General features: G+C 40.8%; 58 protein-coding genes and 3 tRNA genes (1 of these 61 running past the window's edge). 29 read left to right on the top strand and 32 right to left on the bottom strand.

Annotated elements, in window-relative coordinates; genetic code table 11:
* A protein-coding gene (locus tag E0D70_RS14200; RefSeq protein ID WP_133012950.1) for an EAL and HDOD domain-containing protein crosses the window boundary here: on the bottom strand, positions 1-784 show its 5' portion. Its footprint begins 407 nt before the window's first position; only the first 784 of its 1,191 coding nucleotides appear in the window; its start codon is at positions 782-784; its stop codon lies off the left edge, out of view.
* Positions 785-900: 116 nt separating this feature from the next.
* On the opposite strand from E0D70_RS14200, the gene E0D70_RS14195 reads away from it, so the two are divergent.
* From E0D70_RS14195 to E0D70_RS14170, 6 genes are all read left to right on the top strand, one after another.
* Positions 901-1,833 (top strand): chemotaxis protein CheV, encoded by a 933-nt coding sequence (locus E0D70_RS14195; protein ID WP_133012949.1) that lies wholly within the window; start codon positions 901-903, stop codon positions 1,831-1,833.
* 83 nt (positions 1,834-1,916) lie between these two features.
* Complete coding sequence (locus E0D70_RS14190) at positions 1,917-2,741, top strand: sulfite exporter TauE/SafE family protein (protein ID WP_133012948.1); 825 nt, start codon at positions 1,917-1,919, stop codon at positions 2,739-2,741.
* A gap of 149 nt (positions 2,742-2,890) precedes the next feature.
* Positions 2,891-3,886 carry a ferrochelatase gene (gene hemH, locus E0D70_RS14185; protein WP_133012947.1) on the top strand — a complete coding sequence of 332 codons (996 nt, stop codon included), beginning with the start codon at positions 2,891-2,893 and terminating at the stop codon, positions 3,884-3,886.
* Between the two features lie 4 nt (positions 3,887-3,890).
* On the top strand, positions 3,891-4,607 hold the full coding sequence (locus E0D70_RS14180) for an HAD family hydrolase (protein ID WP_133012946.1): 717 nt from the start codon (positions 3,891-3,893) through the stop codon (positions 4,605-4,607).
* A gap of 11 nt (positions 4,608-4,618) precedes the next feature.
* The gene (locus tag E0D70_RS14175; RefSeq protein ID WP_133012945.1) at positions 4,619-4,933 is read left to right on the top strand and encodes a hypothetical protein; all 315 of its coding nucleotides are present in this window, start codon (positions 4,619-4,621) and stop codon (positions 4,931-4,933) included.
* 48 nt (positions 4,934-4,981) lie between these two features.
* Positions 4,982-5,491 (top strand): DNA topoisomerase family protein, encoded by a 510-nt coding sequence (locus tag E0D70_RS14170; RefSeq protein ID WP_133012944.1) that lies wholly within the window; start codon positions 4,982-4,984, stop codon positions 5,489-5,491.
* Between the two features lies 1 nt (position 5,492).
* On the opposite strand, the gene E0D70_RS14165 is transcribed toward E0D70_RS14170, so the two are convergent.
* The gene (locus E0D70_RS14165) at positions 5,493-6,383 is read right to left on the bottom strand and encodes a TIGR01777 family oxidoreductase (protein WP_133012943.1); all 891 of its coding nucleotides are present in this window, start codon (positions 6,381-6,383) and stop codon (positions 5,493-5,495) included.
* A gap of 196 nt (positions 6,384-6,579) precedes the next feature.
* Here E0D70_RS14165 and E0D70_RS14160 point away from each other — a divergent pair, with 196 nt between their 5' ends.
* The 7 genes from E0D70_RS14160 to E0D70_RS14130 are packed head-to-tail and all read left to right on the top strand — an operon-like array spanning position 6,580 to position 14,266.
* Positions 6,580-6,960, top strand: a complete 381-nt coding sequence (locus E0D70_RS14160; RefSeq protein WP_133012942.1) for a sirohydrochlorin chelatase — start codon at positions 6,580-6,582, stop codon at positions 6,958-6,960.
* Positions 6,961-6,996: 36 nt separating this feature from the next.
* Positions 6,997-8,388 (top strand): Wadjet anti-phage system protein JetA family protein, encoded by a 1,392-nt coding sequence (locus tag E0D70_RS14155; RefSeq protein WP_133012941.1) that lies wholly within the window; start codon positions 6,997-6,999, stop codon positions 8,386-8,388.
* Positions 8,388-9,026 carry a DUF4194 domain-containing protein gene (locus E0D70_RS14150; RefSeq protein WP_133012940.1) on the top strand — a complete coding sequence of 213 codons (639 nt, stop codon included), beginning with the start codon at positions 8,388-8,390 and terminating at the stop codon, positions 9,024-9,026. Before E0D70_RS14155 ends, E0D70_RS14150 begins: the two co-directional genes overlap by 1 nt.
* Positions 9,027-9,037: 11 nt before the next feature.
* Positions 9,038-12,457: an SbcC/MukB-like Walker B domain-containing protein gene (locus E0D70_RS14145; RefSeq protein WP_133012939.1), complete on the top strand. Its 3,420-nt coding sequence runs from the start codon at positions 9,038-9,040 to the stop codon at positions 12,455-12,457.
* Between the two features lie 10 nt (positions 12,458-12,467).
* Entirely contained in the window at positions 12,468-12,776 is a 309-nt protein-coding gene (locus tag E0D70_RS14140; RefSeq protein WP_133012938.1) for a BolA/IbaG family iron-sulfur metabolism protein, read from the top strand.
* A gap of 31 nt (positions 12,777-12,807) precedes the next feature.
* The gene (locus E0D70_RS14135; protein WP_133012937.1) at positions 12,808-13,110 is read left to right on the top strand and encodes an STAS domain-containing protein; all 303 of its coding nucleotides are present in this window, start codon (positions 12,808-12,810) and stop codon (positions 13,108-13,110) included.
* 10 nt (positions 13,111-13,120) lie between these two features.
* The gene (locus E0D70_RS14130; protein WP_133012936.1) at positions 13,121-14,266 is read left to right on the top strand and encodes a PP2C family protein-serine/threonine phosphatase; all 1,146 of its coding nucleotides are present in this window, start codon (positions 13,121-13,123) and stop codon (positions 14,264-14,266) included.
* A 101-nt stretch (positions 14,267-14,367) separates the two neighbouring features.
* Here E0D70_RS14130 and E0D70_RS14125 read toward each other — a convergent pair whose 3' ends face one another.
* The gene (locus E0D70_RS14125) at positions 14,368-15,015 is read right to left on the bottom strand and encodes a YecA/YgfB family protein (RefSeq protein ID WP_133012935.1); all 648 of its coding nucleotides are present in this window, start codon (positions 15,013-15,015) and stop codon (positions 14,368-14,370) included.
* Between the two features lie 94 nt (positions 15,016-15,109).
* Between E0D70_RS14125 and E0D70_RS14120 the strand changes: the two genes are divergently transcribed.
* The 4 genes from E0D70_RS14120 (at position 15,110) to E0D70_RS14105 (ending at position 18,901) form a co-directional block, all read left to right on the top strand.
* The gene (locus E0D70_RS14120) at positions 15,110-16,876 is read left to right on the top strand and encodes a RecQ family ATP-dependent DNA helicase (protein ID WP_133012934.1); all 1,767 of its coding nucleotides are present in this window, start codon (positions 15,110-15,112) and stop codon (positions 16,874-16,876) included.
* Positions 16,866-17,393, top strand: a complete 528-nt coding sequence (locus E0D70_RS14115) for a SprT family zinc-dependent metalloprotease (RefSeq protein WP_240537148.1) — start codon at positions 16,866-16,868, stop codon at positions 17,391-17,393. The genes E0D70_RS14120 and E0D70_RS14115 overlap by 11 nt, the downstream gene beginning before the upstream one ends.
* A gap of 93 nt (positions 17,394-17,486) precedes the next feature.
* A complete protein-coding gene (gene ttcA, locus E0D70_RS14110) occupies positions 17,487-18,323 on the top strand; it encodes a tRNA 2-thiocytidine(32) synthetase TtcA (protein WP_133012933.1) in 837 nt (278 codons plus the stop codon).
* Positions 18,324-18,334: 11 nt separating this feature from the next.
* On the top strand, positions 18,335-18,901 hold the full coding sequence (locus E0D70_RS14105) for a YfaZ family outer membrane protein (RefSeq protein WP_133012932.1): 567 nt from the start codon (positions 18,335-18,337) through the stop codon (positions 18,899-18,901).
* A gap of 86 nt (positions 18,902-18,987) precedes the next feature.
* On the opposite strand, the gene E0D70_RS14100 is transcribed toward E0D70_RS14105, so the two are convergent.
* The 3 genes from E0D70_RS14100 to hemN are packed head-to-tail and all read right to left on the bottom strand — an operon-like array spanning position 18,988 to position 21,712.
* Positions 18,988-19,530: an adenine phosphoribosyltransferase gene (locus tag E0D70_RS14100; RefSeq protein ID WP_133012931.1), complete on the bottom strand. Its 543-nt coding sequence runs from the start codon at positions 19,528-19,530 to the stop codon at positions 18,988-18,990.
* Between the two features lie 19 nt (positions 19,531-19,549).
* Complete coding sequence (gene fnr / locus E0D70_RS14095; protein WP_133012930.1) at positions 19,550-20,317, bottom strand: fumarate/nitrate reduction transcriptional regulator Fnr; 768 nt, start codon at positions 20,315-20,317, stop codon at positions 19,550-19,552.
* Positions 20,318-20,341: 24 nt separating this feature from the next.
* Positions 20,342-21,712: an oxygen-independent coproporphyrinogen III oxidase gene (gene hemN, locus E0D70_RS14090; protein WP_133012929.1), complete on the bottom strand. Its 1,371-nt coding sequence runs from the start codon at positions 21,710-21,712 to the stop codon at positions 20,342-20,344.
* A gap of 213 nt (positions 21,713-21,925) precedes the next feature.
* Here hemN and E0D70_RS14085 point away from each other — a divergent pair, with 213 nt between their 5' ends.
* Both E0D70_RS14085 and tusA read left to right on the top strand, forming a co-directional pair.
* Positions 21,926-22,537 carry an alpha/beta family hydrolase gene (locus E0D70_RS14085; RefSeq protein ID WP_133012928.1) on the top strand — a complete coding sequence of 204 codons (612 nt, stop codon included), beginning with the start codon at positions 21,926-21,928 and terminating at the stop codon, positions 22,535-22,537.
* Between the two features lie 51 nt (positions 22,538-22,588).
* Positions 22,589-22,816: a sulfurtransferase TusA gene (gene tusA, locus E0D70_RS14080; protein WP_133012927.1), complete on the top strand. Its 228-nt coding sequence runs from the start codon at positions 22,589-22,591 to the stop codon at positions 22,814-22,816.
* An 82-nt stretch (positions 22,817-22,898) separates the two neighbouring features.
* Here the strand turns inward: tusA and E0D70_RS14075 are convergent, their stop codons facing one another.
* From E0D70_RS14075 to E0D70_RS14065, 3 genes are all read right to left on the bottom strand, one after another.
* Positions 22,899-23,492: a CBS domain-containing protein gene (locus tag E0D70_RS14075; RefSeq protein WP_133012926.1), complete on the bottom strand. Its 594-nt coding sequence runs from the start codon at positions 23,490-23,492 to the stop codon at positions 22,899-22,901.
* Between the two features lie 40 nt (positions 23,493-23,532).
* Complete coding sequence (locus tag E0D70_RS14070) at positions 23,533-23,838, bottom strand: hypothetical protein (protein ID WP_133012925.1); 306 nt, start codon at positions 23,836-23,838, stop codon at positions 23,533-23,535.
* A gap of 318 nt (positions 23,839-24,156) precedes the next feature.
* Entirely contained in the window at positions 24,157-24,579 is a 423-nt protein-coding gene (locus E0D70_RS14065; protein WP_133012924.1) for a MaoC family dehydratase, read from the bottom strand.
* Positions 24,580-24,647: 68 nt separating this feature from the next.
* Between E0D70_RS14065 and E0D70_RS14060 the strand changes: the two genes are divergently transcribed.
* The 7 genes from E0D70_RS14060 to yjjG all read left to right on the top strand — a co-directional run bounded on the left by E0D70_RS14060 (position 24,648) and on the right by yjjG (position 30,653).
* The gene (locus tag E0D70_RS14060) at positions 24,648-25,301 is read left to right on the top strand and encodes an HAD family hydrolase (RefSeq protein ID WP_133012923.1); all 654 of its coding nucleotides are present in this window, start codon (positions 24,648-24,650) and stop codon (positions 25,299-25,301) included.
* Positions 25,298-26,317, top strand: coding sequence for a S49 family peptidase (locus E0D70_RS14055; RefSeq protein WP_133012922.1), 1,020 nt, complete (start codon positions 25,298-25,300; stop codon positions 26,315-26,317). The genes E0D70_RS14060 and E0D70_RS14055 overlap by 4 nt, the downstream gene beginning before the upstream one ends.
* Positions 26,318-26,491: 174 nt before the next feature.
* Positions 26,492-27,253, top strand: a complete 762-nt coding sequence (locus E0D70_RS14050; protein WP_133012921.1) for a hypothetical protein — start codon at positions 26,492-26,494, stop codon at positions 27,251-27,253.
* 49 nt (positions 27,254-27,302) lie between these two features.
* Positions 27,303-28,217, top strand: coding sequence for a 50S ribosomal protein L3 N(5)-glutamine methyltransferase (prmB, locus tag E0D70_RS14045; protein WP_133012920.1), 915 nt, complete (start codon positions 27,303-27,305; stop codon positions 28,215-28,217).
* Positions 28,218-28,221: 4 nt separating this feature from the next.
* Positions 28,222-29,319 carry a chorismate synthase gene (gene aroC, locus E0D70_RS14040; protein WP_133012919.1) on the top strand — a complete coding sequence of 366 codons (1,098 nt, stop codon included), beginning with the start codon at positions 28,222-28,224 and terminating at the stop codon, positions 29,317-29,319.
* Positions 29,320-29,393: 74 nt separating this feature from the next.
* Positions 29,394-29,951, top strand: coding sequence for an inosine/xanthosine triphosphatase (gene yjjX / locus E0D70_RS14035; RefSeq protein ID WP_133012918.1), 558 nt, complete (start codon positions 29,394-29,396; stop codon positions 29,949-29,951).
* 9 nt (positions 29,952-29,960) lie between these two features.
* Positions 29,961-30,653 (top strand): pyrimidine 5'-nucleotidase, encoded by a 693-nt coding sequence (gene yjjG / locus E0D70_RS14030; protein ID WP_133012917.1) that lies wholly within the window; start codon positions 29,961-29,963, stop codon positions 30,651-30,653.
* 347 nt (positions 30,654-31,000) lie between these two features.
* Here yjjG and E0D70_RS14025 read toward each other — a convergent pair whose 3' ends face one another.
* The gene (locus E0D70_RS14025) at positions 31,001-31,846 is read right to left on the bottom strand and encodes a helix-turn-helix transcriptional regulator (protein ID WP_240537146.1); all 846 of its coding nucleotides are present in this window, start codon (positions 31,844-31,846) and stop codon (positions 31,001-31,003) included.
* Positions 31,847-31,964: 118 nt separating this feature from the next.
* Between E0D70_RS14025 and E0D70_RS14020 the strand changes: the two genes are divergently transcribed.
* Together E0D70_RS14020 and E0D70_RS14015 are read left to right on the top strand one after the other, a co-directional pair.
* Entirely contained in the window at positions 31,965-32,450 is a 486-nt protein-coding gene (locus tag E0D70_RS14020; RefSeq protein ID WP_133012916.1) for a YHS domain-containing (seleno)protein, read from the top strand.
* A gap of 367 nt (positions 32,451-32,817) precedes the next feature.
* Positions 32,818-34,317: a methyl-accepting chemotaxis protein gene (locus E0D70_RS14015; protein WP_133012915.1), complete on the top strand. Its 1,500-nt coding sequence runs from the start codon at positions 32,818-32,820 to the stop codon at positions 34,315-34,317.
* Between the two features lie 149 nt (positions 34,318-34,466).
* Here E0D70_RS14015 and E0D70_RS14010 read toward each other — a convergent pair whose 3' ends face one another.
* The 13 genes from E0D70_RS14010 to E0D70_RS13955 form a co-directional block, all read right to left on the bottom strand.
* Entirely contained in the window at positions 34,467-35,633 is a 1,167-nt protein-coding gene (locus E0D70_RS14010; RefSeq protein WP_133012914.1) for an MFS transporter, read from the bottom strand.
* 158 nt (positions 35,634-35,791) lie between these two features.
* Positions 35,792-36,142 carry a hypothetical protein gene (locus E0D70_RS14005; protein ID WP_133012913.1) on the bottom strand — a complete coding sequence of 117 codons (351 nt, stop codon included), beginning with the start codon at positions 36,140-36,142 and terminating at the stop codon, positions 35,792-35,794.
* A gap of 10 nt (positions 36,143-36,152) precedes the next feature.
* Positions 36,153-36,239 (bottom strand): hypothetical protein, encoded by an 87-nt coding sequence (locus E0D70_RS17815; RefSeq protein WP_420813337.1) that lies wholly within the window; start codon positions 36,237-36,239, stop codon positions 36,153-36,155.
* Positions 36,240-36,245: 6 nt separating this feature from the next.
* Positions 36,246-39,092, bottom strand: a complete 2,847-nt coding sequence (locus E0D70_RS14000) for a heavy metal translocating P-type ATPase (protein ID WP_240537145.1) — start codon at positions 39,090-39,092, stop codon at positions 36,246-36,248.
* 9 nt (positions 39,093-39,101) lie between these two features.
* Complete coding sequence (locus E0D70_RS13995; protein ID WP_133012912.1) at positions 39,102-39,530, bottom strand: MerR family DNA-binding protein; 429 nt, start codon at positions 39,528-39,530, stop codon at positions 39,102-39,104.
* Between the two features lie 178 nt (positions 39,531-39,708).
* Positions 39,709-40,998, bottom strand: a complete 1,290-nt coding sequence (locus E0D70_RS13990) for an NAD(P)/FAD-dependent oxidoreductase (protein WP_133012911.1) — start codon at positions 40,996-40,998, stop codon at positions 39,709-39,711.
* A 79-nt stretch (positions 40,999-41,077) separates the two neighbouring features.
* On the bottom strand, positions 41,078-41,527 hold the full coding sequence (locus E0D70_RS13985; RefSeq protein ID WP_133012910.1) for a YaiI/YqxD family protein: 450 nt from the start codon (positions 41,525-41,527) through the stop codon (positions 41,078-41,080).
* A gap of 151 nt (positions 41,528-41,678) precedes the next feature.
* Entirely contained in the window at positions 41,679-43,328 is a 1,650-nt protein-coding gene (locus tag E0D70_RS13980) for an electron transfer flavoprotein-ubiquinone oxidoreductase (RefSeq protein ID WP_133012909.1), read from the bottom strand.
* Positions 43,329-43,386: 58 nt separating this feature from the next.
* Complete coding sequence (locus E0D70_RS13975; protein WP_133012908.1) at positions 43,387-45,156, bottom strand: acyl-CoA dehydrogenase family protein; 1,770 nt, start codon at positions 45,154-45,156, stop codon at positions 43,387-43,389.
* Between the two features lie 140 nt (positions 45,157-45,296).
* On the bottom strand, positions 45,297-46,364 hold the full coding sequence (locus E0D70_RS13970) for an AraC family transcriptional regulator (RefSeq protein WP_133012907.1): 1,068 nt from the start codon (positions 46,362-46,364) through the stop codon (positions 45,297-45,299).
* 101 nt (positions 46,365-46,465) lie between these two features.
* The gene (locus tag E0D70_RS13965) at positions 46,466-46,819 is read right to left on the bottom strand and encodes a hypothetical protein (RefSeq protein ID WP_133012906.1); all 354 of its coding nucleotides are present in this window, start codon (positions 46,817-46,819) and stop codon (positions 46,466-46,468) included.
* A gap of 64 nt (positions 46,820-46,883) precedes the next feature.
* A complete protein-coding gene (locus E0D70_RS13960; RefSeq protein WP_133012905.1) occupies positions 46,884-47,315 on the bottom strand; it encodes a cytochrome b562 in 432 nt (143 codons plus the stop codon).
* Between the two features lie 139 nt (positions 47,316-47,454).
* Entirely contained in the window at positions 47,455-49,323 is a 1,869-nt protein-coding gene (locus E0D70_RS13955; RefSeq protein ID WP_133012904.1) for a methyl-accepting chemotaxis protein, read from the bottom strand.
* A 122-nt stretch (positions 49,324-49,445) separates the two neighbouring features.
* On the opposite strand from E0D70_RS13955, the gene E0D70_RS13950 reads away from it, so the two are divergent.
* Positions 49,446-49,745: a hypothetical protein gene (locus E0D70_RS13950; protein ID WP_133012903.1), complete on the top strand. Its 300-nt coding sequence runs from the start codon at positions 49,446-49,448 to the stop codon at positions 49,743-49,745.
* Here the strand turns inward: E0D70_RS13950 and E0D70_RS13945 are convergent.
* From E0D70_RS13945 to E0D70_RS13905, 9 genes are all read right to left on the bottom strand, one after another.
* Complete coding sequence (locus E0D70_RS13945; RefSeq protein ID WP_133012902.1) at positions 49,742-52,210, bottom strand: Lon protease family protein; 2,469 nt, start codon at positions 52,208-52,210, stop codon at positions 49,742-49,744. The two genes, E0D70_RS13950 and E0D70_RS13945, sit on opposite strands and share 4 nt — an antisense overlap.
* Before the next feature lie 195 nt (positions 52,211-52,405).
* Entirely contained in the window at positions 52,406-53,212 is an 807-nt protein-coding gene (locus E0D70_RS13940; RefSeq protein WP_133012901.1) for a TatD family hydrolase, read from the bottom strand.
* A gap of 7 nt (positions 53,213-53,219) precedes the next feature.
* A complete protein-coding gene (gene holB / locus E0D70_RS13935; protein ID WP_133012900.1) occupies positions 53,220-54,161 on the bottom strand; it encodes a DNA polymerase III subunit delta' in 942 nt (313 codons plus the stop codon).
* Complete coding sequence (gene tmk / locus E0D70_RS13930) at positions 54,162-54,800, bottom strand: dTMP kinase (protein WP_133012899.1); 639 nt, start codon at positions 54,798-54,800, stop codon at positions 54,162-54,164.
* A complete protein-coding gene (mltG, locus tag E0D70_RS13925) occupies positions 54,797-55,846 on the bottom strand; it encodes an endolytic transglycosylase MltG (RefSeq protein ID WP_133012898.1) in 1,050 nt (349 codons plus the stop codon). Before mltG ends, tmk begins: the two co-directional genes overlap by 4 nt.
* Positions 55,833-56,657, bottom strand: a complete 825-nt coding sequence (gene pabC, locus E0D70_RS13920) for an aminodeoxychorismate lyase (protein WP_133012897.1) — start codon at positions 56,655-56,657, stop codon at positions 55,833-55,835. Before pabC ends, mltG begins: the two co-directional genes overlap by 14 nt.
* A 336-nt stretch (positions 56,658-56,993) precedes the next feature.
* Positions 56,994-57,069: transfer RNA gene (locus E0D70_RS13915), tRNA-Glu, on the bottom strand.
* A 62-nt stretch (positions 57,070-57,131) separates the two neighbouring features.
* A tRNA-Glu gene (locus E0D70_RS13910) sits at positions 57,132-57,207 on the bottom strand.
* A gap of 70 nt (positions 57,208-57,277) precedes the next feature.
* Positions 57,278-57,352: transfer RNA gene (locus tag E0D70_RS13905), tRNA-Gly, on the bottom strand.
* Positions 57,353-57,362 lie beyond the last annotated feature (10 nt).

Here is a 57,362-nt window from a genome sequence, read left to right as displayed (position 1 = left end):
TAAGGTCTTTGATACCAATAATTTCAATGGCTCTTTGTACATTATGCACATTGAATTGACGATGATACATAACGCTCTTTGTTAGCTTTAATACACGATAGGCGAGAGTGGCATCCCGTTCGATACAAGCGGATATATCGCGTATGGATGATCGTCCATTTTGGAGGTGTGACAGTAAATCGATTAAAATAAGTCGATAGCCTGGAATGTTACTCCCTTTAACAGGAATACTCTCCGCCAGGAAGTCGCCGCTAAACCAGCGAACATGAGTGTTATCGTCTAGTTTTTGAAACGCCTCGCGGCTTTGAATGTGACTAACCCAAATTTCTTTATGGATTAACCCTTGATGCCTATCCACATTCAATACGCTATTCAATTCGTATTTTTCGAGGCTTAGTTCTATGTACGTGAAAAGATCAAAGAAAGGCGTCCCGAAAAATCTTAATGAAAAGTTTGTTAACCCGAGCTCATAACCATCTAATTGTAAGCCAGACAATATTTCGTTGTCTCTGTCTGGTACTAAAGTTGTTGTGTCGAAAAAAAGCACAAAGCGTAAAGAAGAAGTCGGCGCTGGTAAATTCGCTACATCATGAATAGCAACTTGAATAAATATAGGCTGATGTTTGATCGCATCGACAACGCTTAGGTCTGTGAATAGTAAACTTAAAAAAGAATGCTTTTCTTCCTCTTCCATACTGTTGATATGAAACAAGTTATTCGCTTTTATCGAGGTCTTGTTATCTACCACGGCCTGGCGACTAAAAAGAAAATCTTTACTGATCATTAAATTGTCTCTGTAAGCGCAGTTAATAATAAAAAAATACTGTAACGTAAAGCTGAATACAATATCATGGTTACAATCAAATAGAATCCATATAAGCAAACCATCTGGAGTAGTATATGGCCGGAATGTTAGATGCCGTAGATCAGAGAACAAAACTAGTAGGTGAAAACCGATTAGAGCTGCTTATGTTTCGTCTAAGCGGAATGCAGACCTTTGCTATCAATGTTTTTAAAGTTCAAGAAGTCGTTAAACTTCCTCGACTGAATTTAATGCCTCATCGTCATCCATCTGTTGCAGGTGTGACTCATTTTCGAGGCCGTACTATTCCCGTTATTGATCTATCAGAGTCCATTGGCATGAGACCAATGGATCGCACTCAGCCATGTAACTTAATTGTTACAGAATATAATAATACCGTGCAAGGTTTTATGGTTGGAGAAGTGGATAGAATCATAAATATGAATTGGACTGAAGTGCTTCCGCCACCTGATGGTGCAGGAAGACAGCATTATTTAACCGCGATTACTCGTGTTAATGAGCGCTTAGTTGAAATCATTGATGTAGAAAAAGTGTTGGCAGTAATCTCTCCATATGACACTTCTATTAGCGCTGATGTGATTGATAAAAGTTTAATGAATTTAGCAAACGACTTAGAGGTACTGGTTGTTGATGATTCATCTGTGGGCTTGTCTCAATGTCAGTCAACTCTCGATCATCTTGGTATTAAGGTCCACGTTGCGACTGATGGCAAAAAAGGCTTAGAAAAATTAAAAGCTTGGGCGGACAGCGGAGAAAACGTCCCAGACAAGTTGTTAATGATGATTACTGATGCTGAAATGCCGGAGATGGATGGCTATCGATTGACTCGTGAAGTACGTGAGGATCCACGGCTTAAAGACTTGTATATTGTGCTTCATACTTCGTTAAGCGGAAGTTTCAATAAAGCCATGGTACAAAAAGTGGGCTGCGATGATTTCTTGTCAAAATTTCAGCCAGACAAATTAGCGACAGTGATTCAGGATCGCATTCGTAGTGTCATGGAAAAATAGTTTTTCTGCTGGTGGTCTAAAAACAGGCTGAGTGCCTGTTTTTTTTGTTTCTAGATTCGATATTAGGGTTGGGTGATCATTAAGTGGAAATACAATTTCTTGTTTTGTTGTTTATTATTGGTGGCGTGGCAGGTTCTTTATACGCAACCACAAAGATACCAGCGCCTCTGTTTGTGATTCCGGTGACTCTTTTGTTTTTTCCAGCCGTTGGTTTTACACAAACAGGCGCCCTGTTGCCGATCATTGCCACTGCCATTACGTCTTTTATCCCGCTATTGTTAATGCAATGGGTCGGGGACATGAAGGCTCAACAAGTAGACTCTCAGGCTTTGATTGCTCTATCGCCAGGGGCATCAATGGGTGGCGTTATAGGCGCTCAAATTGTTTCTTTTATGACGCCTTTGTTGTTTAAATTCTCACTGAGCTTTGTTGTACTTACCTTGATGATATCGGTATTTTTGAATAGTAAGCAACTAGATAAGAGTGCAATAAAAAAGCCGTTAATGAATCTTAATAATCATTATTTGCGTATCCCTATTGGATTGTTTATTGGCATTGTTAGCGTTGTGGCTGGTGGAACGGGGAAAAGCTTAGGTTCTGCCATGCTGACTGGCACACCGGTAAATGAAAGGCACAGAGATTCGACGGCGGTAGGGCTGGCATTGTTTGTTTCTATTGCCGCTATGGTTGGCTTTTCATTTCCTGCTAAGCCATTTGATTACAGTTATCATGACGGGTTTATTGGCGCCATTCAGTTGTTGTCATGCCTTATCTTGGCAGTAAGTCAGTTGTTTTTTTATCTCTTATGTAGAAATAAAGGGAATAGCCTCGATAAAATGGTCTTAACCATAGGTCTTCTACTTTTTATTGTGATTGCTGTGTCAAGAGTTTGGTTTATGCCGCTTTAACTTTATCGGAAGTTGTTACTAGGTAGCTTTGATTCAGGCTAGATAAATAATCAATGACGATTTATGTCACTGAAAATGATACACAAATACGATTTCTCTTACTATTTTTAGCGATATAATAATCGTTCAAAAGGATTAAAAGGTTTGTTATGAATAAGTCACCAAAATACGGTGTATTAATGATAAATTTGGGTACCCCTGATGCCCCCAAAACACCAGAAGTGCGGAGATTTCTTCGTGAGTTTTTATCCGATAAGCGAGTAGTCGATCTTAATCCTCTTATCTGGAAGCCTATTCTCAATCTCATTATATTGACGATCCGACCGCCCAAAGTGGCCAAAGTATATCAGCAGGTATGGATGGACGAAGGTTCACCCTTGTTGGTTTTGGGTAATCGATTAAAAGATCGGATTAAGTCTTCATTAGCATCGCAAAGTGGGGGCGCTGTTCCTGTTGAAATGGCGATGACTTATGGTAACCCGAGCATGGAAGTTGCGGCCAATAAACTGCGTGCGGCTGGAGTGGATAAAATAGTGGTTATTCCTATGTATCCTCAATTTTCAGCGACAACCACTGCCGCGGGATACGACAGGTTAATGGCCTCTTTGAAACAATGTCCGCATTGGCCTGCGTTGCAGTTGATACAAGATTATGCAGATCATCCTTTGTACATTAAAGCACTTGCTAACTCGGTACATTCTCAATGGAAGAAACAAGGTGAGAGACGTCATTTAGTACTTTCTTATCATGGTATTCCCAAACGTTATGTTACAAATGGGGACCCTTATTCTAAGCGTTGCGAAGCGACCAGTGAATTAGTAGCAGAAGAACTTGGTTTAGGCGATAGTGAATGGACGCATGTTTATCAATCTAGGTTTGGCCGTGAAGAATGGCTAAAGCCTTACGCTGATGCCACGTTAAAAGCGATGCCAGAAATGGGTATTAATAAAATCAATGTTATTAGTCCTGCCTTCTCGATTGATTGTATTGAAACGCTTGAAGAGGTCACCCTAGAGCTCGGTGATGAATTTAAGCACAATGGCGGCCTAGCTTTTGATTATATTCCAGCTCTAAATGACAGTGATGATCAGGTCGCCTTGTATTTAAGCCTAATTGAACAAAATACAAAACAATGGGAACAATAAAGTAATGACTAAAAGACACACCAAATTCCCCATTATCGCGTTTGATGCTGACGATACTTTGTGGCGTAATGAGGACATTTTTATGTCCGCCCAAAGTGAATTTATTGATTTACTGTCGCCATACCATGATGAAGAATTCATACGTTCTCACCTTGGCAATGTGCAGATCAGAAACTTAACGCATTTCGGTTACGGTATTAAAGGATTTACGTTATCCATGATCGAAACTGCAATAGAGCTGACAGAAGGCCGAGTGACAGGCACTGAAGTACATAGCATAATTGAGTTGGCTAGGAGAATGCTTGATGCACCAATAGCCTTGATTCCTGGTGTTAAAGAGGTTCTGAAAAAGCTTCAACGTGATCATAAATTAATGATCATTACGAAAGGTGATTTATTAGACCAAGAAAGTAAAGTGGCTCGTTCTGGTTTAGCCGATTTTTTTGATGTTATCGAAGTGGTGAGTGATAAAACAACGGCCACTTATGAAAAAATACTTGAGCAGCAAAATATAGCAATTACTGACTTTTTGATGATTGGAAACTCTCTTAAATCTGATGTATTGCCTTTGCTTGATATCGGAGCAACGGCCATCCATGTTCCATACCATACGACATGGGCGCATGAAGAGGTCACTGATGCCGAACTGTTAGAGTATTCAAGGTTGGTTACGCTGGAGCGTATTTCGCTATTACCTGATTGGTTGTCAAACAATAAGTAAGGGGTCTACCTATGCGTTTATTACCATTATTATTATCTATTTTGTTACTGACTGCGCCGTTTGCTCAAGCGCAAGATAAAGCGTCAGACAGTCAGTTTGATAATGCTAAAGTGAAAGCAACAGAAATTTGGGATAAAACCAAAGATAAAACACTAGAAATTGCTCATAAAACCTCTGAGAAAGCGTCTGAATACGGCAGTATTGCTGCTGATAAGACGAAAGAAACAAGCGTCACTGTTTGGGGAAAAATGAAAGAATTAGGGTCTGCTGCCGCTGATGAGACTAAAAAAGGTGTGAAAAAAATACGTGAAGCCGCAGGTCAATAGACAAAAGAGACTGATGATAGTGACCAAGTTAAATAGGCAAGAATTCCTATGAGTCTCAAAGATGATAAAGCCGGCATCCCTTCAAGTTATTGGGAGCAAGAGTTTATATCACAAGATGATTCACAATTGGTTACGCCGAGTGTGCGATATCGCTGCCCAAAATGTGAAAGCCTACTTATTCAGAAAGAAGGTAAGAACGGCTTATTTTGGGGGTGCGAAGCTTACCCAGTCTGTGACTACACGGCCAATGATGAAAATGGCAAGCCTGTACGAGCTAAGCGTTTTTTATGCCCTGCTTGCCAATCACCGCTAAGACGGAAAACCTTCAAGGAAAATGCATTTTGGGGTTGCAGTCGTTATCCTGAATGCAAGATTACTGTTGAAGATGACAATGGCGTACCTTCTAGTAGTAAAAAATACCCTTGTCGTGAATGTGGGCATTATTTAGTTCGTAAAAAAAGTAAGAATGGTTACTTTTGGGGTTGTATCGAATACCCAAAATGCAATAACACGCTAAACGATGAAAAAGGATTGCCCGTTCTAAGGCGTAAACGTTGATTTAAGAAGGGCGATTATTCTCAATGTCTATCAATGCCTCTTTTAAATCACTATGTTCGAAGTGAAATCCTTGCTGAATTAATCGCTTAGGGATGATTTTTGCCCCGTTAGTAAGCAATGAAGCCATTTCGCCAAAGATTGCACGCAACACAAAGACAGGGATTGTAAAAAAAGCAGGCCGTTTAAGGGATCTCGCATAGTGCTGAGCAAACACTTTTTGTTTAACACAATGAGGCGAAGTAAGGTTATAAACGCCTTCATAGCGCTCATCGGATAGCGACTCTGTTATGGCTTTTAAAACATCCGCTAAATGAACCCAAGAAAACCATTGTTCGCCGCTGCCTATTTTTCCACCTAATCCCATTTTATAAGATGGTCTCATTTTATTTAAAGCCCCTCCATTTGCACCCAGTACGACACCTAAGCGGAATATGACGGTTCTACAGCCTATGTCAGCAAATTCAGTGGCTGCGGATTCCCATGCGGCACATAATTCATGAGAAAAATCATTCTCAGAATCGCTATATTCATCAAAAACAGCATTGGTATGACTGCCATAATAACCAATAGCCGACATGGAAATCATCGATTTAGGTGGTCTTTTCAATGTGTGCTTAATTTTTTGCGTTAATGTTGTGCGGCTTGCTATAAGAGCCTCTTTTCGCTTCTCGGACCATGGTTTATCAGCAATGCCTTCACCGGCTAAATTGATAAACACATCAATGTCTTCATCAAGTTTCGTGAGAGAATCTAGAGTATATTGAGCGACAGTTTGGTCTAATCGATTGTCTACTTGTCTCACTACAGCCGTAATACGATGGCCTTTGCTTTGCAAAAGTGGGACAAGGGAGGTTCCAATAAAACCTGTCGCTCCAGAAATTAGAATATTCATCTCAGCCTCATTGATTTTAAGAATTACTCTTACTAATACGCTAAGAATATGAATTGGGATCAATAACTTCTGATTTCTAAATTAAAAATTGCATTTTCGACACAATATTTAAAAGCTGGGTAAGCTTTTTCTTTTAACGACTTCTTTTTCTAAGGTAGGATGGCTAAAATGGAGAGCTGAAACATTAGGTATCAAAATGCTACACAATGAATACGATCACATCATACTTCTTGCGCATGGCAGTCCAGATCCATTATGGAAACAGCCTTTTGAAGCCTTGTATGAAAAAACGATAGAAGAATATGGTAAAGAACATTCCAGTTTGGCCTATATGGAACTGACTACTCCAACTTTGGAAGAGGTTGTTGGGCAATTAGATAAGAGCATTAGAAAAGTGGCCGTTTTGCCCTTGTTTTTTGCGGTTGGCCGACACTTGAGACAAGATGTACCCGCTCAAATTAAAGCGTTACAACACGAGCATTTACAAATTGATCTTTTAGCGCCAATAGGTGAAGACACACTCGTTAAACAAGCAATGCATCATGCTATTGCTCGCCATTTGGGAAAAGAAGAATAATGTCATTTTTTAATGCTGATCTTTGGAGCACGATGAATGCTGTTTAAACACTTACCTGATGAGATATTTCAGGCGCTTTCAGGTTCTAATAGAGCATTGATCGAAGCCGTTTTATACGATCTTGCCGATGTTTTTTACGATCACGCAGAAGATCCAATTAAAGATAAATCGACCATCATAGAATCGATTGAAGATACTCTGCATAAGCTTGAAACCTTAGCTTGGCATGATGATCAAAAAGAAGCATTCGATTCTCCAAAAACGATTCATGATTACGCATTAAGAATTTATCATCGGCTGGTTAACACGGGTTGGTTAGTTGAAGAACAAGAGCTTTATCGGATTAGTGTCTTAATGACGCCGCAAATATCCATGCTATTACGCTCTCTTGTTGAAATTAGCCGACACGGTAAGCGTAATTACGGCGCTACCGTTTTGAGTATTTTGAGTAACTTAGAGTCGGTTGCAAAGCACCCAAAAGAGCGGGGTGTTACTTTAAGCCAATCAGCGGAAGCTTCTCGTGATTTCTCTGCGCATTTAAATCAGATTCTACTGGGTATTCGAAGCCTGCAACGTGAGCTGTTTGCGAGTCGTGACCCTAAAGCGATTGTCGCGGGTTTTTTTGACTTGTTTGTAGAAGGTATTTTGATAGCCGACTATAAGACCATTAAAACCAGTAACAACCCATTTCGATTTCGACGTCAAATATTAGAGCACGCTCAAGAGTTTCTCGCTAACCCAGAACTGCTTCAAGATGTTTCTCAATGCTATGCTGATCAACAACTTATTAGCATAGCGAAGGCTAAAATTCTTGTAGAGAAAGATTGTCGCGATATTATTCTTACGTTTAGTAACATTGAACAGCGTCTCGATAGAATCGATGAATACCGTTATAGACTTGAAAAGCGTGCTGCAGATACCGCTAGATACATGGACAGTTCTCGTCCAGGTATGGCAAATAAAATTGCGGGGGTGATATCCGATGTGGCGAAATATGAGCACTTACCGATACTGAAAAATGTCGTCAGTGCCAAGTTTGTTGGTATGGAGTCGGCCGCGCAACCTATGCGACGACGCGATCCGCCACCACCAAGAGTCATGACTCCAGCCGAAGTCTCTGCTAGTGCTATTCAATTGCGGGATAAACAACGCCGTTTTCATGAGACGCGGCAAGTTACGGTTGCCAAGCTGCAATCTTATTTAGAGCGACAAATGGAAGACCAAACCAATAAACATATTTTAGACTTTTCAATCCAGTCTGTTGAGGATTTTGTTTGTTTTGATCATTTAAGGTATGTCGGCTCTTTAGGGGTTACTGCTAAGAAAATCGAGAAAGCGTTTGAAATACGTTTTACTGAGCAGTTTTTAGATGTGCATAATTTTGTTGAATGTAGAGAATTTAATGTGGTCCGTAGGAGCGAAGCGTAATGCTTAGAGAATTAAAAAAAGTCGTCGAAGAGTCAGGGAAAGACGCTCAAGAGTTTCAGCAAACGGCTAACTTCGTTCTTGCTAACCAATTTGCCAGTGCTTTCAAGCATGGTCAGCGCAAACATTATTTATTATTAGAATCTTATCAAGATTATTTTGCCAAAATTTTTGATGCACTTGGTATGAAACTTTATATAAATGAAAATGAACGTTTGGCTGGTGTTCTTCCTGTTCAGCGAGAAGCATTTGTACGTTTAAAAACAGACGAAACCTTATTTCTTCTTGTACTTCGTCAAATATACGAAGAAAAAATTGAAAATTTTGAAGTAGATAACGGCTTTGTTGCCACCAATACACACACGATTCTAGATCGCTATGTGCAGCTTGTGAAACGTGAAATTCCTAATGAAACACGTTTTAAAGACATTCTGGCATTGCTGAGTCGCCATGGCGTTATTATTCGCGGTAAGTCTTACGAAGAAGACAGTAAGAATTTCATTATTAATATAACGCCTGTTGTTCGGCTCATTGTGACTGAGGCTTATTTAAGACAGTTAGAATCTTTTAATGGTGCGGATCCAGACGAAGACGATATTGATGAAGAAGAACAAAACCCACAAGTAGAAAACCAGGAATAAAAGGCCAAAACATGAAAAAGCTCAATAGAATTGTATTGGTTAACTGGTACCTGCTGGGTGCAGAAGAGATCAATATCCGTGGAAATACAGCGATTATTGGACCAACAGGGTCGGGTAAATCGTCTATTTTGGATGCCATTCAAACCGTATTGACGGGTGCTAGTAAACGTCACTTGAACTACAACGCCAGTGCTAACGATGGTAAAGCGAGTGGTCGTAGTATTAGATCCTATATTCTTGGGATGATAGATGCAGGACAAGCTACCAGTGGTAAATCATTTGGCACTCAGCCAAGACAAGACGCCACCAGTTATTTAGGATTGGTATTCGAAGACAGCATTACGGGAAAAGAGTCCTCCGTAGGTTTGAGTTTAAGTGCATCGCTAGCATCACCAGAAGAAGATATTTTAGGTCGCTTTGTGCTACCTAACTATGGCATACGACGTGAAGATTTTATCGATGCGATGGAAGGGAAAAGCTATAAAGCGAAACCATGGATTGAAGTTCGCGAAACCATGAAAAAAATCTGCTTTGATCCGTATATCAAATCAGGCAGTGCGTCTGCGACACAATACATCAATCGTTATCTAGAAGAATTAAGCCCTAGTTCCGATCATTTAATCACCTTAGATAGCTTTTTAAAGAATTTTAAAAATGCGCTTAAATTTGTTCCGATAGCATCGCCGACACGTTTTGTTCAAGATTTCGTATTGGCTGAAGCGCCTTTGCAGGTGGGAGCCTATCAAAAGTCGTTGCATGAATATCGCCAACTTGAAAGTAAAACACTCGAAGTTGCTAAGCGCATAGATGATCTAAAACTCATCCAACAAGACTGTGAGAAGAAGCTGCAACAAGAGCAATCTGCTGTGAATTATCACTGGATAGCAACGGAAGCACGATTTGACGAGCTGGGCACCAAGCAGGATGACATTCAAGATCAGTATGAGTTACAAAAAGAACGTGAAGAAGAAATAGAAGAGCAGCTTACGACACAAAGTAGCCTTCTTAAACAGTTACAAGGTCAGCTTATTCGATTGGAACAGCAGTACGAGCATTCCGATGTTGGCTTGAAACTGCAGCAATTAGAGCAAAATAAAAAGTTTTTAGCACTGCAAAGCCAACAAGACCAAAAGGCTATTGATCAAGCTCGTCAAATTGCATTGCTGTTATCGTCTCTGAAGAGCTTTGAAAGTTTCCTCTCAGAAGAAACCAATAAAATAGTGGCCAATGTTGACCAATTTACAGGCCTTATTAGTGCGGATGGTAAAATTGAAGGCAGTCTTAAACCACTTACTCAATTATTGAGCTCGCTCAATGAGACATTAGACAGCGAAAAATCATTAGTATTTAAGCAACGCTCAGAACTGAATCGTACTATTTTGAACTTAAGGGACGAGTGTAAACAGTTAGAGTCAGACGTCTCTTCCTTAAAGGGCGGAGTCAGTCCTTTGTCGCAAAATACGAGACGCCTTATTGCTTTGTTGGCGGACGCTAATATTACTGCTACGCCATTAAGCCACTTGGCAGAAGTCACTGATCGAAAATGGCAAGATGCGATTGAAGGTTATTTAGGCGCGCAACGTGAAGCATTAATTGTTGAGCCTGAAGAGGCGGAAGAAGCAATACGTATTTTTCGTGCTCACCGTCGTCAGCTTATGGGGTGTCGCGTTGTTGATACCTCACAAACGCGATTATGGCTAAGTCGAGGCAATCACAAATCAGCACTCAAGTTTATTCGTTGTAATAATGATCATGCACAAGCGTATTTAAACCGTCGTTTGGGCGGCATTATGCCCGTTGAAACGGAACGCGAGTTGCTACGTGAAGACAGCGCAATGACGGCTGATGGTATGTTAAAACTATCGGGGACTATTTCTACCATTCGTTTTACGCCTCATATGATGGTCGGTATCAATACTGAAGGCATGCGCGAATCTCGAGAGCAGCAACTAGCCACGTTAAGTGGTGAATTAATGAACCACCTAAATGTCGATCAGCGCTTAGAGCAAGTGGATAATTTGCTAGGCCGGGTCATGGCTAATAACCAATTTGATGCCGAGACTTTAAATACCGCAAGTCACACCATTACTCGTATTGCTCAAGAGTTAAGTCATGTTGATGCAGAAATAAACCAGTTGCAACAGCATGATGACAAAGACCTTCAAGAGAAAATTGAAGCGCTAAAAGAACGTGTAGTCGCTGTTGAGCTGGATCAGAAAAAATTGGATCGTGAGCGTCAACAAATTGCAGAGCAGTACGGTGCGTTAAATACGCAAAAGAACCAGTTAAGTTCGGCCTTATCCGCTCTTGACGAAGAGCGTAATAGACTGACATCTAATGCACTTTATAATGCAGAGTTTGCTAGTGAACGCTATTCATTATTAGAAAATAGCATGGTGAATGGAGCCGCTATCTATAAAGAAGCTATTAGCCGTGCAGAAAAAGCCGAAGATAAAGTACGTAGCTTCGACCAAAAGGTTCGTAAAGAGGTCGCCGATCATTACGCTAAGTACCATCAGGCTAATTTAGATAATGACGTTCAGTTGGATTATTTAGAATCGAAGTTTGAAGAATTTCAGCATTATGTGTCATACCAAATAGATGTTTTGAGTGAAACTGAGTTAGCCAAATATGCGAAACGTGCTGAGCTTGCTCGTCGTGAAGCAGAAGAAACGTTCCGCTCAGATTATGTTTCTAAGCTAAAAGATTCTTTAGATCAAGTGGCTCATATTATTCGCGAGTTGAATCATAGTCTTAAGCGTCGTCCATTTAATCATGAGACCTATCAATTCCGTTATTACCCAAATGGTGACATGAAAGACATTTTAGACTTGGTTGAGCGTTTCAGTGCGCAGGACCAAGCGAATGTAGGTGGATTATTCGATCCTGAAGCCACTGGTGATCCAGATCATATTCGCGCGATTACCGCTATCCAGGAATTAATTACGGATGAAGAAAAGCAGCAAGACCTTGCTGATTATCGTAAATTCTATAATTTCGAAGTTGATATTTTAGACGAAGAAGGCAATAAGAAAACAACGTTAAGCCAACGCATTCAAACAGGTTCTGGTGGCGAGCATCAGATTCCATTTTACCTTGCTATCGCGGCAGCGTTATCAACTACTTATCGCTTACGTGAAACCATAGATGGTGAAATTGAAGGTGGTTTCTCATTGGCCATGTTTGATGAAGCCTTCAATAAAATTGATATGGTGAAAACCTCTACTTGTATGGGCTTTATGAAAGACATAGGCCTTCAAGTAATTGCGGCGGCACCTGATGACAAACGAGCGGTAATGGCCGCTAATATGGACACCGTTATTAGTGTTTGGCGTGAAGGTGGCGCCGTGTCTATTGATGTGGCATACCCTAAAGAAAAAGGGCAAACATTGTTAAACGGTAATTCTGAACCTGAATTTAGCCAAGCATAAAGAGATAAATATGAAAATTCAAAATGAGATAGAAGAAGTGATTAGAGCGTCGTTTGATTGCTCATTCCTATCTCTTGAAAATGAAAGTTATATGCACAATGTGCCTGAGGGCAGTGAATCCCATTTTAAATTGGTATTGGCGAGTGATGCTTTTTTGGGTAAAAGGCCGGTGCAGCGACACCAGCTTGTATATGGCGCACTAAAAGAGCAGATGATGAAGATACATGCTTTGGCGCTACACCTTTATACGATAGAGGAATGGGCTGAACGCACTAACACCGCTCCTTTGTCACCTAAGTGTCATGGAGGCGAGAACTAATAATGTATTTTTATAGCAACTCGATCGCAATATGAGCCTTTCAATTAAGGTAAACAGCGACACTGGTGTGGTTTGCATTTCAATTCTTGGCAGTTTTGATTTTTCATTATTTCATGAGTTTCGCGAAGCGTATGCGGAATTTATTGGAAAGAAAGATCGTTTTACAATTGATCTTAGTGGCGTTGAATATTTGGACAGTGCTGCATTAGGGATGTTACTGAGTATGAAAAGTGCATTGGGTGAAAATAGCGTTATTGAACTAAAAGGTGCGAATGATTTCATCAAAAACATTTTGATGATTTCGCGCTTTGATAAACGCTTCGAGATACGATAAGAGCTGATTTATGAAGCTTTTATGCGTGGACAGCGAACCTATTTATCAAGAGATTATCTCTTTATGCGCTGAAAATGATGGCATGCAAGTGAAATTAGCGGCGTCCTTTGACGATGCTATTTTTCTATATGAGCAATGGAGACCAGACATTGTTACATTAGAAGTGGTTCTTCAAGGTGGCAGTGGTCCAGAGCTTGCAAAAAGACTAAAAGCCTTAGAACCTGAGCGCTTTGTTCCTATTGTGTTTTTGACTTCGCATATTTCTGACTTTGTTATGAATCAGTGTTTCAAGGCGGGTGCGGATGACTTTATCCCTAAGCCTTTCAATGAAATGCTTTTTCGGACTCGTATTAGTACGCACAAAAGGCAAATTCAGCTCATTCAAGAAATGTACCGAAAGAATCGTGAATTGACCTACTATCAAACGATGATAGAGCAGGAACATAAGATGGCTCATCAAGTCCTTGATCATATTATGACGAGGAGTGAGCATCAAAGTCAGAATCTAGCCATGACGCGGTTGTCTGCGACTAATTTTAACGGAGATTTGGCCTTAGCGAGTACGCGTTCAGATGGCTCAAGGATGATTTTCGTTGGCGACTTTACCGGCCATGGTTTATCCGCCTCTATTGGCGCTCTTCCGGTTACTCAGGCGTTTTTCGATGCCATTGACAGTAATATGGCATTGGCGGATTTTGCAGTTCAGATTAATAAAATGCTGCTCACAATTTTACCTGATTACATGTTTTGTGCCGCTTATATTGTTTTGATAGAAGCAACGGGGAAATTGCAATATTGGGGAGGAGGAATGCCGAATGCATATATTCGTCGTGCCGATAAATCAATTGTTCATATAACCTCTACACACATGTCTCTGGGTATTCTAAGTGCTGCCGAATTTGAGTCTACCGTAAGTACACATTATATATATGATCGAGATACATTGGTAATCGCTTCAGATGGGATTTTAGAGCTTAAAAATACGGAGCAGGTCATGTTAGGAGCAAGTGCATTAGAATCACTTATTGTCTCTTGTTATGATGATCATGACTTGCTTCGGGCTCATCATGAAATGGAGGCTCATCTGTCCCGTTTTCAGGGTGAATCAGAGCAATTGGATGACATTACTTTAGTGGCTGTTAGAAATACTATTTAAGCAGAGCTGTCTCTAGGTGAAGAAATTTAAAAAAGGCGTCTCAAAAATGAGCCGCCTTTTTTAATTGAACGCTGTTTGGACTTTTCTGTATATTATTCGTCTTAGCGTTTTTTCTTGTTCTTGTTTTTATTGGTATTCTGCTTGTTACCAGCATGCTTTGATTTTGCTGGAGCGCGTTTTTCCGGCTCAGTTCGTAGCACAAGAAAAAGATCAGTTATCACGTCAGGAATTTGATCAATGCAAGATTTAGTGAGCTTTTCACTTTGGCGTATCTGAACCACTTCTTCATCATCAAAAAGATCAGACGCTACCATGATAGGCAGTAATAGCTCTGCAATCACTTCTTCTTTTTCAGAATCAAACCAGTGCTTTTCTGTCATGAAAACACCTTCCATGAAGCCCGTTGTCCATTCTTGTAATTCGCTGAGTTCTTCTGCAGAAGAGCCCATTTCGATCTCACAAGGAATAACAAATTCGTCTTCAGACTCAAGCTCTTTTTGGATCTCTAGTGACAGTCGGCTTAACAATTGAAGAATGTGTTTTTCTTCTTTTTCGCTTTCAAATTTTGGCGTGTCTTCAAAAATAACGGGGAGCCATTGCTCTTCGGAGATGGTAATAGGACAAATCGCTAATGCTGTTAAAAAGCCGTGAGCCATAACGAAGTTTTGACATTCTTCATGAACCCGATCTGACTCCAAAAAAGCTTCTAATGTGTCTAACTCAAGATCATCAAGAGGTTGGTTTGCCATTGTTTAATTCCTAATACTAAATAAGTCTGCGATTCTAGCGAAAAGACCGCTAAAAATCGATGCACAATCAACATGGTTAAGAGATAATTCTACCATGACTCAAAAGAAATCTATTTTATCAAAGCTAGGCTATCTCGAATATCTTCCTTTACAGGAAGAAGCCATAGATGCTCTATGCTCAGGCGACGATGTATTGTTGGCTGCCCCAACGGGTGGGGGCAAGTCCCTTGTTTATCAATGTGCTGGCATTATTAGAGAGGGTATTGGTGTTATCGTTAGCCCTTTGATTGCTCTGATGTCTCAACAAGTTGAAGACCTGAGGAAGAAAGGAATTAATGCCTACTTTCTAAATTCCAATTTAAACCCTAATGAACACGAAAATCTCCTTTGGGCTCTTCGCAATAATCATATAGATTTACTTTTTCTGTCTCCTGAAAAATTGGTTCAACCTTCTGTTATTAGTTTTCTACATGGAATGTCTATTTCATTGTTTGCTATTGATGAAGCTCATTGTATTACTCAATGGGGAGGCTCATTTAGGCCAGAATACAGTCAATTAGGTCAACTAAGAGAAGCCTTTCCAAAGGTTCCAATCATAGCGCTAACAGGCACTGTCGATGAGTTGACGATAAAGACGATTCAATCATCCTTGCAGATGAACGATGCGTTGGTGTTGAAGGGAAGTTTTGATCGGAAAAATATCGAAATTCAGATCGCACAAAAAAGAAAAGCCAAACTACAGATATTGTTTTTTTTGCATAATGAAATGGCTGGCCAAAGTGGGATCATTTATTGTCGCTCACGAAAAAAAACAGAGGAGTTATCCTCTTGGTTAAACACCTTGGGATTACCGAGTCTTGCTTATCATGCGGCCATGAGTGACAGTGATAGACAGACAAATCATAAGCGGTTTTTAACTGAGTCCGGTTTGATTATGGTAGCGACTACCGCTTATGGAATGGGCATAGATATTGCTCACATTCGTTTTGTTATCCATGTTGACTTACCAGACAGCCCCGAGTCCTATTTTCAAGAAATAGGCCGCGCAGGGCGAGACAATCAGCCCGCTAAAGCGCTGCTTTTATATGGCCTTCAAGACATGTTAAAAGCTCAGCAACTTAACGCTTTTCAAAATCAGTCAGGCGATGAAAGAAAACCCAAGTTAAATGCCTTTTTCAAAGTCATTGAAAGTCGTGGCTGTCGTCGTCAGAATTTACTTGCTCACTTTGGGGAAGCCTCAGAAGCCTGTGGAAATTGCGATCGCTGTCTCGCGCCAACATCTGAGCAAAATGTCACGATAGCAAGTCAAAAGTTACTTTCCTTGGTTTACCATACAAAAGGCATTCAGCCATTTTCAGTGCTCATTCAAGTTTTATTGGGCAAGAGAACAAAAAGTGTATTAGCCATGCAAGGCGAGCGACTTGCTTTGTTTGGTAAAGGAAAGGAGCTTAACGAGGCTCAGTGGAAATCTGTCATTCGCCATTTAATTGCCTTTGATTACATTGAACTTAATCAAGCGGTGATATTTTGTATTCATTTAAAAGAAAAGTCTCGTGGCATACTAAAGTCTCAAACACAGGTTTTACTTGCTCAAGAAAGGTATTACCCCACACTTGATAATGAAAGCGCCATCAAGGAGACCGCGACTTGGCACCAACTTATGAGCTGGAAATTGACTCAAAAAAACAGCGTGTTGAGCGATGGACAATTAAGGAAAGTGTATCAACATAAGCCTACCACTATTGCGTCATTAAGCCGTCTAACAGGATTGTCGAAAGAAATTATCGCACCATTTAGCGAATCGCTTATCTCCCTGTTAAGTCGTGTTGAGGACGTGCAGGAGAAAGATTGTGTCGGCTAACAAATCGTATTCTCTTCAGTCCCATGATTTAGCGTCATCCATTCAACAGGTTCAATCTCAAGTGTCTCATTGTATGAAAAAAGCGACGCTTTTTTTTGGGAAGCACTTTGATCATCCTACTTCGAACTTTAAGCAGAAAGGGAAGGCGGCAGGCACTGCTCATTTACATAAAAATGAATTGAGGTTTAATTATTTTATGTATCAGCAAGATGAGAGCTTGTTTATCGAGACAGTAGTCCCTCATGAAGTTGCCCATATTATTGTGTATCAAATTTACGGTAATAAGGTGAGGCCCCATGGTAAAGAATGGCAGGCCGTTATGAAGAAAATTTATCACCTTGAACCTAATAGAACACACAACTTTGACATCCCTCTGCCTAAGCAATCGTACACCTATCAATGTCAATGTCAGCAGCACGTATTCACCATACGAAGGCACAATAACGCACAAAAGGGCACTCAATATATCTGTAAACTTTGTCGTTCATCGCTTTCTTTTTTAGCGCAGCATTCTTAATAAGCGAATCGTTAAGAGAGAGTGCTCATTTTTTGATGCGGGTTCGCGGTCAGTATAGTAAGATAGCCGCATTTCGTTTACAGCGTGTGTATCATGGATCTAACTAACAAATCTAAAGAAAAACTGGAGCTTAATAAACTCCACAAACGGTTACGACGACTCACTGGCCAAGCAATTGCCGACTTCAATATGATTGAAGAGGGTGATAAAGTGATGGTGTGTTTATCAGGAGGGAAGGATTCTTATACAATGCTTGAAATCCTTCGTAACCTGCAAGCTAGCGCTCCAATTAGTTTTGAAATTGTAGCGGTTAATTTAGATCAGAAACAACCCGGATTTCCTGAACATATATTGCCTGCGTATTTAGAAGAGCAGGGTGTCGATTTTCATATTTTAGAACGTGATACTTACAGTATTGTTAAAGAAATCGTTCCAGAAGGGAAAACCACGTGTGGCTTATGTTCACGTTTAAGAAGGGGCTCTCTTTATGGTTTCGCAGAAGAAATTGGAGCTACCAAAATAGCACTTGGTCACCATAGAGATGACATATTAGAAACGCTTTTTTTAAACATGTTTTTTGGTGGTAAGTTGAAGTCTATGCCACCTAAGCTATTAAGCGATGATGGCAAACATGTCGTTATTCGCCCTCTAGCTTACTGCAAAGAGAAAGATATTGAGGCGTTTTCCATCGCTAAATCGTATCCGATTATTCCTTGTAACTTATGTGGTTCCCAAAAGAATCTTCAAAGACAAGTAGTAAAGGATATGCTTCAGCAGTGGGATAGAGATTATCCAGGTAGGACGGATATTATGTTTACTGCTATGCAGAATGTCGTTCCTTCGCATCTTGCTGATAACGAATTATTTAATTTTAAAGATTTAAAGCAATCTGAAGATGCTTTTAACAAGTTAAACATTGTATCAATATAGGATTAGTGCAAATGAATCTAACAAATAAAGCCTTACTGCTTACCGCAGGTATTTTGAGTTCATCCATGGTTTTTGCTTCTACTGCGGGTGTAAGTTTGACTAATGATTTAGTGAAAGCGGACGTTGCTATTGATGCCGGCCCTTTTTCTATTAGTGGTGGTGGTACTCATGATGCTGATAATGAAACTTCTTCAGCTTATGTTGGTATCAATATTCAAGATTCAGACACGAGTGGCCCTTTGCAAATTGGGTTGGGTGTTCGCATCTATGCTCTTGATAACAATATGCAAGGGAAAAATGATGAGATTGCCGTTGCTACGGCATTGGGTGGCTGGTACCGCTACACATTCCCTATGGCAAACCGTTTAAGTTTTTACGCTTCTGGTTACTATGCGCCAACTGTGTTGTCTGTATCACGATTGGATCACATGTACACATATGATGTCCGTGGCGAATACATGACCACACAAAATACCCGAGCTTATATCGGTTACGGCAGTACTGTGTCGGTTTATACAAATGGCGAGCGTCGCGAAACAAGTGATGGCCTAAGTATCGGTGCTTCTGTTGCTTTCTAAGTGAGTAGTTTGATATAAAAAAGGTGGCCATCTTGGCCACCTTTTTTATTAACTAAATTTTATCTTGTATAAGGGCTAATTAACCTTTATTCACCGGAAAAAGCGCATAAGCTAAAAATAGATAGATCGTTATCCTGTAGTTTCTGGCTGCCACCAAGGTCGGGTAAATCAATAATAGCGGCAACTTCTTTAATATTCGCACCCTGGCTGGTCAGTAGCGCAACCGCTGCAAGCAATGTTCCACCGGTAGCAATTAAGTCATCAAACAATAACACCTGATCACCTGCTTTTACCGAATTTTCTTGAATCTCAAGCTCAGCAGAACCGTACTCCAAGTCATAGGATTGTGAAATGGTCTTGCCAGGCAATTTGCCTTTCTTACGGATCAAGATCAATGGTTTTTGTAATTCATAAGCCAAGACAGCCGCGATTAAAAAGCCACGCGCATCAATGCAGGCAATATGAGTAATATCGCTGCCAATATAACGGTGCACGTAGGCATCAACTACCATCCGCATACCTTTAGGATCACTAAAAATTGGGGTGATGTCGCGAAAGCTGATACCGGCTTTAGGCCAGTCTTCAACGGTACGAATTAATGACTTGACGTAAAAATCATCGTAAAGCATAGGATAAAAGAGCCTTTTTCTATTTGTTCAAATCGGCGAGTCTAGCACAATCGTCCGCTATCCCCACTAACTTTTGCATTTCAGCAAGATCAGTAATGGTTATCTCTTTACCATCCACTTCAATCAGCTTGTTCTTTTGAAAGCGGGTTATCACACGGCTAACGGTTTCAACGGCAAGGCCCAAATAATTGCCAACTTCTCCACGGGACATTGCTAAACGAAAAGAAATAGCAGAATAACCGCGTTTTTTGAAACGACTAGAAAGGTTCAAAAGGAATGAAGCGACTTTTTCATCTGCATTCTTTTTACCTAGTAAAACCATCATTTGTTGGTCTTCACTGATTTTTCGGCTCATTATTCTAAAAAGCTGATGCCTTAAAGAGGGGATTTGTGCGGTTAAGTTTTCTAGGTGGCTAAATGGAATTTCACATACTGTGGTTGTTTCTAATGCTTTGGCGGTAATAGGGTAAGTATCGTTATCAATGCCACTCAAGCCAACAAGCTCACTCGGACAATAAAAGCCTGTGATTTGCTCTTCACCTGAAGAGGTAATATTGAATGTTTTGAGCGTGCCTGTTCGAACGGCAAAGACAGAGTCAAAGGTTTGACCTTGATGAAAGAGAATTTCCCCTTTCTTTAATGGACGCTTCCTTTCAATAATTTGATCCAATCTGTTTATATCTTCATCAGCTAATGCGATGGGTAAGCATAATGCACTTAAGCTGCAATTCTGGCATTGAGATGTTAGCTTACTGGTGAACCTTGATTGGGCGTGTACGATTGACATAAAGATCTCCCTGACTTCGATTTATTAGATTACCCTAGAGTACTTTACTGCGCTGCCTAGATACTTATCAAATACCATGCAAACACAGCGAATTAGCAAGCGTCCACGCTCTGTTACTCTAATGATAGTATGTTCTTCAATCTGTTCAATTTCAACAATACCATCTTCTTCTAACGCTCTTAATTGCTTTATTTCATCATGAAAATAGTCGTTGAAGTGGATAGCGTGTTTTTGTTCAATGGTTCTACTATCGAGTTCAAATTGGCTAATTAATGCCATAATGGTGTGATGACGAATTAGATCATCTTCATTGCTAATATACCCTTTCACAATGGCCAATTGACCATTTTCGATGCTGTTTTGATAAAGCGATAAATCCGTATGATTTTGGATGTATACACCTTTCAGATGACTAATCGCGGACACGCCAAAGGCGATGAGATCGGTTTCAGCGTGGGTAGTATACCCTTGGAAATTTCTTTGCAATTCACCTTTTTCTTGCGCTATTTTTAAGCTGTCTGTTGGTTTTGCAAAATGATCCATTCCAATATATTCATAGCCAGCTTGGGTTAATAATTCTATAGACAGTTTCAATAAATTCAATTTACCTTCAGGTGAAGGGAGGTCGCTGTCTAATATTCGACGCTGAGCTCTGAAGCGTTCAGGTAAATGTGCATAGTTGAAAACTGAAATACGATCAGGGTTCAGTTCGATGACTTTTTCTAGTGTACTCTTAAAACCGTAAATAGTTTGTTTAGGAAGTCCATATATAAGGTCAAAGTTAACGGATAAGATTCCTAGGTCTCGAGCGTCATTGAGTAAATCTCGAACCATTTCTACAGGCTGTACTCGGTGTATTGCTTTTTGTACTTCATTGTCGAAGTCTTGCACCCCAATACTGATGCGATTAATGCCATTTTCGACTAGTAGTTTCATTTTGGAATGGCTGATTTCTCTTGGGTCTATTTCAATGCTGTAATCTTGGCTGCCATCTTGAACTAAGTTGAAATGATGGTTTATAGCAGAAAATAAGTGTTTCAACTGTTCGTCGGACAAAAAGGTAGGAGTGCCTCCACCAAAGTGAAGTTGAGTCACTGGACGATTTTTATCAAGCATTAGGCTTCTTAAACGCATTTCTTCTTCAAGTAACTCAACGTACTCGGCGCCTTTATCGTATTGTTTTGTGACGACCTTATTGCAAGCACAGTAGTAACAAAGATGCGCACAAAACGGAATATGAAAATACAAGCTAATAGGAGCATGGCTTGGTGATAGCATTTTATCAATCAAGGCTATTTTACTAATGTTAGCATCAAACTGTGGGGCGGTTGGATAAGAGGTATAACGAGGCCCAGATAAATTGTATTTGGTAATGAGAGGTTGATCCCAAATCATGATTTCTTCCTATTAAAATTTCTAATACGAAGTTTACTCTGAGACTTACAGCCGCCTCATGATATAGGTCAACGTTCTTGAGGGCGCAAGGAGTACTTCACCGTTATATTAATCATTTCGGCACTGTAGACTATTTAGTGTATTTACTTCTAAGGTCTTGATGATTCTGCTTAAATACCATTCTTTAATTAACCGTTAATGCTAAGTTGTTTTATGTCGAGCTCCCTTGTTTCAAAAATACCTATTTATCTTGCGCATGGTGCAGGAGCGGGCCATCAGTCGAGTGGTTTTTTAAAGGTTTTCAGTGAAATGACCCTTGATAAGCATGGTAGATCTGTCGTCCCTGTTACCTTCAAATATATGGCAGAACAGGAATCTAGTGGTAAAAAACGTCCACCGCCTCGCTTCAAAACGTTAGTACCTGAATTCATTGAAACCATAAAATTAGAAGAATCCGTTATTGTGGCCGGTAAATCCATGGGGGGAAGAGTCGCGACTCAGCTTTCTCATCAAGAAAATGTTCGTGCCATAATTTGTTTTGGGTTTCCTTTTTACCCATCAGGAAAACCTGAAAAGCATAGGTTGTCCTTTTTGGAAGACGTTGCGGCTCCCTGTTTGATCATACAAGGCACGAGAGACTCACTGGGAAAGCCAGATTGGGTAAACAATCAAACTCTAAATGAGCACATTGAAGTGCATTGGATTGAGGGTGCGGATCATGATTTTAAAACTTTAAAAAAACAAAATTTAAAGACGGAAGATGTGATTGAAAATATTTCAAATGTAGTGGAAGACTGGCTTCAGCGTCATGGGTTAGCGAGTTAATTCTGATTGATTTATAATGATTATAATTATTCATTCAAAGGTGTTTTAGCCATGAGTCACCAACTAGAGTTAGATACAGCTGGGCTGTTGTGCCCAGAGCCTGTCATGATGCTGCATGTGGAAATACGAAAAATGGCATCTAAAGAGGTGCTTAAGGTTATTGCAACAGATCCATCAACGACAAGAGATATTCCTAAATTTTGCAATTTTTTAGGCCATTCTTTAGTCGATCAGACTCAAGAAAATGGCTTTTTCTATTACTGGATTCAAAAAAAATAAAGTAAAAAAAGCCCCATCTTTCAACATAGAAAGATAGGGCTTTCGTTTTCAGTCAATAGAGAGCGCCTCACGGCGCAAAAAACTACGCTACCTGTAATTTACTTGCTGAGTGTGCTTCGCCAAGTAGAGCGATTTTATAAATATTAGCAAAGTTTGTTAGCGTAACATCAATATCTAATTTTAATTGACGTGCAATATCACTAGAAGAAATAATCCCTCTAATAGAATGGTTGCTTTCATCAATAACCAAAAGGTGCTGATGCTCATTATTTTTTTGGCTAAATAGTAAAGATTCAATGTCTGAGTTTTTCAAAGAGTTATAAGACAATGCCAATAGGTTTTCTTTTGGACGCATTAAATCATCAACAATAAGCTCTGAACGAGTGTAACCATTAGCCACTTGCTTAACAAAAGCTCTTTCTGAAAGGTCTTCTAAGCTAATAACACCTTCGAAAGCGCCGTTTGTATTAATAACAATCTTCATTCGAACGTGTTCTTTTCTCATCAATCGAACCAATTCATCGGCACGAGTATTAGATTCAATGACGCGAGGTGCTGCCGTTTTGAAATCGGTAAACACGCTAAGTGCAGGAGAATACAAGTTTGTATTTTCAATAGTCACAGGTTGCGTCAAAGTGTTAACGTCTTTAGTAGAAACATAAGTAAGTGTTTTCATGATAAATCTCCAAAAATTTTAAAATAAAGTGTTTTGTAGGTTATATCAAAAAAGACGGTGGGGCCCTTGGTTGGATTAGCTTAGAGGGTAAGGCCCGAGTAGGGTGGTTGTATATAGCAAGTAAGTTGCTGCTATTTTTTGTTGGTGTCGTTAAAAACCAATAGGATGAGGAATAGCTGTCATTTATTGGGTCAACATCTAATTCTTGAGTCGCTTCTTCGCTGCATAATTGAGCCGTTGTCGGCATCCAGCGCTGCTTACTTATCTCTTGTGCACTGGTTCGCTCAGTCAACGTCAATAAAGACGATGCGATAACGACCATAATGATAAGTAGTTGGGAATTCATATAAAGCCTTAACTCATGATTTATATCATTAAATATATTCTACTGTGTAAATAAATCCAGTGTTTTTTAAGCATTGCCTCGTTTTTACACCATCAAATACTTTTTTATCCATTATAAGGTACAAGAAGAAGGAACAACTCAAATCTATTTATCTATTAAGTGATTTAATGCGTATTTAACCATCAAGCCTTTAAGTAAGTTAGCCAATATCTATTTAGAACGGTGCTGATAAAGTAACCATATTCGTTTAACCGCGAGTCGTTATGAAAGCGACGATGTATTTAATACGCTACGTCACTCCCATAACCGGTTGTGTATTTATGCTGCTGCTGGAACCATAACGGTCGCTTCACCAGTAACAACGGCTTTGCCTTCGCATTCGCACACTGTTTTCAATGTTACTCGTCGGCGGCGTTCGTTAATTTCAGTCACTGTGATCCTAGTCACCACTTCTTGACCAATAAAAACAGGCGCACGAAACTTTAGGCTTTGCTCTAGATAGATACAACCAGGCCCAGGTAGTTGAGTGCCTATAGCGGCAGAAATAAAGCCAGCTGAAAGCATGCCGTGGGCTATTTGCTTACCAAAAGACGTTGTCGCTGCGTATTCAGCATCTAGGTGAACAGGGTTAGAGTCGCCAGTTACGGCGGCAAACGTATGTACATCATCCTCGGTTACAATTTTTCGATATTCAATAGTTTGGTCGATTGATAGTTGTTCTAATGTGAAGCCAGAAGTCATTGCTAATCCTTATCTTACAAATTTTCGCTATGTTACACTCTTGTCGCATCATTCTTAAGAGGTATTGCATGGTTAAGTTAGTGATTTTTGATTGGGATGGCACTCTTTTCGATTCCATAGCAGGAATTTGTAATAGCATGTTGGAAGCGGGAGCTCGTGTTAAAGCGCCTCAAAGAGATTATGATGACATTAAAAACATTATAGGTTTGTCACTTGATACAGCGATTAGCTCGGTTTGGCCGGAGCTTGATAGTGCACACCGAGCGCAACTCGCCGACCATTATAAAGATATTTATGTGAAGAATGATCAAACACCACCTAATGCCTATGATGGCGTGTTTGAGTTGCTCAACACATTACAAGAGTCAGGCCTTAAACTGGCTGTTGCCACCGGAAAGACTCGCCGTGGTTTGAATCGAGTCATGGCGCTGACGCAAACAAACCGCTTTTTCGTTACTTCGCGTTGTGCTGATGAGGCTGTTTCTAAGCCCAACCCATTAATGCTTGAGCAAATTCTAGAAGAACTTAATATCTCTGCAGACGATGCCATTATGATTGGTGATACCGAATATGATCTTAATATGGCCACTAATGCGGGAATGAGAAGTGTAGGGGTAACTTATGGAGCGCACCACCAAGACAGATTAAAAGCCTGCAATCCTTTTGCAATCATCAATGATATTAAACAATTAACCGCTGTTTTAGGACTAAAAAAGCCATGAGTTGGACAGAAGATCAAGATAGAAATAACGAGTCTGGTGTTGAACAAGAGGCATCTCATCAGATAGAAAAGCCTAGTCAAAATACTGATAATGAGACTGACTCTAAGCTTTGGTTGTTACTGGAAAAAACACTAAGCGAGAGCGTTATTGAAAAACGACGAGCGCGTCGCTGGAGAATCTTTTTTCGCTTCACTACGCTCTTTATTATTTTGGCAGTCATTGGGGTGGGTATTGGGCGGTCTCAGTTAGACACAAGCAGTTTAGATAAAAATATCGTTGCTATTATTCCAATGCGTGGTGTTATTGGGGCCGGTGCCGAGATTCAAGCGTCAGAGTACGTTAGTCTATTAGATGACGCCTATAAAAATGCCAACTTAAAAGGGGTCGTTATTGAAATGAATAGCCCTGGTGGCAGCCCTGTTCATGCAGGAATCATTTATGATGCTATTCGTCAAAAAGAAAAGCTATATCCAACCGTTCCAGTCATTGTTGTGGTGGAAGATATGGCAGCATCAGGTGGTTATTACATAGCCTCAGCGGCGAATGAAATTTATGCTGATAAAGCCAGTTTAGTGGGCTCTATTGGTGTTATTTCATCCGGCTGGGATGCAAGTAGTTTAATGAAAAAAATTGGTGTTGAGCGTCGTACTTTTACCGCAGGTCGAAATAAAGATTTTCTTGATCCTTTTGTGCCTATGAGTAAAGAGGGTAAGCAAAAATGGCAGGCCGTATTGGATGAAACCCATCAGCAATTTATTCATGCTGTAGAAGTGGGTCGTGGCGATAGATTGAAAATTACGGATGACGTGTTTTCTGGGATGATATTCACTGGTGTACAGGCTCAAAAAATTGGTTTAATTGATGGATTATCAAGTGCTCATGACCTTTTGAAAAAGCGCTTTCCTGATGCGACCCATGTTATTTATGCTCCGCAACAGGATCCTTGGGAAACAGTGGCTAAGAAATTTGGTGTTGAATTTGCCACTAAAATATTAAGCACAGTGTCTCTTCAATAGCGTCCTTAAAATCAGTAGCGAATAAGTCACTTCTAAAGCCTCTGTAAATCAGGGGCTTTATTATATTGGCTATGTCTTGTATTAAGCAGAATAAATGCTGAGTTAAATAAATACAAAAGATAAAAATGATAATATAATGACTTAATTGATCATTAACTCTATTAAGGCTTCAAGATGGCTCGTAAAGCAAACATTGCAAGAGAAGAAATACATCAGGCTTGTTGGGACTTATTGGAACAAAATCATTTTCCTAACATTCCAAGAATTGCGGATTATTTTCTTAAGAAAGATGGTCGGCACGCATCAAATACCACATTATTGAATGCGATCAGTGAATGGGAAGAGCTCTACAAAGAGTATCAGCAGCATCAATTGAAAGAGCTTAACGATGCTTTGCTGCCTGCGTTTAATCATTTTTCCCGCGAGATCACTCAAACCCTCGGCACTCTATTAGATGAAAAGCAGGTAGACCTTGAAAATCAGCAAGCCTTAAAAGAAAGCGCCACTCACCAAGGGTATCTTTCATTAAGTGCAGCCTTATGCGAAGCTCAAGAATCGTTAACACTAATAAGTGCAGAAAAACAGCAATTAGAAAACAATCATAAAATGCTCACAGAGAAGTATCAGGTGACAGTACAGCACAATGAAGACATGGCTGCCCATAATAAAGTCATCGACAGTCAGCTCAAGCAAACACAAAAAGAGCGTGACGAACTGCAATTAAACTTATCACAAAAAGCCGTTGATCTCGCCAAACTAGATAATAAAGTAGCCAGCCTTGAAGAGCAAAATGCGGCACTTAACGCACAACTTAAAGAGGTAAAAGATCAGCAAAAATCCTCTCAAGAAAGCCATTTAGATAAGCTTCATCAACAGATGGAAGAATTAGCGCAATCCGTTGCTCGTATCCAGATCAAGGATAGAGGCGAGAACTAATAAAGGCTATAATGTTCTTTTGTTTTACCCCATACATGGCCGAATTCTAATGAGCAGTAGACAATCCGCAGTTCGCGACTTAAACACCATTAAAGATTTTATTCGCTGGACCTACAGCCGCTTCCAAAAGGCGGATCTTTTTTATGGTCATGGTACCGACAACTCTTGGGACGAAGCCGTTCATTTGGTCATGGGGTCATTGAGCTTGCCCTTAGATTTTGACCGAACTATGTTAGATTGCGCGCTAACATACAATGAAAAAAAACGTATCCTAAAATTCATTGACCAACGCATTAATAAGCGTGAACCTTTGCCTTATTTATTGGGTGAAGCATGGTTTATGGGGCTTCCGTTTAAAGTAACAAAAGACACCTTGATCCCAAGATCACCGATCATGTCTCTTCTTGAGAGTGAGTTCGCGCCTTGGTTGAATCAATATCCAGCTACTATTCTAGATATGTGCACAGGCAGTGGTTGCCTTGGCATTACAGCGGCATTGGTATTTGATGATGCCAGTGTGGATCTTAGCGATATCAGTGAAGCCGCACTTGCCGTTGCCAATGAAAACATCACACGCCACCTAGTTGAAGATCGCGTACAAACCATTCATTCAGATATGTTCTCAGCCCTAGCTGGCAAACAATACAATCTGATCATCTGTAATCCTCCTTATGTTGATCAGGATGACTTTCAACAAGCTCCTGCAGAATTTCATAATGAACCGGAACTGGCGTTAACGTCTGGTGAAGATGGTCTCGACTTTACCCATAAGTTTTTGGCTCAGGTCGCGCATTATCTGCATGATGACGGTATATTAGTATACGAAGTAGGTAATACCGAGGTCGCTTTGCAAGCGGCTTACCCAGATACTCCTTTTATGTGGGTCGAATTAGAGCAGGGTGGAAACGGCGTTTTCATCCTGACCAAAGAACAACTAAACCAACTATTACACGAGCAAAAGTAGCATTATGTCTGGTAATACATTTGGAACACTTTTTAAAGTCACCACATTTGGTGAAAGTCACGGTCTAGCGTTGGGTGCTATTGTCGATGGTTGCCCACCCGGTATAGAAATCTGTGAAGCCGATCTACAGCGCGATCTTGATCTGCGTAAGCCTGGAACTTCGAAGCACACAACTCAGCGTCGTGAAGCCGATGAAGTAAAAATCATGTCCGGTGTTTTCGAAGGCAAGACGACAGGCACTCCGATTGGCTTGATCATTGAAAACACCGATCAACGCTCACGTGATTACGGTAACATCGAAGATACATTTCGTCCTGCTCATGCAGATTACACCTATGATCAAAAATATGGCTTCCGCGATTATCGTGGCGGTGGTCGTTCTTCAGCTCGTGAAACAGCCATGCGTGTGGCTGCCGGCGCGATTGCTAAAAAATATCTAAAACAGCAATTTGGCATCGAAATCCAAGGCTTTTTATCACAACTTGGTCCGATCAAGCTAGAAGTGAAAGATTTAAGCCAAGTCTACGACAACAGTTTTTTTAGCCCGGATCCAGATGCCATCCCTGAGCTCGAAGAATACATGACTGCATTACGTCGTGAAGGGGATTCTATTGGCGCGAAGATTTCCGTCATTGCGAAAAACGTCATGCCTGGTTTAGGCGCCCCTGTCTTCGATCGATTGGATGCAGATATCGCTAAAGCCATCATGAGCATCAATGCGGTAAAAGGCGTTGAGATCGGCGATGGCTTTGATGTTATTGAACAAAAAGGCAGTCAACACCGTGACGAAATGACGCCAGAAGGCTTCTTAAGTAATCATGCTGGCGGCGTATTAGGTGGGATTTCATCGGGACAAGATATCATTGTTCATATGGCATTGAAGCCAACGTCGAGCATTACTATTCCGGGTAAAAGCATTAACCGAGCGGGTGAGGCTATCGAGGTGGTAACCAAAGGAAGGCACGACCCTTGCGTTGGCATTCGAGCCACTCCGATTGCTGAAGCTATGGTCGCTTTGACGATTATGGATCATTTACTGCGACATCGAGCACAAAATACCGACGTCGTCTGCCCAACACCGATCATCAAGTCTCAAGCCTAGAGCCTAGAGCCTATTGAGCTACCCAAAGCCGCAATCATTGATTGCGGCTTTTGTTTTTTTAAGGAGCTTATCATATGACCAATATCGTTATTAGAATTCGCGTCGCATCGAAAAATCCTGTCAAAATTACTGCTGCCCATCAGGCTTTTAGTCAGGTGTTTCCTACTCACACGATACACTGTGAGGGGATGGAAACGGATTCTGGTGTTGCGGATCAACCAATGACAGAAAGTGAAACACGTCTTGGGGCACAAAATCGAATCCGCTATTGCTACGCTCATGACAGCAATCAAGAAGAAGATTATTTTGTCTCGATGGAAGGAGGTGTTGATGATTTTGAGGAGGGCGCTGCAACATTTGCCTACGTTGCTATTGCAGGTCGCGATGGAAAAATACACACTGGCCGGTCTGCGAACCTACCGTTACCAACTACCGTTTACTTGCGTTTAAAAAATGGTGAAGAGCTTGGCGATGTGATGGATGACTTGTTTCAAGTAGATAATATAAAACAAAAAGGTGGAGCGATTGGTTTGCTCACCAACCATAGAGCTACCCGAGAAAGCGTATATACACAGGCGATCATTTTAATACTTTCGCCAATATTACACCCAGAATTATATTTACAAGGATAAAATAGATAAATGAATTACGAATGGATTATCTTTGATGCTGATGAGACCTTATTCCACTTTGATAATTTCTCAGGTTTAAGCCATATGCTGTCAAAATACGACGTTACTTTTAGTGCAGATGATTTTGACGAGTACCAAAGTATCAATAAACCACTATGGGTGGCATACCAAGATGGCAAGGTAACGGCGAAAGAACTGCAAACTCGGCGTTTTCAACAATGGGCAGATCGGCTACAAATTCCTGCACATCAGCTTAATCATCAGTTTTTAGAATCCATGGCAGATATTTGCAAACCATTGCCAGGCGCTGAAGCGCTAATGACGCATTTGGTTGACCATCAGATTAAAGCGGCGATTATTACCAATGGATTTACACAACTACAAAAAGTACGTTTAGAGCGAACAAAATTTGATCGATATTTTCCTCATGTGATTATTTCTGAAGAAGTTGGCATTGCTAAGCCTCATGTAGGGATCTTTAATCATGCACTTGAGAAAATGGGCAATCCAGATCGTAAAAAAGTCTTAATGGTTGGCGATACACTTGAATCAGATATTCTCGGCGGGATTAACGCACAACTTGATACCTGCTGGTTGAATCATCATAACAAAACCCATCCAGAACACATTGTACCAACATACCAAATTAGCTCACTGCATCAGCTGACTGAAAAATTAAAGCAGGCGGCAAACAATCGTTAGTCGATAAAATGGCTAGGGCAAACGCGACAATAAACCATTATTTGGAAAGAATGGTTTAGAAAGAAAATGTTTGAGAAAAACTCGGCGCCATTTTATGCCGTGCAGATACATAGCGCTGAATGGCGTAAGGAAATATCAGCAAGAAAACTACAGAGCAACAACAAGAGTAAATGACCTCTACTATTTCCGGTAAATGTTATTATCGGAAATAGCGTATATTAGTACTTCTGCCTGTTTTATGGCTCAATTCCATGCTGTTTAAACTTTGAATACCTATAAGGCACATACACAAACTCTAGATTCGCATACAGATAAATCATTTCTGTTTTGAGTATGTTCTTCTGTTTTTAGTTTAGATGCGCGGCGTGTTGCTGCTTCTGCCATTCCTTTGGTGACATGCCTGTTTTCTTTCTGAATACTCTTGCCAGTACTGAGCCATCTTCGTATCCCACTTTATTGGCAATGAAACCCACAGGTTTATCTTGTGACAATAATTGCTGCGCCATAGAAATACGTAAATCAGTGAGAAAATCATTCGGTGTTTGACCAATTGTGGCTCGAAACAAATCAGCGAATTTTGATCGTGACATGGCAGCATGTTCTGCCATGAGCGCCAATGTCCAATCCGATTCTGGTGCTTCTTGTAACTTGATCAATGTGCTTGCTAGCTGTGGATGACTCAGTCCCGCCAGCATACCTTGTATAATCCATCCTTCTTCGGTTAATTTTCTGAACAACTGAATCAATAAAATATCGCATAGTTTACTGACAATGCTTTTCTGACCAAGACCTACAGAACCGACTTCTTTAAAAAGCCAAGTGACGGTATCTGTTAAAGCGTCCCCGTTTAGCTCATGGAAAATAATACTCGGCAATCCAGACACTACTTTTTGCTGTTCTAGCGCGGTAAATTGGATCTCAGCACATATTAACTCTGCTGTTTGCTGATCTTCTGTGATGATTCTATGAGTTGTAGAATAAGGCAAAAAGATAATCGATGGCTGTTCAAACACCATTTTATGGCCAGCGTCATGCAAAACGGTCAATGTTCCAGAGCGAAGATAATGCAAGTGCCCTCCATTCTTTGCATTTTTGACCCCAAATGTTTTACCTCCACAAAAATCACCATTGAAAATGATCTCAGAATGGATAGAAAAACTCTCTAACACGCTATCTAGTTTGTTCAAAGTCATCTACTTAATTCACTTACTTGGACGATTTGTATCAATTTTAAGACGTTTCGACGCTTATTCTACGGGCAATAAAAATACACTAGAGTGACTCAATTGAACTAAATAAAAGGACAACACCATGCAAGTCTCAACTATTATTAAACACATCGCTGCAGCAACCGTACTTTTTTCTAGCGCAGCTGCTTTTGCCGCAGATATTGATTCAAATGCTGACGCTAACGATCTTGCGATTCAAGGCTATGATACCGTTGCCTACTTTACAATGGGTAAGCCGGTATTAGGCAGTAATGAATTCACTTCAAATTACAAAAATGCCACCTTTCATTTTGTTTCTGAACAAAACAGAAATTTGTTTAATAAAGATAAAGTTAAATATGCACCACAGTTCGGTAATTTCTGTGCAATGGGCACCGCGATGGGTCTAAAATTTGATGTAGACCCGACAGCATGGAAAATAGTGGAAGGTAAGTTGTATTTAAATTTGAATAAAGATGTACAAAAAGCCTGGTTAAGAGACGTTCCTGGTAATATACAAACAGCGGAGCAAAACTGGCCTGAACTAAAAGGCTTAACTGTTGCTGAAGCCAGAGCGCTGAATGGTTAAAGCAGCAATTCATTAAATTAAATAATCATAGCCTATGCGGAAACTCATAGGCTTTTTCACAAGGCTAACTTAATAAAGTTAGCCGCTAAATCTGCTATCGTCTCGTAGATAACTGAAGCTATTATCTCCCTCCTCATTTTGTTTAATTATTTTTTATCCATTTGGTCAAATTTTGTAATTACCCCTACTGCGATTGATAGAAAGGCCATACAATCTTTTCTTTTCACTTCTTATGATCATCCAATTCGTTCTTAAATAAAGAATTGAGATGAAAAAAAGCATTATTCTCTTAAAGGTAATCCAAAATTCTATTAGTACCGTATAGACACTTTAAGGCATTCACTAGAGCTCGTTGAGGGGCTAAACAATGACAGTAGCAGTAGATAATTCTTCAAAAAACGACTTACTTATTTATCGTTTCTTACTTATACAAATCCCCGTTTTATTGATTAGTGGCTTAGTTGGAGCTAGTTTATTTAGCTTTACCTTAATCAGCGCGACGATTCTTTTTGTACTCACTCAGTGCCTTTATAGCTTTTTCAAAGGCAAGCAAATGTTTTCTATCTGCGCTGCTATTTTGACCATGCTGTCATCTTCAGCCTTGATACAAAGTCAGTTTGGTATGATTGAAATGCACTTTCATATCTTTGCCGCTATGGTGGTTTTTTTGGTGTATCAAAGCTGGAAGCCGATTGTAGCCGCCTTGCTGACCACAGCAATTTATCATATCAGTTTTATGTTTGTTCAAATGAGTGGTTATTCAATTGGTGATATGCCGGTGATGATTTTTGCTGGGCCTCATACTATTTGGGTAATGATAGTTCATTGTCTTTTTGCTACTTCGGAGGCTGTTCTTTTAATTTATATGGCCTTACAGATGAAAAAAGAATCTACTTCAAACATTAATATAGCCAAAGCTATCTCGGCTATTTCCGATAATAATGATCTTTCAATTCGTTTGCATAACCCTACATCAAATGCCGAAACGACGTTTAACCTCTTGTTAGATAAGCTCGTAAATTTGTTTACAGACTATCAACATATCGCGAACGAGTTAGTTTCTAGTAGCAATCAAATTCAGAGCATCAGCAAAGAAGTAACAGAGTACGCAGCAACCACTAATGAGCGCGCTCAACGCGTAGCAATATCAGCAGAAGATATTTCACAGACAATGCGCTCAATTTCACAAAGCAGCACACAATCTGCGGACCTTATCGGTGAACTAGAGCAAGGTATATTGAAAGACAGTAATCAAACGTTTGAAATAATGAAAGACATGGAACTATTATCAGAAAATACATCCATAATTTCTGGCTCACTGCACTCATTAACAACGGATGTTGACTCCATTACTAAGCTGCTTGATTCTATTCGTAGCATTTCAGATCAAACAAATCTATTAGCCTTGAATGCAGCAATAGAGGCTGCAAGAGCAGGAGAAACCGGTAGAGGTTTTGCTGTAGTTGCAGACGAAGTAAGAACACTTGCTAAGAGATCCAGTAATTCAACGGATGATATAGAGAAGGTATTGGCGAATTTAAATGCCAGTGTTGCCAACACGGTACAATCAATGGAGTCAGGAAGAGAAAGAACATCGATCAGTGTTGAACACGCAGATACTATATCTAAAGCTTTATTAGAAAGGGCTAAATCCGTTGGTAGCGCGGTTATCTCTAGCAAAAATATAGCTCAAGAGTCTGTAGAGCAAGAAAAATTAATCTCTGAAATGAACCATCAAGTTGGCGAAAATGCCCAATCTATTAAGTCATTGTCCGAATTAATGGAACAATTACAACAAAGCAGTACTAAAATAAATCTAGTGACTAAAAATTATGAAACCAAAGCAAACTTATTCAAAACCACATAGTCGTATCTAAAATCTACTCAGGCAGCACCCTATTCTATTAGTGACTGCCTGTTTTTTCTTATTTTAACTTGATATTGTCAAACTCACATAGAGCAAAAATAATCATTGGAACTCATTTCCTGTCTATATTTAAACTATTTAGAACTGCTCTAATTCAAAATAGCGTTGTTTTTAGCAAGCATTCTACTGATTAGTACAAGAATAATAGCTAGGAATGACAAAGAGGCGGCAACACTGGGAATCCAAGCGTAGCTAAAGCCAAGCGTAATCACCAAACCACCTAATACCGCACCTAATGCATTTCCCAAGTTGAACGCACCTATATTAATAGAGGATGCCAACCCTGGCGCTTGATCTGCTATTTTCATGACTTTCATCTGTAATGCTGGTCCGCTACCAAAAATAGCTACGCCCCAGAAAAAGACCATAATGCCAGCTGTGAGCGTGGTTGTTGCGACTAAGCTAAATAAACACGCTGCAATAATTTGGGCTGTCAAAATGGTAAATAATGCTAAATCTGGCGACTTATCTGATAACTTACCACCGATATAATTACCGCAGGTAAAACCAATACCAGCCAAGGCGAGCATCGTAGCCACTGTATTTTCGGATGCATTCGCTAATGTATGTAGAATTGGAGCAATATAGGTATATAGAGTGAACATAGAGCCTGCGCACAATACCGTTGTTGCAAAAGCCCGTAATGCAGCAGGTTGAATAATCGCTTTCAACTCCTTACGTACATCGGTCTTTTCAGTTGCTGGCATTGCAGGAAGATTTCGTGCTAGCCCAAACATGGCAATCAAACCTAAGACGGCAGTCACCGCAAACGCCATTCGCCAATCAATGTTTTGACCTAACCACGTAGTAATAGGTACGCCCACAATATTTGCAATGGTTAAACCTAGAAACATAGATGCCAAGGCAGAACCTTGCTTATTAGGTGGGGCTAAATTCATAGCGACCATAGCGCCGATGCCAAAGAAAGCACCATGTGCAAGACTTGTAATAATCCGAGCAAACATCAAGACTTCATAACTAGTCGCCAAAGCCGCAAATATATTGCCTATAACGAAGACACTCATTAGACCAATAAGGGCATTTTTACGACTGAACCGACTGAGATATAAGGTAATAATAGGCGCACCAAACATAACGCCAAAAGCATAAGCACTGATCAATAACCCTGCTGTTGGAATGGATACATGAACACCCTCTGCAATCACGGGCAGTAATCCCATTGGCATAAATTCTGTTGTGCCTATGCCGAATGCGCCTAACGCGATGGCAAAGATACCCCACTTATAAGATTGCATATATTTTATTTCCTACTGCTTCATTGAAAGACAGACAATAAAAAAGGAAACTACAGAATTACATAGTTTCCTTATCGCCAAATCGAGTTTTTACGATGCCTATAATACCAGCAAAAACTTAATTATCTCAGTATCCATAAAGCGGATTTGAAAAATCATTATTTCTTCATTAGTATTTTACTCGGCGCTTTACCACAACAATGTGGAACATGATTCAGATTGTCTTGAATATTAAGTTCCACATTTTTAGCCAAATTCAAGCGCCAGCGGTAAAACAGCCCTCCTTTTAACACCATTCCACCACGTCTAATGCTATCAAGTATCATCACAAGTGATACATGTAGGACATCATAATGAATGACAATTCGTTGTTTTTTCAACTCAACCTGTAGAAATTCAATACCATGAAAATTGTGCCATTGTTGAAAAAAGTCAGTAGCACTCAATCTAGATATTTGTGAAAGATGAATAGTCACTTTAGCAAGGGAGGCTGATTCATTACGGAACATGAGGCCTCCCTTATTTCTTTTTGCTGGGTGCCCAAAACCACCAAGCGATTAAAACAATGAGTAACACCCCTAGAATATTAATAAGAAAAGACATAATTTCCTCCTATTTATTTTGAGCATCAGAAGATGAAAGATTGGCTTTAAACCGACGTAAGCGGTTAGCATTCGCGACCACGGTAATGGAAGATAAAGACATGGCTGCGCCAGCTATGATTGGGCTAAGCAACCATCCAGTAAAGGGGAACAGTACCCCAGCCGCCAACGGAATTCCTAGGCTGTTATACGCAAACGCTCCCCATAAATTTTGTTTTATGTTTCGTAATGTCGCTTGGCTTACTTCGATGACCTGAGCAACGCTGGCTAAATCACTGCGAATTAAGGTGATGTCTGCACTTTCCATTGCCACGTCAGTGCCAGCACCCATGGCAAAACCCACGTCTGCTTGTGCCAATGCCGGCGCATCGTTAATACCATCGCCTATCATGCCAACAACCTCGCCTTTGGCTTGGAGTTTACGTACCCACTCAAGTTTGTCGTTAGGCATTAATTCTCCATGGAAATCATCAATAGCCAGCTTGTTCGCTACCAAGGCTGCGCTATTATGATTGTCTCCTGATAACATGATGACTTTAAGACCCGCTTGTTGAAGTGTCTTAATCGCACTTGCTGAGCCAGATTTTATAGGATCTTCAATACAGAAGACCGCCAATACTTGATCGCGATCTGCAAGATAGACTTGCGTACTCGCGGCGTATTGTTCATCGATGCTGTCCAGTTGAGAAAAATCAATATTCTGCTCTTTTATTAGCGCTTGGTTACCTAAGAAATAGATCTGGCCTTGGATAGTCGCTTTTAAGCCACGGCCAACAATAGACTCAAATTGCGACGTCTCATAACTGTCTTGGCTGGTTAATTCAGCATGATTCATCAAGGCATTGGCCAATGGGTGATTCGCCCCTTTCTCTAAAGAAGACACTAATTTAGCAAGGTGTTCTTCATCGGCGCCAGCCGCCAGTATTTGATGCACTACTTTAGGTTTGCCTTCTGTAATAGTGCCGGTTTTATCCAACACTATAGTGGTTAGCTCGCTGGCTCGTTGCAATGACTCGCCATTACGAATCAAACCTCCATACTCGGCAGCCTTGCCGACCCCGATCATAGTTGAAATGGGGGTTGCTAAGCCAAGCGCACAAGGGCATGCAATAATTAAGACAGAAACAGCCGCAACCAACATATGGACAATGACAGGAGATGGGCCAAAGTTAAACCAAGCTAATGCCGCCAACGTTGCCAACATCATGACACTAGGAACGAAAACAGAAGACACTTGGTCTGCTAGACGACTAATCGGTGGTTTTGAATTTTGCGCTGTGCCAACCATATCAATAATCTGCGCCAACAAGGTATCTGACCCTATGCCGGTTGCTTTATAGGTTAATGAACCTTTGCCATTAATGGTCCCTGCTGAAACTTTATCACCGGGACGCTTCTCGATTGGCAGCGGTTCGCCTGTCAACATAGCCTCGTCGACACTCGACTCCCCTTCGCTAACCACGCCATCAACAGGAAATTTTTCACCTGAGCGAACTCGTATAATATCGTTAATTTGGATCTGCTCAACCGCAAGAGAGATTTCTTTACCTTCTCTCATTACTATGGCTATTTTAGGGCGCAGGTCTAATAAGCGACGTAATGCTGCACTGGTTTTCCCTCTTGCTCGCACTTCTAGCGCTTGGCCTAAATTAATCAGACCAAGAATCATTACACTGGCTTCAAAGTACAAATGACGTGCGTTTTCAGGGAACACACTAGGGGCAATAATAATCGCCATGGAATACAACCAAGCACTGATCGTTCCTATGGTGATCAGGGTATCCATGTTCGACTGGCGGGATTTAAACGCTCGCCATGCACTGCGGTAATAGTTTTTTCCGGCTACGACCATCACCAATAAAGTTACCAGGCCAATCAGCCCCCAACTTAATCGCTGATATCCGGTGTCGACCATCATATTGCCGCCCAATAAACCATACAGCATTAGAGGAATACCCATAACCAAACCGAGTACGGCATAGTTTCGTTTATCATGGAATTCTTGCTGTTCGTTTTTTTGACGATCTTCTTCTGCTTGATCAACGTCTTCGATCAATGACGCACCATAGCCGGAAGATTCGACTGCTTTAATCAAGGCATCGGCATCCGTCAAAGAAGACACTTGAGCCGTACGGCTCGCAAAATTCACTTCCGCTTTTTGCACCCCAGAGACATTATCCAACGCTTTTTGAATTGTGTTTACACAACCAGCACAAGTAATACCAGTTAACGAAAATTGGTATTTTTGAGCGTGCTCATTATTGATTTCACTAATGTTCGATTGGTTTGCTTTTGTACTCTTGTCTGGGGTGATTTCTGAGTTTACTAGCGTTTGCTCTTGTGGCTGAAGCTGTTCAACATAATCGCCAAAATACTCATAACCCGCCTCAATTATGGCATCACCAATCGCTTGCTGAGAAAGCGAAGAGATAACATCAAGGTGATTCTCTTTTGGTGTGCCGACAACTTGTGCGCCTTTGTCTAAGCGTTGAATGCTACTGCGTATCTTGCCAACACACTTCTGACATGACATGCCTTCGACCGCCAGTTGATAGGAATTGGGTAAATGGGCTTGTTCTGTCGAATCTACACGGGCTTCTGGACCCTCAAAATGGCCTAATGTCTGGTAACCTGCGTCACGAATACACGCTTCCACTTGCTCTTCTGGAAGCATGGTTTGCACTTCAAGGCGATTCTCTTTTGGTGTTCCCACAACCTGTGCGTTGACATCTTTTTGTTGAATTTTTTGTCTCACTTTCGAGACACAACCTTGGCAGGACATACCACCAACGGCTAGGTCCAAGGTTAAAATATGGGGCTCATTGGTGTGGGCTAATTTTTCATTAATGTCTGACATATTGTCTCCTTAGTGATCACTACCATGATCTTTTTTGTCTTCCCAATCTTCGATTAAACAGCAAATAGAATGGCCGTCTGGTGTACCATTCGGCATACTTTCCCAGTTTGATAAAGCCGCTTCCATGGTCGCTAAATGCGCTTGTAGTTGTGCTATCTTGGCTTTGGTTTCAGGGACTTTCTTTTGCAACAAATCTCGTACCATAGGACAAGGAGAATCTCCGCTATCAGCCTGATCTAGGATCTCTTCAATTTGTTTCAAACTGAAACCTAACGTGCGTGATTGCTGTATAAACTGCATCCGCGTGAACGCGGTATTATCATAAATCTGATAACCGTTATTCGGGTCTCGTTGCGCTTGAATCAACCCTAAACGTGTATAGTGACGAACAGTTTCACTTGTCACATTGGCTTTTTTGGCGAGATCAATAACACGCATAAGCACTCCTTCATTAAACCTGATAGTAACTATTGTAAAACCTATTGGTAACACATAGGTCAAGCCTTCGCATTAAATCGAATGCACCTCATTAGTTAATACACATTTGAATAGAGATAAGAGGGATAGGCAAAAAAAAACCGACTCATAAAGTCGGTTTCGTAAGTAGCATTAATGTCTAATGCAATTTTAATTTTGGTTTAACGACTTTACCAATCTTCTGTGCCGCCATGATGATGGTTGCTTTAAACCATCCATGAATAGCAATAAGGTGCAATCGGTAGAGAGAGACATAAACAAAACGAGCAATGCGGCCTTCTACAAACATGGAGCCGCCCATTAAATTACCCATTAAGCTGCCAACCGTACTGTAGTTGCTCAGATTGACCAAAGAACCATAGTCTTTATAAATATATTCTTTAAGTGATTCACCTTTAAAAGATGCCTGGATATTCGCATAAACTAAAGATGCCATTTGATGCGCAGATTGCGCACGCGGTGGAACAAATGAGCCATCAGGTTGCTCACAAGCACAACAATCACCGATAACATATACATCATCAAAATTTAACGATTGAAGCGTACCTTTAACAATAATTTGATTGCTACGATTAGTGTCGAAGCCATCGATATTCTTGATAAAGTCTGGTGCTTTTACGCCTGCGGCCCATATCATAAGATCTGCGGCAATAAGCTTATCCTCAGCGGTTTGAAATCCATCCACATCTGCGCGAACCACTCGTGTATTTTCACTAAGCTGAACGCCTAAGCGGATGAGCTCTTTTGACGCAAGATTGGCTATACGATCAGGCAGTGCTTGAAGAATTCGGTTACTCGCTTCCACAAGTTCAATATGCACGCGTTTACCAGACATTTCAGGCATACCATATGCTTTCATTAAATCTGCTACGTGGAATAACTCAGCGGATAATTCAACCCCTGTAGCACCACCACCTACGATGGCAATTTTAAGCTTAGTATCTGGACCTTCTTGATAAACTCGTAAAAATTGATTAAGTAACGCTTGTTGGAAACGCTCCGCTTGTTTATGTGAATCTAAGAAATAACAATGCTCTGCGACACCTGGCGTACCAAAATCATTACTGACGCTACCAACAGCCATGATAAGTATATCGTAGGAAAGACTCCTTTCAGGCAATATGAGCTGGCCTTTATCATCACTTAATGAATCAAGTGTAATATTCTTTGTGTCTGGATCGACTCCAGTGACTGTACCGAGCTGAAACTGATAATGGTGTTTTGCCGCATGAGCTCGGTAGTTAACACCATCGTTATTAATATCAATAGACCCTGTTGCCACTTCATGAAGAAGAGGCTTCCAGATATGTGTACGGCTGCGATCAACTAAAATAATTTCTGCTTTACGCTTTTTACCTAATCCATGACCTAAGCGGGTAACCAATTCCAAGCCACCTGCACCACCGCCAACAACAATAATTCTCTTCATTTAAAAACGCCCCTATAACTGAATAATCAGGAAAGCACTCACAAAGCGCTTTCCTGATTATTCATTGAAACCATAGAATTTATTTTGCTCGCTGTGCCAACACTTTATCAAGTGTATTCGCAAACGCCTTCCTATCTTGCTGGTTAAAAGTTGAAGGGCCATCTGTTTGAACACCGGAAGAACGCATTTGCTCCATAAAATCCCGCATGGCCAAACGTTGTTTGATATTCTCACGCGTATATAATTCCCCTCTAGGGTTAACAGCCAACGCGCCTTTCTCAATAACCTCTGCGGCTAAAGGAATATCTGCGGTTATTACCAGATCAGGTGTTGCTACGTGTTCCACGATATAGTTATCAGCCACATCAAAACCAGAACTCACAACTCTTCTTTCAATCCATTTGGAGGGAGGTATAGCAATTGCTTGATTAGCAACAAGAATACAGGGTATTTCAACTCGCTCAGCGGCACGAAATAAAATGGTTTTGATGACGTTCGGACAGGCATCAGCATCAACCCACAGTCGCATAAATATCCCCTTAGTATAAAAATCTATTATTGATCAGTCGGGGTATTAAATCCAGCAGCGAATGAAAACATATGGGCCGCAAATAGCGACCCATATGTCATAGTCAGGAAGTTTGGATATGAACCTATTGAGTACAGGCTGATAGAAAGCATTACATATTAGGGTAATTAGGACCTCCGGCCCCTTCTGGCGTGACCCAGGTAATATTTTGAGCCGGATCTTTAATATCACAAGTTTTACAGTGGATACAGTTTTGAGAATTGATCTGAAAACTCGAACCCTCTTTACTTTCAACTACTTCATAGACACCAGCCGGACAATAACGCTGAGCAGGCTCAGCAAACTTTGGCAAATTCTGTTGAATAGGTATCGACTTATCGGCCAGTACTAAATGGCATAGTTGGTCTTCTTCATGGTTAGTATTAGATAAAAATACTGACGATAATTTATCAAAACTTAACTTTCCATCAGGTTTCGGATAATTTGGCGCAGTATGCTTTTCAGCAAGTTCCAAGCTGGCGTAATCAGGCGTCAGATCTTTAAAGGTAAAAGGCAAGCGTCCAGAAAACATATTTTGATCTAACCAGTTATACGCCCCACCCCAAAATGTTCCAAGAGAATGCATTACAGGAACGAAGTTACGAGCCTGCTCAAGTTCTTTGCCTAACCAAGAGTTTCTAACTATTTCATCATAATGAGCAAGATCGGTCGATGTAGACTCTTTCTGCAAGGCGTCGCATATAACATCGGCGGCTAGCAGCCCACTTTTCATTGCGGTATGAGTGCCTTTGATTTTTGCAGGGTTTAACGTACCAGCATCACAACCTACCATTAGGCCGCCAGGAAAACTCATTTTTGGCAAAGAAGCCCAACCACCTTTAGCAATGGCTCTAGCACCATAAGAGACGCGTTTAGCGCCTTTTAGATGACCTGCTATCAGAGGGTGATGTTTATAGCGCTGGAACTCGTCATAAGGACTAAAATAAGGGTTCTTATAATTTAGATCAGCAATAAGACCGACGACCACTTGATTGTTTTCTAAGTGATAAAGAAAACCACCGCCACCCGCTTCTTTACCAAGCGGCCAGCCTGCGGTATGAATAACGGTACCCGGTTTACTTTGTGCTTCAGGCACATCCCAAAGCTCTTTAATACCAAGTCCATAATGCTGAGGAGCCTTACCTTTATCAAGGTCAAAATGAGCAATAAGTTCTTTACCCAAATGACCACGACACCCTTCAGAAAATACGGTGTATTTGGCTTTTAACAACATGCCCGGCATATAACCATCTTTATGCGAGCCATCTGCTGCAACGCCCATGTCACCGGTAATAATACCTTCTACATCGCCGCTTTCGTTATAAGCAATGTGTGCTGCAGAAAACCCTGGGAAAACTTCAACACCCAAGGATTCAGCTTGCTCGGCTAACCATCGAGATAAATTACCAAGGCTAATGACATAATTGCCTTCGTTATGGAGTGTTTTTGGAATCATCCAATTACTTAGTTTATGTTTGGCTGATTCAGAACCTAACCAATATAATTCATCAACGTTTACTTCGGTGAGTAACGGCGCACCCATCGCCTTCCAATCGGGAAATAATTCAGCTAGCGCTTTGGGGTCAACCACGGCACCGGATAAAATATGCGCGCCAATTTCTGAGCCTTTTTCAACCAAGCAGACACTAAGTTCTTGTTTATTCTCTTGAGCTTTTTGCATCAAACGACAAGCAGTTGAAAGCCCCGCTGGGCCTCCACCTACGATTACTACATCAAACTCCATAACTTCTCTGTCTGTCATAACATCTCCTACAGCAGGCTTAGCATTTTTATTATTCTACGGTATTGTGGTGTGAGAACTATCTTGAAAAACTGTTTTCATTCAGCTCGTCGATAGATCCTTGTCCATTAATGACTGTATAAGCCTGATATTTAGCACGTTCTAAAATATGATCGCAATAGAAGTCTGCTGATTGTTTCCAAGATTGCTTCTGCTGTTCACTGAATGCGGCATTTTTCTCACTCAACATTTGTGCTCTAGTTTGCAACCAGCCGCCAATCACATTGCCCATCATCATCATATAGGAATACGCAGAGCCTGTTCCCAGATTGGAATCTTTGTTCATAGCCTCTAAACATTGGTGAGTTGCTTGTTCTGCCAGTTCAATCGTGGCTAACACTTTTTTCGCATTAACGCTGGCCGCGCCCATGGCCAATTCTTCAAGCTCAATTTTCATTTCTGAAAATAAAGCGCCCATGGCCGCTCCTTTATCTGAAAACAACTTACGGCCTATTAGGTCAATTGCTTGAATACCGTTTGTACCTTCATAAATAGGTAAAATTCTAGCATCACGAGCGTGCTGCGCTACACCTGTTTCTTCAATAAAACCTACTCCGCCATGCACCTGAATAGCTAAAGATGTAATTTCCTGAGCTTGCTCAGTAATCCAGCCTTTCACAATCGGAGTCAACAGTGCGCTGCGTGTTTTAGCAATCGTCTTATGGTCGCCATCGGCTAAATGCGATACATCATTTTCTACCGCAGCAAAGTAAATTAGTGAGCGCATGGCATCGATCTGAGACTTCATGGTCATCAACATCCGTAACACATCAGGATGCTCAATAATGGCTGCTTTCCCAGAGCGATCTGGTTTCATACCTTGCTTACGTTCTTTGGCATACTCTAATGCTTGTTGATAAGCGCGTTCTGCAATGGCTAAGCCTTGCAAACCAACACCCTGACGAGCATTGTTCATCATGGTGAACATGGCCTTAATGCCTTCGTTTTGCGCACCAACTAGATACCCAATCGCACCATCATTATCGCCAAAACTCATGACACACGTAGGCGATGCATGTATCCCCATTTTATGTTCTACAGACACAACCTGAACATCATTACGGTCTGCTGGATTGCCTTCAGAGTCTAATAAAAACTTAGGAACAATGAATAGCGATATCCCTTTTACACCCTTAGGGGCATCAGGAAGACGAGCTAAGACCAAATGAATGATGTTGTCACTCATTTGATGATCACCCCAAGTGATGAAGATTTTTTGACCTTTAATACGATAAACATCGCCATCGGGAGACGCTTTACATGCAATGGCGGCCAAATCAGTGCCTGCAGAAGGCTCTGTTAGGTTCATTGTGCCAGTCCACTCACCGCTTAACATTTTCGGTAAGTAGGTATCTTTCAGGGTCTCGCTCGCGTGAGAGCTGATTGCTTCGATAGCACCTTGGCTCAATAAAGGACATAGCGAAAAAGCAAGATTAGCGGCTTGAACACCTTCGTTTACTGCGGTCGCAATACTAGAAGGTAAGCCTTGACCACCATATTCAACTGCACCAGAAAGAGAACCCCATCCCCCTTCACAGTAGCTACGATAAATGGCTTTGAAGCCCGTTGCTTCAAACACATCACCGTTTTCAACTCGGGAGCCTTCTTGGTCTCCAGACCAGTTTAGCGGAGCAATAACCTGTTCGGTTAGCTTACCCGCTTCTGTTAAAATCGCTTCAAGCAAGTCGTCATCAAGACCGCCTTCAATGTAAGGGTCCAAGCGATCGAAGCGAGCCACCTGTTGTAGCGTAAAAAGAATGTCGTTTAGGGGATATAGATAATCGCTCATTTTTTATTCTCCGGTAATTTGTCCGAGCTGATGCATCTTTATATCATGGTAAAAGTAAGCAAATCACTCAATAACATTTCAATCCGTTATTCATGACAAAAAAAACCAATATGAAATAAAATTGCTCACAACATACCGTTTTATATACTTTTCATAGAATGGTAGAACTTCAGAAATTCATCACTTTTTCGATATTCACCCGGCGTCATTCCAGTCCATTTTTTGAATGAGCGAAAAAAAGCACTGGGTTCATCAAATCCCATTAATGCCGCGATGTCATTAATACTCAGCTGTGGGGCATTCATGTAGGTAATGGCCGCCTCTTTACGACATTCGTCTTTAATTTGCTGGTAGGACGTTTTTTCATCATTAAGTCGACGCCTTAGAGTAGAAACACTCATATTGAGCGCGCTCGCCACTTCATCAGCACTCGGCATCTCTCTTGAAAAGTCTTTACCTAACATCGCCATTACTTGAGATTTTAAACTGTTATCATTTTCAACCATCACTAACAATTGGTACGGTGCTGTTTTCAGGAAGCCCCGTAAACTGTCTTCTGTTTGAACAATGGGCATATCGAGGTAACTAGCGGGGAAAACAAGGGCATTTGCATGTTGATTAAATTTAACCTCCGATTGAAACAAGGTTTTATAGTATTCAACGTCATTAGGTCGTTCGCTGGTAAAATACGCCGCTTTTAAATTTAATCGTCGGCCAATTAACCAACATATAAAATGATGCCACATAGAAAGTGTGGTGCGTAATTGCTCTTTGGATTCTGGAACAACCAAATCGTTAATGTTTGACTCTGCTGATTCGATCGGGGCGAAAGTGACCATTGCAAAGCGCCCTTTTTTGATCAACACAGGTTTGATTGTCGGACCACGGCAAATATCGTAAAAATCACTGCACCGGTACATTGCATGCGCCAAAGTACGCGCATGAATGATACATAGACACATCATACGAAAAGTTCCATTAGGCACTTTACCACCACTTAACATGCCAAATGACTCATCTTGCACAAGCCACATAATACGTTGGTATAACATGCCATACTGGTAAGCAGGAAAATGAGTATTTTGTTCAATATCTGAGCGTGAAATTTCCAAGCTTTCTAATAATGCATTGCTGTCTAAGCCTTGATCCTCGACGGCCTTCAACAAATAACGCACACTTGACATAGGAACAGACGCTTTCACATTCATGTTACAACTCATCCCGTATAGATAATTCTTATTGTAATGGATAATTTGGGTATAAAAAAAGGCTGCAAAAGCAGCCTTTTTTATATTTTACAGATATTTGCTTAATTCTCTTCAGAGAAAGCAGACAACAATTCATCAACAGACAAATCTTCAGTTTCCTGATTTATCCCAGATGTTAATGTCGGCTTAATAAATTCGGGTTCTTTCTCTTCTTTAGGTTTCACGAACACAAAACGACGTGGACGTGCAACTGCCTGTGCCGCTTCTTTTGCAGGAAGCAGCCCAAGTCTATCAAGCTTCTTAGTCGCTTGCTCTTTGCGTTCCTTGGATTTCTTTACTTTAAAACGGCGAGTCGATGATGATTTACGAGCTTTATTTTGCTCTTTCATCATTTCCTTTGAACCTGTTTTTCCAAGTTTACCGCGCATGCTGCGTGATTTTTTAGTACGAGCCATAATTACCTCTCTTTATCGCGCAGCATTGTAACAGTCAATTCAAGCGAGGTCATCAATTAGACGATTAGCAATCCGCTTTAAACGTACTGTGCCCTATCTGTCTTTGCTTGCCAATCTGTCCTAGCAAGGTTTTCACTTTATCAGAGTCATTATTTTTTAATGCCATTTCTAAAGAAGAGAAGACGTTAATGGTATCGTCAATCACACTTTGGTATTTAGCCGTTTCTTTTGCAAGCTCATCACCTGCCAATTTTTTCTCAGTAAATAGATAAGGCGTTTGTGTGCGAGCATCTTTGAACAAAGCAATGACTTGCTCTACGTTCTTAGTCGCTTCTGCGCTGTCTCCCGCTTTCAGATTGGATGCCATACCTTTTAATTGTGTTTTAATGTTTTCCATATCGTGATGTAAAGGGCTAACCTCACAAACACCGTGCGCAAACACATTAGTCGATAACGCTAAGGTAGCGAGTGCGCCAATAAAAAGACGTTTGTACATTAAAAATTTCCTCTAGCCGGGGGGCAATTATAAAATTTAGCATTACTATTTATTATGTATGATATCAAGAATCTACCTTTTTCATTGCCTAAATACAAATAGAAAAGCGAGACTCAGTAGGATCCAACAAGATTAATTGTTAAAGAGTAAATCTTGCGATTTGCTGCTCTAATCGTTGTGCTAATTCCGCTAAGGATTCAGCGCCTTTTGCACTCTCATGGGACTCTATTGCTAACTTATTAGCGATTTCTTTGATTGATAAACTATTATTTGAAATATCACTGGTAACAATATTTTGCTCTTCTGCAGCACTCGCGATTTGCAACGACATATCACTAATACGTTGCACCGAATTTTGAATTGCTACCAGACTTTCTGCCGCCGAAATCGCGTCTTTAACCGAGTTATTTGCAGTTGTTTGGCCCGACACCATGATCCCCACTGCTTTTTTAGCCGTATTATTCAAGCCATCGATCATTTCCTTGATTTCTTCGGTGGAATTTTGTGTTCTTTGCGAGAGTACCCGTACTTCATCAGCAACCACAGCAAAACCACGACCTTGCTCTCCTGCTCGCGCCGCTTCTATGGCAGCGTTTAATGCTAACAAATTGGTTTGTGCAGAAATGTTCTGAATAGTCACCAAAATCCCGCTAATGCTCTGAACTTGCTGATCAAGATTACCAATAATATTCGAGGCATCATTCACTTGTATGGCTAATTCACTAATTGACTCTTTACTTTTTACGACTTGATTAGCGCCTAGCTTACTATTCTGAAAGGCTTCTTTAGAAGCATTTGCTGTGCTTTCAGCGTTTGAGGCAATTTCATGTGTCGCAGTAGACATTTGACCTACTGCTGTCGCTACAGCGGTAATTTCATCTAATTGAATGCTGAGATCCAAAGATGATTGAGAGGTTAATCGATGAGAATCCTGTGCTAAATTATTAAGATTAAATGATAACACTTTGATTTCACTAATAATGCCCGCCAAAGTTTGTAGAAAACCATTAAAATTGCGCGCCAAATGACCAATTTCATCGTTACTATTTTCTGGAATACGAGTGGTTAAATCGCCTTGTCCATTATTCATTTGCGCCAACGCTTGGCTGACTTGATCAATACCACTCAACAATTTTCGACTAACCAGCCCCATAACAATGCTGACTAGTAAAGCGGCTATAACCATGGCAATAATCAGAGAGATTAATAGGTTGTTCAAAGGCGCCATTGCGGTCGCTTTGTCTAGTTGGAAAAAGATAATCCAATTCGTATTTGGAACAGCAACACCTGCCACTAACACAACACCCTCTGCAGAGGGAACTTCGACCAGCTTTCCATTTCCTTTATCGACAACACTCACGCCATAACCCAAAGACGTTTTCATATTTTTGAGCGTAAGTTTTTCATTAGGATGAGCAATAATTGTTCCTTCGCTTGTGGCTAAAAACACACGGCTTTTGTCCATCAATTTAACATTGAGAATACTTTTAACTAGACTCGTTAAATTGATATCCGCACCAATCACACCTTTTATTTCGGCACCATCTTCAACCTTCTTGGCTGCCGAAATAACCAATTTTCCTGTACTAGCATCAACATAAGGTTCTGTATATTCAACCTTGTCTGACCCAAGTGCTTTTGTATACCAAGGGCGAGTTCGTGGGTCGTAGTCTGCCGGTAAAGAAGCATGATGGCTTAATACCATTTTCCCATCTGTCGTTCCAATGTAAGCCAAGTCGAAATTACCAGATTTTTCAGCTTGTAAAAGTGCGCCAACCGTCACATCATGGCTAATAAAGTGATCACTTAGACCATTAATGGTCGATGTTTTGCCATGAATCCACTCTGAGATAGTTCGAGATTGTCCTTCTGCAATCGATGACACCTGATTATTTAGGCCATCTACTAGAGTATTCTTTAGTTGAAAGTAACCAAAAGAGCCGACAATTAACGCAACAATGATGGCGGAAGCGAATACCACCAGTGAGAACTTACGCTGTAACGTCATAACACAATCTCCGAAGTAATTTGGACAATAAGTAGAGCCACCGACCTTTTGCTTAAAAATAGCAATACGGCCCACCCCTTTATGATTTGATTTAATACAGTAAACGATAGGTTTTATAGGTTATGTACAGTGTAAAAGTTCGATTACTAGCTACCCTTTTAACGTTAATAATCAGCTCACCATCATGGTCTGAGTCTGAATGCAGCGATTACGATGCGAAAACCGCGGCAAACAAAGTGACTGAGAAGTTCATGGCTGGTAAGGTTTTTCATCAAGCTGAAGTGTTAAAAGTCCATAGACCTAGCAAACAAAAAGAGATCGCCAGCTACATAAAAGCAGGCGATCTCTATTACACTGTTTTTTCATTAGTTAACGGTAAGTGCACAGTCAAAATAATGAAGCGAACTAACGGTAAATACTAAACTTTGTTTGACGACTTATCTTGATGTGATTTTTTTTCCGTTGGTTTAGCATCACTTTCATTTTCGTCGTCATCCTCTTCTTCTTCGTCCTCATCACCTAGTTTAGAAATTTCTTCTAAACGCTCAATCACTTTGGCAGAGATAGTTCCTTCTGGGTACTCACCATGTTCATCTGCAACGCCAGGTTCCATTCCCGTTAGCAAATGTAACGCTTCATCCGCGGAAGAAATGGCATAGACATGGAATTGTCCGGCCTTTACCGCATCTACAATTTCGTCACTGAGCATTAGGTTATTCGCGTTTGATTTAGGGATAATTACCCCCTGTGTACCACTCAAGCCACGTGCATTACAGACATTAAAGAAGCCTTCAATTTTTTCATTTACCCCACCAATTGCTTGAATTTCACCGTATTGGTTTAACGAGCCAGTAATAGCAAGATCTTGACGCAAAGGTATTTGGATCAGCGCAGAAAGCAGGCAACATAGTTCAGCGGTTGACGCACTGTCACCATCTACATAACCGTAACTTTGCTCCATCGCGATTGAAGCAGAAATATCTAAGGGATAGCGTTGTGCATATTTATTACCGAGATAACCCGATAAAATAAGCACACCTTTCGAGTGAATATTTTGACCTAGATTAGACTCGCGCTCGATATCAATGATGCCTTTTCCGCCCGGATGCACTGTAGTGGAAATACGTGCCGGCGCACCGAAGCTACTATCACCAATTTGCATTACGGTCAGGCCATTAATTTTCCCCACCGCATGACCGTGACTTTCTAGCAACACAGTACCTTCAATGATTTCTTCAATGATCTTTTCACTGACACGTCCAGTTCTGTGTTTTTTAGCTTTCAAAGCGCGAGCAATATGATCTTCAGTAATATTTTCTTCATGGGCCATTTCTCGAACAAAGTCAGCTTCGCCTAATAATTCGAAAACATCACCAATCTTAGCCGCCATTTCGTTCTGGTGTTCCGCTAAGCGACTACTGTATTCGATTAAAGCGGCCACGCCATTGCGCGTCACATTCGCATATTCTTCTTTGTCGATTCGATCTTTCATCAAACGAGCAAAAGCCAATTCGGACTCTTTTGTGCGCTTTAGAGTGTCATCGAAATCAACAAGAACACGGAACATTTCTTGAAAATCTGGATCAGCATCTTGCAGTAGATAATAAATGTCTCTTGAACCAATTAAGACAACTTTCACTTGCAAAGGAAGATCTTGAGGGGCCAAGGTCGTCGTATTCATTAAGCCCATATCTGCGTATGGATGCTCAATTTTTAACGATTTACTCTTCAAGGCACGCTTCAAGGCTTCCCACAAATAGTGATCTGTTAATAGTTTTTCAGCATCAAGAATTAAGTAACCACCGTTCGCCGCGTGCAAACTGCCAGAACGAATTAAGCGATAGCTTGGAATCAGCATACCTTGATCGCTACTGTATTCCACTTGTCCGAATAAATTACGATACGTTGGGTGAGATTCATAAACGACTGGCATACCGCCGTCTGGTTCATGAGTCACAGCTACGTTTGGTAAATAGAGTTCTTCATACAATTGACGACGACCGGCTTCATCTCGATTTTCCGAAACCTTATCATCCGCCACTTGATCCATAATGGTTTTATCTAAGTCTTCTCGCATCGCTTTCAAATAAGCCGTGACGGCATCATGCGCTGCGTGCTCTTCAAACATGGGAGCCATTAAAGGATCTAATGCTTCATTGACCGTATCAAGATTAAGTTGACGCAATTGCTCGTAAGTCGCCCGTTTCCAAAGTGGTAAACTTAATAGCTCTTCGTTCAGTAAGCTTTCCAGTTTAGATACGGACTCTTGAAAAGCATCACGATCTTCATCACTTAAACCAGCAAAGTCATTCTCTTCGATTGCTTTGCCGTCTTTCATTGGCGCAAAGCTAACAGAAGACGCATCACGAAACATAGCAACGCCAATTTTTACCGCAACACGTTCGACTTTATTAATCGCCGACTCATATTGCTCATTAAAAGCTCGGTCAATAGCCCCTTTTTGTTGCTGATAAGAAGGGTTTTCAAACGCAGCAGGAAACGTCACCATTAAGCCATCAATAAGCGCGCGTATTTGCTTTTCAAAAGCGGCCGCATTACCAGGAGCAAACTCAATGGCTTTAGGTCGGTGTGTTTCAGTGAAATTATTAATATACGCCCATTCATTAGGTGGCGTACGACGTTTGGCTTCACTTTTAAGATAACTTAATACATACGATGAACGACCCGTTCCAGAATCACCCATGGCAAATATGTTATAGCCTGGACGCTGCATAGCAACGCCAAACTGAATCGCTTCTACCGCTCGTTCTTGCCCTAAAATGCCACTTAATGCATCAATATCTTTGAGGGTTTCGAATGGAAGATGATCTGCCGGTACTTTTGCCGACAAGGCTTGATATGGAAGTGGGGTAACCATACTTGACATCAATGAGCTTCCTTTAATAAAACAAGCTGCCTTTTTGGTCAGGCTTGCGAAAGAAGAATGTCTTCTTTTCCGTTATATTTTAAATTTATAATCTCAGACTAACACCCTTATTTACCAATCACCTATACGCAAAAGGTAAACTAAAGAGGTTTCTAGACAATTCAATTCACTTTGATTAAAAAACAATCAAACCAGCTAGGTTGATTCAGTGATTCGTTGTTCAGCATTCGCTTTTGTAAAAACACGATGGAAATTTTCCGCCGTAGCTTCTAATAAAGCCTCATACCGAATACCTTTTATGTCAGCGACAAACTGAGCAACATCGGCCACGTATTGCGGTTCATTTTTTTTACCACGATGTGGCACTGGCGCTAAATATGGAGAATCGGTTTCAACAATCAAAGAGGACAATGGCAGCTTTTTAACCGTCTCTTTTAACACTTGCGCTGTTTTGAAGGTGACTATTCCAGAAATTGAAATCAAATAGTTTTCATCCAGCGCCTCTTTCGCCATAGCATAATCTTCTGTAAAGCAATGCAATACGCCAGCAGTGTTTGGATTACCATACTGACGAATCAACGACAAAGTATCTTCTTTGGCATCACGCGTATGAATAATAACCGGTAAACCTAATTTGCCAGCCGCCGCTAAATGATGAGAAAAGCTTATTTTTTGCCTCTCATGCACTTCGGCATCTTTTTCATAAAAGTAATCAAGACCCGTTTCACCAATGGCAATAATTTTCTCATGTTGAGCAAGCGACATTAGGGCATCAGGAGACGTAATAAGTCCTTTTTCATGCAATGGATGTACACCACAACTGGCAAAGATGCCTTCGCGCTGGGTAAAGCCAAGAATAGTATCCATGTCTTCCAGATTTACCGCGATACTGAGCATTTGCTTCACACCCTTCTGAGCCGCCGCATCAATCGCGCCATTAATATCTCCGTTATAGGGTGTTAAATCCAGTTTGTCTAAATGGCAGTGAGTGTCAATTAACATAAAAATGTCACCATTGATTTAATTCGTATGTAAGTTGTATGGTCGGATTAAGGTTGGTTTTTAAAAGATCCGATTTCATTTTTTGCAGACTTTGATAACGCTGCATAATTTGCTGAATGCCCATGCGGCGCATGATGACCGGATACACCTCAAATAAAGCAGAAGGTAATTCCGCCCCAGCAGAATGATTAATACACTGGTGCAAAATAGCAGCCAAACCATTGCAATAATCTTCAATATTGGTGTTACTAACGCCCTTTAATACAACGTCTGTTCCTTGTTCACCAAGCAACATTGTTTTAAGAGCGCTTGGTAATCCTGTATAGATGGCGGTTTTTTGCTGCTTTTCAATATCAATAAGACGAAATGGTTGAGTGGTTAACCAAAACAACGTGCTCAATTCATCCCCATCTGGCTGCCCACTTAACCAGTTTTTCACCTCATCAATGTTTGGCGTCGGTACATTGACCAATAAACATCGACTACGAATAGTGGGTAATAAACTGCTCGACTGGGAGCTTGTGAGTACGAAGTAAGTTTGGTCCGCTGGCTCTTCTAATGCTTTTAATACCGCGTTGGCGGCGTTAATATTCATTGCCTGAGCGTGAGTGATGAGCACTACTTTATTGTTACCAACTTGCGGTTTTTGGCTAATTTTCTGCGTTAATTGGCGAATATGGTCGACTTTTATCGTCCCTTCCTCACCATCTAAAATACGGAAATCTGGGTGTGTGTTCGCCGCCATTAACTGGCATGAATGACAGTAACCGCAAGCGGCCGCCTGATCCAACTCTTCACACATTAAATCTTTGACCATAGCGCGAGCCAGCACTTCTTGACCAACGCCATCAGCGCCTGTCACTAATAAAGCATGTGACAGTTTCTTTTGCTTTTTTAAAGCCTGTACTTGATGTAATGAAGCGGTAAGCCAAGGAGCGATGTCTGTCATCTAAATACTCTCTTCCCAGGTAGACTTAAGGGCATCTAGTGTCGATATAATTTGCTCACTGACACTGCTAAGGGACTGGCTAGCATCAATTATTTTTATCCGTTCTGGTTCAGATGAAGCCTGCTCTAAAAAGCCTGCTCGCACTTTTTCATGGAAAACAATAGATTCTTTATCTAGGCGGTCTGCATTTTTTCGTTGAGCAACCCGCTCTAAACCTATTGATACAGGAACATCTAATAATAGCGTGGCATCAGGCCTGTCATCCCCAACAACCCATTTAGTAAGTGTATTAAGTATCTCTAAATCGCCACCACGAGCTTTACCTTGATAAACAAAAGACGAATCAATAAAGCGATCACTAATGACCCAAATATTATTCTTCAATGCAGGGCGAATTTTTTGAGACATATGCTGCGCTCTTGCGGCGAACATCAGCAGGAGCTCCGTCATATCATCAACGGTTTCATCACGCGACGCCAATATTAGTGCGCGAATATCTTCAGCCAATGCCGTGCCACCTGGCTCACGAGTAACAATAAAATCGATACCTTTTGACTCTAACCAGGCTTTAATGCATTCAATAGCGGTTGACTTACCACTTCCTTCACCGCCCTCTAAAGAGATAAATTTACCAGTCATTTTGAATTCTCCTTAGAAGTAGACTCTGGACTCGATTTATAATCTGCTCGCCTATGATATTTTTGATACTTAGCCACCGCTTTATTATGCTCTTGTAATGTTCTGGAAAAAGCATGAGTGCCATCGCCTTTGGCAACAAAGTATAGCGATGTCGTTTTACCTGGGTTCAAGGCCGCGATAATGGCCTCTTTCCCAACATTGGCAATCGGCGTTGGCGGTAGCCCAAAGTGTAAATACGTATTATATGGAGACTTGGAACGAAGGTCTTTTCTAGTCAAGTTACCATTAAAATTTTCTCCTAAACCGTAAATGACGGTAGGATCTGTTTGTAAGCGCATTCCCTTTTGTAAACGATTTACGAAAACACGTGAAATCAATGGTCGCTCAGAAGGCTCCCCTGTTTCTTTTTCTATGATAGAGGCCATGATGAGTGCTTCGTATGGGGTTTTATAAGGCAACCCCTTTTCTCTTTTATCCCATAAAGAGGTCAATGTCTGGGTTAGCAAACGATGAGATTGTTGCAAAATACTGAAGTCTGTATCGCCTTTATGATATTGGTAAGTGTTCGCAAAAAATTGCCCTTCTGGATTACTGACGTCCAAAGAGAATTTCTTAGAAATTTGTTCATTAGACAAACCTTCCAACGACATTGTTATATTATTTTTTGCTGACATCGTTTCTAAATAATAACGAAGCGTTTTGCCTTCTAATAAGGTTACTGAATAAACAATGGATTTTCCTGAGTCAAAAAGAGCCATTAAGTCTAATAAATTCATTCCAGATGTTATCGCGTATTCTCCTACTTTAGGAATCCACTCTGGATGCAATTTGGTTACAATTCGTACTAATATGGGATCTAAAACCCAACCTTTATTGCTCAGTTCTTCGCCAATTTGATAGGATGTATCCCCAGCATGAATAGAAAAACGCTGTTCTTTTGCCAGTTCTATAGGCGCAGTAATGGCGTAGTAAATGGCAGCAGCTACAATAGCTCCTAAAGAAACGAATAAAACAAAAAATCTGATAAACCATTTAATAAACGTCATGCACATCCTTAGTTTGCATCAGCTGCTGTAATTGTTGAGTGTGAACGCCAATCGGCATGGATGACCCTAATAGAGATATCACCGGAACAATACCCATCAAACTATTTGTAATAAAAATTTCATCGGCTTGTTTAAGTGTGTGTAAAGGGAAGTTTCCTATTTCAGCATGATAGCGTGTTTGATCACTCAATATATGGTGACGAAAAACACCTTGAACCCCTGCTTGACTCAACGACGGCGTATACAAGACCCCTGCTTTAAACCAAAAAATATTACTTTGAATACATTCAATCACATAACCATGACCATCTAGCATCACATCTTCAAAATGCTGATCGTCTAACTTTTGCTTGGCCAATACGTTTTCAAGACGATTTAAGTGTTTCATCCCTGCTAAAAAGGGGTTTTCACTGACAGGAACATCAGATACACCAAGAGCGACTCCACGATTTTTTTGCACCTGGTAATCTGGTGCATCGGCAAGACCTATCAAAATGGTATATTGGCATTCTTTAGGAGGTAAATACCCTCGACCACCCTCACCTCTTGTGACAATGATTTTCACCACGGATTCTTTGTTAACAAGAGGCAGAATAGAATCGTGTAGAAAAAAACGTAGCTGAGCCAATTGCGCGACTGAATACGGCATAGCCAGTTTTTTTAAACCGCGACTAAGGCGTTCAATGTGTTCATCTAGATATTCAAATCCAGCGGAAGATACTTTAATCGTCTCAAAAAGACCATCACCGTAGGCTAAACCTCGGTCAGATGGAGAAATTAAGTCTTGTTGATAATTAATAAACCATTGCATGGAGACGAATAAACTCAGAATAAAAACGGTGGGCTATGATAGCGTAAAAGTCACAAGCCTCCCAGAGAGCTTTGGGCTTAAAACAAGACAATCTGATACATAGATAGCGGAGGTATAAAACAGCTTTAGCGTTAAAGACTAATGTATAAAAATAATCTGAAAATATGAGTGTTTTAGTTACAACATTAACGCAAAGAGGGGTATAAAAATTAAAAAAACAAGATAGGTGAGATTATAAAAACCTCAAATAGAAATAGCCTTGGAATCACGATGAAACCACTGCTTTAATGACGTCTTAGTCTGAAAGAAATCAGATAAGAAAAGTCTTAACAAAATTGGCGTCCCGTAGGGGGTTCGAACCCCTGTTACCGCCGTGAAAGGGCGGTGTCCTAGGCCTCTAGACGAACGGGACACAACTAGCTTTTATAGTGCTATAACTCACGATTCATATAATATTATTCTAATAAATTAGAATGGCGTCCCGTAGGGGGTTCGAACCCCTGTTACCGCCGTGAAAGGGCGGTGTCCTAGGCCTCTAGACGAACGGGACACAATTAGCTTTTTTAGTGCTATAACTATTTACTATGACACTTTGTCAGTCACATCGTCTATTAAGAAGATGGAGCGGGAAACGAGGCTCGAACTCGCGACCCCAACCTTGGCAAGGTTGTGCTCTACCACTGAGCTATTCCCGCATTATGTACA

This window comes from Marinomonas flavescens, from assembly GCF_004352835.1.
In the GTDB taxonomy this organism is placed as follows: Bacteria; Pseudomonadota; Gammaproteobacteria; order Pseudomonadales; family Marinomonadaceae; genus Marinomonas; species Marinomonas flavescens.
This window is presented reverse-complemented; position numbering and strand designations above follow the sequence as displayed.

What these genes read in the sequence shown, in the direction of transcription:
- yjjX (WP_133012918.1), top strand. Translation starts at nt 29,394, where the DNA reads ATGACCAATATCGTTATTAGAATTCGCGTCGCATCGAAAAATCCTGTC.
- hemN (WP_133012929.1), bottom strand. Translation starts at nt 21,712, where the DNA reads ATGATTTGGGATCAACCTCTCATTACCAAATACAATTTATCTGGGCCT.
- E0D70_RS13970 (WP_133012907.1), bottom strand. Translation starts at nt 46,364, where the DNA reads ATGAATGTGAAAGCGTCTGTTCCTATGTCAAGTGTGCGTTATTTGTTG.
- E0D70_RS14070 (WP_133012925.1), bottom strand. Translation starts at nt 23,838, where the DNA reads ATGAATTCCCAACTACTTATCATTATGGTCGTTATCGCATCGTCTTTA.
- E0D70_RS13975 (WP_133012908.1), bottom strand. Translation starts at nt 45,156, where the DNA reads ATGAGCGATTATCTATATCCCCTAAACGACATTCTTTTTACGCTACAA.
- E0D70_RS14120 (WP_133012934.1), top strand. Translation starts at nt 15,110, where the DNA reads ATGACTCAAAAGAAATCTATTTTATCAAAGCTAGGCTATCTCGAATAT.
- E0D70_RS14060 (WP_133012923.1), top strand. Translation starts at nt 24,648, where the DNA reads ATGGTTAAGTTAGTGATTTTTGATTGGGATGGCACTCTTTTCGATTCC.
- E0D70_RS14100 (WP_133012931.1), bottom strand. Translation starts at nt 19,530, where the DNA reads ATGCTTTACGATGATTTTTACGTCAAGTCATTAATTCGTACCGTTGAA.
- E0D70_RS13940 (WP_133012901.1), bottom strand. Translation starts at nt 53,212, where the DNA reads ATGTTAATTGACACTCACTGCCATTTAGACAAACTGGATTTAACACCC.
- E0D70_RS14015 (WP_133012915.1), top strand. Translation starts at nt 32,818, where the DNA reads ATGACAGTAGCAGTAGATAATTCTTCAAAAAACGACTTACTTATTTAT.
- tusA (WP_133012927.1), top strand. Translation starts at nt 22,589, where the DNA reads ATGAGTCACCAACTAGAGTTAGATACAGCTGGGCTGTTGTGCCCAGAG.
- E0D70_RS14025 (WP_240537146.1), bottom strand. Translation starts at nt 31,846, where the DNA reads ATGACTTTGAACAAACTAGATAGCGTGTTAGAGAGTTTTTCTATCCAT.
- E0D70_RS14000 (WP_240537145.1), bottom strand. Translation starts at nt 39,092, where the DNA reads ATGTCAGACATTAATGAAAAATTAGCCCACACCAATGAGCCCCATATT.
- E0D70_RS14125 (WP_133012935.1), bottom strand. Translation starts at nt 15,015, where the DNA reads ATGGCAAACCAACCTCTTGATGATCTTGAGTTAGACACATTAGAAGCT.
- hemH (WP_133012947.1), top strand. Translation starts at nt 2,891, where the DNA reads ATGAATAAGTCACCAAAATACGGTGTATTAATGATAAATTTGGGTACC.
- mltG (WP_133012898.1), bottom strand. Translation starts at nt 55,846, where the DNA reads ATGACGTTTATTAAATGGTTTATCAGATTTTTTGTTTTATTCGTTTCT.
- E0D70_RS14055 (WP_133012922.1), top strand. Translation starts at nt 25,298, where the DNA reads ATGAGTTGGACAGAAGATCAAGATAGAAATAACGAGTCTGGTGTTGAA.
- E0D70_RS14130 (WP_133012936.1), top strand. Translation starts at nt 13,121, where the DNA reads ATGAAGCTTTTATGCGTGGACAGCGAACCTATTTATCAAGAGATTATC.
- E0D70_RS14180 (WP_133012946.1), top strand. Translation starts at nt 3,891, where the DNA reads ATGACTAAAAGACACACCAAATTCCCCATTATCGCGTTTGATGCTGAC.
- E0D70_RS14165 (WP_133012943.1), bottom strand. Translation starts at nt 6,383, where the DNA reads ATGAATATTCTAATTTCTGGAGCGACAGGTTTTATTGGAACCTCCCTT.
- E0D70_RS14075 (WP_133012926.1), bottom strand. Translation starts at nt 23,492, where the DNA reads ATGAAAACACTTACTTATGTTTCTACTAAAGACGTTAACACTTTGACG.
- yjjG (WP_133012917.1), top strand. Translation starts at nt 29,961, where the DNA reads ATGAATTACGAATGGATTATCTTTGATGCTGATGAGACCTTATTCCAC.
- E0D70_RS14085 (WP_133012928.1), top strand. Translation starts at nt 21,926, where the DNA reads ATGTCGAGCTCCCTTGTTTCAAAAATACCTATTTATCTTGCGCATGGT.
- E0D70_RS14155 (WP_133012941.1), top strand. Translation starts at nt 6,997, where the DNA reads ATGCTGTTTAAACACTTACCTGATGAGATATTTCAGGCGCTTTCAGGT.
- E0D70_RS13985 (WP_133012910.1), bottom strand. Translation starts at nt 41,527, where the DNA reads ATGCGACTGTGGGTTGATGCTGATGCCTGTCCGAACGTCATCAAAACC.
- E0D70_RS14050 (WP_133012921.1), top strand. Translation starts at nt 26,492, where the DNA reads ATGGCTCGTAAAGCAAACATTGCAAGAGAAGAAATACATCAGGCTTGT.
- pabC (WP_133012897.1), bottom strand. Translation starts at nt 56,657, where the DNA reads ATGCAATGGTTTATTAATTATCAACAAGACTTAATTTCTCCATCTGAC.
- E0D70_RS14150 (WP_133012940.1), top strand. Translation starts at nt 8,388, where the DNA reads ATGCTTAGAGAATTAAAAAAAGTCGTCGAAGAGTCAGGGAAAGACGCT.
- E0D70_RS14160 (WP_133012942.1), top strand. Translation starts at nt 6,580, where the DNA reads ATGCTACACAATGAATACGATCACATCATACTTCTTGCGCATGGCAGT.
- E0D70_RS14175 (WP_133012945.1), top strand. Translation starts at nt 4,619, where the DNA reads ATGCGTTTATTACCATTATTATTATCTATTTTGTTACTGACTGCGCCG.
- fnr (WP_133012930.1), bottom strand. Translation starts at nt 20,317, where the DNA reads ATGTCAATCGTACACGCCCAATCAAGGTTCACCAGTAAGCTAACATCT.
- E0D70_RS14170 (WP_133012944.1), top strand. Translation starts at nt 4,982, where the DNA reads ATGAGTCTCAAAGATGATAAAGCCGGCATCCCTTCAAGTTATTGGGAG.
- E0D70_RS13945 (WP_133012902.1), bottom strand. Translation starts at nt 52,210, where the DNA reads ATGTCAAGTATGGTTACCCCACTTCCATATCAAGCCTTGTCGGCAAAA.
- aroC (WP_133012919.1), top strand. Translation starts at nt 28,222, where the DNA reads ATGTCTGGTAATACATTTGGAACACTTTTTAAAGTCACCACATTTGGT.
- E0D70_RS13990 (WP_133012911.1), bottom strand. Translation starts at nt 40,998, where the DNA reads ATGAAGAGAATTATTGTTGTTGGCGGTGGTGCAGGTGGCTTGGAATTG.
- E0D70_RS14195 (WP_133012949.1), top strand. Translation starts at nt 901, where the DNA reads ATGGCCGGAATGTTAGATGCCGTAGATCAGAGAACAAAACTAGTAGGT.
- E0D70_RS13955 (WP_133012904.1), bottom strand. Translation starts at nt 49,323, where the DNA reads ATGACGTTACAGCGTAAGTTCTCACTGGTGGTATTCGCTTCCGCCATC.
- holB (WP_133012900.1), bottom strand. Translation starts at nt 54,161, where the DNA reads ATGACAGACATCGCTCCTTGGCTTACCGCTTCATTACATCAAGTACAG.
- E0D70_RS13960 (WP_133012905.1), bottom strand. Translation starts at nt 47,315, where the DNA reads ATGTACAAACGTCTTTTTATTGGCGCACTCGCTACCTTAGCGTTATCG.
- E0D70_RS13965 (WP_133012906.1), bottom strand. Translation starts at nt 46,819, where the DNA reads ATGGCTCGTACTAAAAAATCACGCAGCATGCGCGGTAAACTTGGAAAA.
- ttcA (WP_133012933.1), top strand. Translation starts at nt 17,487, where the DNA reads ATGGATCTAACTAACAAATCTAAAGAAAAACTGGAGCTTAATAAACTC.
- E0D70_RS14010 (WP_133012914.1), bottom strand. Translation starts at nt 35,633, where the DNA reads ATGCAATCTTATAAGTGGGGTATCTTTGCCATCGCGTTAGGCGCATTC.
- E0D70_RS14065 (WP_133012924.1), bottom strand. Translation starts at nt 24,579, where the DNA reads ATGACTTCTGGCTTCACATTAGAACAACTATCAATCGACCAAACTATT.
- E0D70_RS14020 (WP_133012916.1), top strand. Translation starts at nt 31,965, where the DNA reads ATGCAAGTCTCAACTATTATTAAACACATCGCTGCAGCAACCGTACTT.
- tmk (WP_133012899.1), bottom strand. Translation starts at nt 54,800, where the DNA reads ATGACTGGTAAATTTATCTCTTTAGAGGGCGGTGAAGGAAGTGGTAAG.
- E0D70_RS14105 (WP_133012932.1), top strand. Translation starts at nt 18,335, where the DNA reads ATGAATCTAACAAATAAAGCCTTACTGCTTACCGCAGGTATTTTGAGT.
- E0D70_RS13980 (WP_133012909.1), bottom strand. Translation starts at nt 43,328, where the DNA reads ATGACAGACAGAGAAGTTATGGAGTTTGATGTAGTAATCGTAGGTGGA.
- E0D70_RS14140 (WP_133012938.1), top strand. Translation starts at nt 12,468, where the DNA reads ATGAAAATTCAAAATGAGATAGAAGAAGTGATTAGAGCGTCGTTTGAT.
- prmB (WP_133012920.1), top strand. Translation starts at nt 27,303, where the DNA reads ATGAGCAGTAGACAATCCGCAGTTCGCGACTTAAACACCATTAAAGAT.
- E0D70_RS14145 (WP_133012939.1), top strand. Translation starts at nt 9,038, where the DNA reads ATGAAAAAGCTCAATAGAATTGTATTGGTTAACTGGTACCTGCTGGGT.
- E0D70_RS13995 (WP_133012912.1), bottom strand. Translation starts at nt 39,530, where the DNA reads ATGCGTGTTATTGATCTCGCCAAAAAAGCCAATGTGACAAGTGAAACT.
- E0D70_RS14005 (WP_133012913.1), bottom strand. Translation starts at nt 36,142, where the DNA reads ATGTTCCGTAATGAATCAGCCTCCCTTGCTAAAGTGACTATTCATCTT.
- E0D70_RS13950 (WP_133012903.1), top strand. Translation starts at nt 49,446, where the DNA reads ATGTACAGTGTAAAAGTTCGATTACTAGCTACCCTTTTAACGTTAATA.
- E0D70_RS14135 (WP_133012937.1), top strand. Translation starts at nt 12,808, where the DNA reads ATGAGCCTTTCAATTAAGGTAAACAGCGACACTGGTGTGGTTTGCATT.